The organism is Cupriavidus sp. L7L, assembly GCF_004353535.1.
GTDB classification, from domain to species: domain Bacteria; phylum Pseudomonadota; class Gammaproteobacteria; order Burkholderiales; family Burkholderiaceae; genus Cupriavidus; species Cupriavidus oxalaticus_A.
In genome coordinates this window covers 1-56,857 of record NZ_SMNY01000015.1, presented here as the reverse complement: position 1 = coordinate 56,857, position 56,857 = coordinate 1, and the positions used below count along the sequence as shown (strand labels likewise).

Sequence of the window (56,857 nt, the reverse complement as noted above, 5' to 3'; positions counted from 1 at the left end):
TCGTGTTCAAGTACGAGCGCGATCTCGGCCTCCACCTTCGGCTGGATCAGGTGCGACAGCGAGATCGGCTGGTTCTCGCCAACGGCCATGCCGGCGAACAGCGTGCCGAAATCCGGCTGATCAACGCCGAGCTGCTTCTGTACGGCGACGGAGGTCAGGCCGATCTTGCGGCCGACAATGCGCTCGCCGGCGGCCATGCGGGCGTCGGTGTTGGCTTGCTGGACGGCATAGGCGGTGGCCATGTCATCCAGCGCAATCTCGCCGCGTACCGGCGCGATGGTCTGGCGCGACGCTTCGGCCGCGCGCAGTCGCGCGGCGAGCGTGTTCACGATCTGTGGATCGGGCATCGGATTCTCCTTGGTCGGGTCAGGTTGCCGTGGCTGCCGCCGAGAGCGGCGTGGCGTGCATGGTGGCAAATCCTGCGATCCACTCTGGGATCGCGCGGTAGTAGTCGAGCGACGCACGGTAGAGGCCACAGGCGGCCAGCGTCGCGAACGCTGCCACCCATGTGCGGATCTCATGCGCGGACTTGCCACCGTCGCGCGTGATGGCGTCGTTGCTCATGCTGTCGAATACGGTCAGATCTCCGGCGGCCAGTTGCGTCAGGAAGGCGCGGTCCCACTCCGGATTCAGCGGGCGCAACGGGCTGTCGCCGGCGGTGAACGACCGTGCCGCGGCAACCGTACGCGCCTGGCGCGTCGTGCGCGCTTCAGCCGACGGGTTGCGGCCCGCGATCAGGCGCTCGGCAACTTCTGCGCTGGCACCGGCGAGTTCCGGTACCGGTGGTTCGTGCGAGATGCCGCCGGAACCCACCACCAGCACGCGCTTGCCGGTGCGCGACAGGAAGCGTCCGGTCGCGTCGCCGAGCAGGCGCGCACGCCGCAGGCTGGCCATCGGCGGCGCTACCGAATTGATGAAGACAGGGACCACCGGATAGCGGTCCAGTCCGCAGGTGAGGACATCCAGCGCTTCCGCGAAGCCATGGTCGACCTGCATCCTGTACGACAGCGAAACGTCGATGTCGGCAGCGAGCACGCTTGCGGCCAGTGCCTCGGCAAGTTCTCCGGGCACTGGCAAGGGGCCGGCAGGGCTGTCGAAGTCGCCGATCGCCCGCGCGGCGGCGCCGATGCAGAACGGCGGCATCACGTCGTAGAAAAAGCCGTTGAAGTGGTCAGGCGCGAAGACAACGATGAGTTCGGGGTCGAACGCGCGTACGCGCTGGCGTGCCGCCGCCTGCACGCGATCGATCTCGGCGACAACGTCAGGCGCGGGGTCGAAGTAGCCGCGCAACGGTGTGTGCGACAGGCATTCAAGATGTATTGGCATGGGTTAGCTCCTCCTGCTCTGCAACTGCTGCGGGAATTCCCGTTCGCAGACTATAGGGCCGGCCCAGCCAGAGAGGGTGCACGCTGTGCACCTTAACGCCGGATTGTCTTGAAGGGGGAGGGGGATCTACTTAGCATTCGACTCACCCCCTACAGGAGACAAAGCATGTATTCCAGTCCCGCCCCCGGCCTGTTTTCCGAGATGGTGGACGAGCGGCCACACGAGTTCCGAGTGTCGACCGGCGCATACCGCGGCGCCGAAGTCTTCGAGAAGGAACTGGAGCGCGTCTTCTACCGCACATGGATCTATCTTGGCCACGAGAGCGAAGTCGAGAAGCCCGGCGACTTCAAGTCCACGCAGGTCGGCACCCGTCCCGTGATCCTCGCGAAGAGCCGCGAAGGGAAGGTGCATGCGTTCCTGAACGCCTGTCCGCATCGCGGCGCGACGGTCTGCCGTGAAGAGAAGGGCAATACGCGGGCCTTTGTCTGCCCGTACCACGGCTGGTCATTCCGGACCTCCGGCGAGCTGATCGGCATCCCGGACGAAGCACGCTACCCGGAATGCTTCGACAAGTCCGACAAGCACCTCAAGGCGCTGCCGCACGTGGCGTCCTATGGCGGCCTGATCTTTGGCTCGTTCAATCCAGACGTCGAGCCGCTCGAGGACTTCCTGGGCGGGGCCAAGCGGCACATCGATATCTGGCTGCGGCGCACTGCCGGCGCGCGCTACAAGGTTGCTACCGCGCACAAGTACGGATTTGACGGCAACTGGAAATTCCAGGCGGAGAACGTATACGACGGCTATCACCCCGGCTTCGTGCACCGGTCCGCCTTCAATACGGTGCGCAAGTTCGAGGGCTCATTCGAGAATCGCGCGCTCGACGTTGCCGTGCGCCAGCAAGGCTATACACGCGGCTATCCGGAGGGGCACGGCACGCTCGAAGCGGGTGCGCCGCTCGAATCGGGCGGGATCGATCCCGCGGTCCGCCAGGCCTACACTGACCAGCTCAAGGCGCTCTATGGCGACGAGGGGACCGACGAAGTCTTGACCAATCGCCAGTTCCTGATCTTCCCGAACCTGACGATCTTCGATTTCAACATCCGCGTGATCCAGCCGATTGCTCACGACCGCACCGAAGTCTATTCATATCCGCTGCTGATCGAGGGTGCGCACGACGAGCTCAACAGCAACCGCATGCTGGATGCCCAGACCCGCGTCGGCACGGCCGGCATCCTGTCCGCGGATGACATCGACGTCTTCGCCGGCGGCCAGAATGCACTGAAGGCGGAAGGCATGGGATGGATCACGCTGAGCCGCGGGCTTGGCAAGGAAGACGTCAACCCTGATGGCGAACGGGTTGGCGTCTACAGCGATGAAACGCCGCAGCGCGCGTTCTGGCGCAAGTGGCAAGGGCTGATGGCCGAGAACAACTGACTAGGATGAGGAAAGACATGTCAAACGCCATTCAGTCCCTGGTGCTGCGTGAAGCGCAACTGCTCGACGAAGGCAAGCTCGACGATTGGCTCGCACTCTATGCCGAGGATGCGACCTACTGGCTGCCGATCGACGAGAACGCTGACCCGATGCAGGATTCGTCAATCATCTACGACAACCGCATGCGCCTGGAGATGCGCGTCGAGCAGATCATGCGCCAGGCACGGGTGGCCCAGTCCCCAGCCTCGTCGACGCTGCACATGGTCAGCAATCTCGATATCGATGAGGAAGGCGCCGATCGCGCACGGGCGACGTTCGCCTTGCTGGTAGTGGAGGTCCGTTCGGGCGACTGGCGCCAGACCGGGCTTGGGGAAACACGGCTGTTCCCCGGTCGCTGCACCATGTCGTTCACTCGCGTCGGTGACGACTGGAAGATCACCGACAAGACCTTTGTCCTGCTGAACCGCAAGCAGCCGCTAATCGGTCTGTCGTTCCTGTTGTAGGAGCGGCCAGCTCTAGCCGGCACCGATCCGGCAATTCACCATAACGAGAGTTACGGAGACAGCCCCCAATGAAGTTCATTGCTAACAGCATCCGCCCCTTTTTTCTCGCTGTCGCCGGCGTTATGCTATGCGCCAGTGCGCACGCGGAGAGCGCGTTCCCGGGCCGACCGGTCAAAATCGTCGTGCCGTTTGCGGCCGGCGGATCGTCCGACAGCGCCGCTCGCATCCTGGCCGAGCGCCTTTCGCGCAAGTGGAAGCAGCCGGTCATTGTCGATAACCGCCCCGGCGCCAACGCGCTGATCGGCGCGTCGCTGGTGGCCAAGGCGCCGGCAGACGGCTACACGCTGCTGCTTGCACCGGTGTCGATGGGGACGATCAATATCTTCGTCAAGCAGCCCGGCTTCAGCCCGGAAAGGGACCTGATCCCAATTTCCCAGGTGGCTCAGGGTGATTATGTGTTGACGGTCTCCAAGGACCTGCCGGTCAAGAGCATGGGCGAGTTCGCCGCCTACGCGCGCAGTCATCCGGGCAAGGTCTTCCATGGTGCGTTCGGCGGGGCGTCGATGCTGGCCTTCGAGCAATTCTCCAGCCAGATGCAATTCAAGGCGCAGAACGTCAACTATCGCGGTGAGTCGCTTGCGCTGGGAGACCTGATGGCCGGCAACGTCCAGGCCGTGTTCGCGACGCTCATGGGGGCGAAGCCGCTGATCGACAGCGGACGCATCCGAGCGCTTGGCGTGCCGTCCAAGGTGCGCGCCGCCATTGCCCCGGATATCCCCGCCGCCGACGAAAGCGGGGCCAAAGGATTCTATGTCGATTACTGGTTCGGCTTGATGGCGCCAGCGGGGACGCCGCATGACGTGGTCGGGAGGATCGGCGCCGCAGTCGCCGACGTGTTGGGCCAGGCCGACGTCAAGGCAAAGCTGCATGCGCACGGCCTGACCGCGCGTGCATCCAGCCCGGAAGAGTTCGGCAAGCTGATACGGCTTGAGAATGTACGCTGGACCGCGGTGGCCAAGCAGGCCGGCATCGAGCCGCAATAACAGGAGGTCATCCCATGCTGGCACTGAGCAAAGTCGAACCAGGCCTCGATGGCCTCGCGGTCGGCCAACACGAAGTCCGCGCACCCGCGGCGGACGAAATCCTGCTGAAGGTGCATGTGGCCGGCGTCTGCGGCACCGACATGCAGGTCTACCGCGGAACGGGTACTTTTGCGCGACGGGTCCAGCTTCCGACGATCCTGGGCCATGAGGTGTGCGGTACGGTGGTCGAGGTCGGCGCGGGCGTCCAGTCAGTGCGCAAAGGCGACCTGGTCAGTCTCGAAAGTCATATCCCATGCTGGCAATGCCCAGCTTGCCTGAGCGGCCGCTCCCATGTGTGCCCACGCACCCGCTACCCCGGCATCGATATCGACGGTGCCTTTGCCGAGTATGTCACGGTGCCCGCGTCGATCGCCTGGGTGAATCCTCCTGACGCGTCACCGGAAATGGCGGCCTTGCTTGAGCCGCTCGGCATCGCCGTCCATGCCACGCTGGAAGGCAGCGGCGTATCGGGGCAGGTTGTGGTGGTGAACGGCTGCGGGCCAATTGGCTTGATGAACGTTGCAGTCGCCCGGCACTTCGGTGCACGCCGCGTGATCGCGGTTGATCCGAATCCTGCCCGCCGCCGCGTCGCCGAACTGATGGGCGCCGATCATGCCGTCGACCCTATCGCGCAATCACCGGTGGATGTTGTGCGGGACATGACCGGCGGTGAAGGCGCGGACGTGGTGTTCGAATACACCGGCAGTGCCGAAGGGGCGCGCAATTGCTTCGCGATGGCGGCGCCGCTGGCGGAGGTGCGCTGGTGTGCCACACCGGCCGGCCCCATTGAGTTCGATTTCGGCCTGTGGCGCAAGGGGCGGCCGACCGTCTACAACATCCACGGCCGCAGGCTCTGGCGTACGTGGCAAATGGCGGCACCGCTTGTCTACGACCGCCACATCGATCTCGGCCCGATCGCCAGCCATCGGGTGCCATTAGCGGAGGGCAAGCGGGCGTTCGAACTGATTGTTGCTGGCGAAGCGATCAAACCAATGATTATCTGTTCCTGAAGCCATGGATACCAAGATTTCCCTCCGGGTGACGCGCTGCGAAGATGTGGCGCTGGACGTCAAACTGCTCGAGCTGGAGCATGTGGATGGGGCGCCGCTGCCGGCATTCGAGGCGGGTGCCCATGTCGAGTTGCAGTTGTCGGAGCAACTAGCGCGCAGTTATTCCCTGCTGAACTCGCCGGCGGAGACCAACCGCTACCAGATCGCGGTACATCGCCGGCCGGACAGCCTGGGCGGATCGCACTATATCCACGAGACCCTGCGCGCCGGCCAAGTCGTGCAGGCCAGCCATCCGCGCAACAACTTTCCGTTGCTGGAAGATGCCGGCCATACCTGCCTGATCGCCGGCGGCATCGGCATTACGCCCTTGCTTTCCATGCTCCATCGGCTGAATGCCCTTGGTCGTTCCTGGGAGCTGCACTACTGCGCGCGGACGGCAGGTCATGCGGCATTTGTCGAGGCGTTGATCGAGATCGGTAAGGCGACGGGAAACCGGATCCACTACTATTTCGACCGGGATCCGGGCGGCAAATCACTGGATTTCGACGCACTCGTAGGCTCGCTGCCTGCGCATACCCACGTGTACTGTTGCGGACCGAAGGGCATGCTCAATGACTTCGAGCGGTCCACCGCGCATTGCAGTGAGCGCGCCCATGTCGAGTACTTCAATGCCAAAACCGAAGCGGCGACGGATGGCGGCTTCACCGTCGTACTGTCGCGCAGCGGACTGAACCTGCAAGTCCCGCCAGGGCGGACCATCCTTGACGTGGTCCTGGATGCTGGGGTATCGGTGCAATGTTCCGGAAGTTGCGAAACCCGTATCATCTCCGGCGAGGCGGACCACAGGGACGCGCTGTTGTCGCCTGAAGAGCAGGCAGCCAACCAGTGCATGATGATCTGCTGCTCCGGCGCGAAGTCCCCGGAACTGGTGCTGGACCTGTGAGTTTCGCGGGGAGCTGGTTCGCTACAATACTGCAATCAGCCAGAACACACCCCCACCGATGTCGCAGGCCACCGGCAATACCTATCGCCACTGCCAGTCCCTGGTCCGGGGGCTGGAGATACTGTCGGCACTGAACCGTGTCCCTAGCGCATCGGCGTCGATCATGGATCTTTGCCGCGTGACAGGCCTGCACCGTACCACGGTCAAGAGACTGCTCGAAACGCTGCGCGAAGAGGGGTACGTGGAATGGGAGCCGGCGACAAACTATTACCGGCTGACATTTCGGGTCCAGCAATTGAGCTATGGCTACAGGGAGAGCGTTTCCATCACGGAGACGGCATGGCCGTTGATGCGCTCGCTGTCAAAGACCCTGGTATGGCCTTGCTCGCTGGTTGCGCCCGAGGGCGACGAGATGGTCGTGCGGGTATCGACGCGGTCCTTCAGCCCGCTGTCGTTCCACCCTGGCATGCCCGGACGGCGAATGTCCATGCTGACGACCGCGGCAGGAAGGGCCTTTCTCGCTTTTTCCACCGACGAGGTTCGCGAAAACCTGCTTGAAATTCTCCGGAGTCGCACGGACGAAGAGGGCGAGCGCAGCCGTGACACCCGTACGGTGCAGGAGATGATCCAGCTGACCCGCAAGCGCGGCTACGGGCAGAACCTGGGGGAATGGCAGGAAGAGCCGAAATTCGGCGCGGTTGCGGTGCCACTCTGCCATCAGGGGCGGGTGCTGGTTTGCCTGAACATCGTGTTCCTGCTTAGGGCCGTGAAGGACAAGCAGGCACAGCACAAGATCGTGGCGGAGATGCTCCATACCCGGAAGCTAATCGAAGAGCGCTTCGGCATGCGTGGCTGAGTTGTCCTGCCCTGAGAAGGTCGTTCCGGCTTTGCCCCGGCACACCCCTTGCAGCAGTGCGAAGTTGGGGCCAGTGCCGCAACATTTGGCGGTGCATTGGTCGCCCGATTTTGGTGCGGGCGGCCATGGGAGTTCATTATGGAGTCTGGGCCGGCAGGGCGACGTCGGTCAGCGAAAGCGCGGCTTCGGCAATGTTGACCAGGCGGCGTTGTCCATCGAAGCCTTCTGCAAGGCGCGGAATGCCTCGTCCTCGCTGAGCCCAATGCGGGCCATCAGCGCACTCTTGTCGCGCTCGTCCCACCGCTCTTCCTTTGCCGGCATGGCGAAATCGGTAGACGCTTCTACGACAACGACGCCAACAACTCTCCTGTCCGACCACGGTTTCTGCCCCACGTGAAGGCTGCCCGGATCTCGAGGAGTAATTGCCACGCAGCTGCATCCGTTCCTTGGCGTTGCCATTGCCGCGCGAGGCTCAACACGCATTGCAACTCGATGGACTTGGCATCGACACGCCTGGCGCAGACTGAGATGGAGCTAGAAGCGGCACGGCGCGCCCTCCAAGAGCGCAAGCTGATCGCTTTGACAACGATGGTCTCCCCTTGCGCGTCGCTTATTTGTGCGAAAATGCGTGCCTTCGCGGGTGTAGCTCAATGGTAGAGCAGAAGCCTTCCAAGCTTACGACGAGGGTTCGATTCCCTTCACCCGCTCCAATGGGCCTGTAGCTCAGTTGGACAGTAGCGATCGGCTCCTAGCCGATTGGTTGCCGGTTCAAATCCGTCTAGACTCCTCAGTTTTCTCCAGCACAACGCAGCCATCCTTGTTGACTATGCGCGTGCAAGGCGGCGGGGAGGCGAATCTCTACCGCTCCGGCAGAATCAGTGAGGAATCATCTGATCAACCGCCGCCTGTCCAAACGGGCCTGTCATTTTTTTTGTGTGCAGGGCAGGTAAAGGCTCACCGTCGATTGAGCGGTGAGCCAGCATTATCTCAACGATGCGGGTGGGTGAAGCGTTCCTCGTAGAGGACCGCAAACTGGTTCATGGCAGCCTTCCAGTCATGCGTTGAACTGCCCCACTTCCCGGTGATGTTACGCAGGGCCAGCCATAGCAGCTTGGTCGCCGCCTCGTCGCTGGGGAAGTGCCCGCGCGTCTTGATGATCTTGCGCAGTTGCGCGTTGATGCTCTCAATGGCATTGGTAACCGGCATGATAGGAACCGGTGCCCTCCTCCTCACCGAGTAACTTGGTGTATGGTTCGACCATCCGGGACAGGGGCACCGGGGAGCACTTCGGGTGGGCAGGCCGTTCATATACGTTGAGCTGCGAGCTCGTGTTAGTAGTTGGCCGCCCCTGCGACCCGCCCGGTTGCGCTGCGAGCGCGAATCCGTAGTTGTCGTGCTGTCCCACCGGCTCCCATTTGCGATGTTTCCCATGGGAGACGCCAATGCGAGTGATAGGACTGGATGTATCGCGATCCGTAGCCGAGATCGCCTATCTGGAGAATGGTCTGCTACGCGCTGGAGGGCGCGTCGGACTGCGACGCGACGAGCTCGAACGCTTTGCCGCCAAGCTAAAGCCCGACGACCACGTAGTACTCGAGGCGACCGGCAATACGATCGCCATTGCGAACGTGCTGACGAGTCATGTTGGCAGAGTGATCGTCGCCAACCCGCTGCAAGTCCGTCTGATTGCGGAAGCCCGCGTCAAGACGGACAAGATCGATGCGGCCATCCTTGCGCAACTCTATGCGAGTGGCTTCCTGCCCGAGGTCTGGATTCCAGACGAAGCTACGCAAGCGATGCGGCGGCAGGTGTCGCGCCGCGCGCAGATCGTGCGGCAGCGGACGCGGCTCAAGAATGAGATTCACGCTGTCCTTGCCGCGCATCTCATCGAGCGGTGTCCCGTGACAGACCTGTTTGGCAAGAAAGGGCGGGCCTGGCTGAGCTGGCAGCCGCTACCCACCGACGAACGCATCGGGATCGACCAGCGGCTGCACGAGCTGGACCGGCTGGCAGAGAATCTGCAGGAGATTGATCGCGTCCTGGCCCAATCCGCAATTCAGGACGACAGGCTGCGCAAGCTCCTGACCATCACCGGCATCAACACCACCGTGGCAATCGGGTTGCTCTCGGCCATCGGTGATATCGCCCGCTTTCGCTCGCCGGAGAAATTGGTCAGCTACTTTGGCCTCAATCCGTCGGTCTACCAATCCGGCTTGCAACCAGCAAAACACGGACACATCAGCAAGCGCGGACGTTCCTATGCGCGTGCCATGCTGGTCGAGGCTGCCTGGGCCGCAGCGCAAACGGCCGGCCCCGTCCGAGCCTTCTTCCTACGTATCCGCGATCATCGCGGTCAGCAGATCGCGGCTGTTGCCACGGCACGCAAGCTGGCGATCATCGTCTGGCACGTCCTCACGCGTAACGAATGCTTCGCTTGGGATCGCCCAGCGCTGACTGCGCGAAAGACCCGTGAGCTGGAACTGCAGGCAGGCATGCCTGCTGCGCGCCGCGGTAACCGCAAGGGGTCTGCCGCCGCCTACAATCTGAAGTCCGTCCGGGATCTGGAGCGTGCAGTCGGCGAGCAAGCCGAGCAGGCTTACCAACGCCTGTTCTCGCGCTGGAAGCAAGCACGACCGCAGGCGAGAGCCGTACGAGCTCCTTGGCCACCAACACGGACACCATGAACGACTCAGAGGGCACCGAGGGCTTGTCAACTTCATCCGTCGTGTAGATGATCTTGCGGATCGCCGGGGGGAACGTAAAGAACGGGATCACCTGGTCCCAGGCGCGGCGCCAGGACGCGGCGATCGAGGGATGTTTCTTACCCCATTCTCCCTGCTCGAAGGCCGCCAGTTCGGCCAGCGCCGCCTCAACCGTGGGCGCGGTGTACACGGGCTTGAGCGATGCCGCCACGGCCCGGCGCTCTTTCCAACCGGCGTAATCCAAGCTGTTACGGATCAGGTGCACGATGCAGGTCTGCAGCGTCGTATTCGGGAACACCGCATTCAAAGCCTGTTCCATGCCCTTGAGGCCATCAGTGACCGCGATCAAGATGTCCTGCGTGCCACGGGTCTTCAGGTCGTTGAACACCTTCATCCAGAACTTGGCGCCTTCGGTGCTCTCGATCCACAGGCCCAGGATGTCGCGCGTGCCGTCGGGCAGCACGCCCAAGGCCAGGTAGACGGCCTTGTTGCGTACCACGCCGTCCTCGCGCATCTTGACCCGCAGCGCGTCGAAGAACACCACCGGGTACATCACCTCCAGCGGGCGAGCTTGCCAGGCGGTGACCTCGTCCATGACCGCATCGGTCACCGAACTGACAAACTCGGGCGAGACCTCGGTGCCGTACTGTTCGGCCAGAAACGCCTGGATCTCGCGCACGGTCATGCCGCGGGCGTACATCGCAATGATCTTGTCGTCGAACCCGGTGAAGCGCCGCTCGTGCTTGGGAATCAGGATCGGATCGAAGCTGCCGTCGCGGTCCCGCGGGATGTCCACCCGCAGCGGCCCGTCCTCGGTCAAGACCGTCTTGGCGCTCTTGCCATTGCGCTGATTGGCCGTGCCGGCTGGGCGCTCAGCGCCAGCCGGGTAGCCCAGATGATGGCCGAGCTCAGCGCCCAGCGCCCGCTCGATCAGGGCCTTCTTGAATGCCATTGAGGCGTCCTGCACGGCCTCAGCGGTCATCGGACCCTTGACGAAATGGGCAATCAGGTCCTCGGGGATGGTCGGCAGCTCAAGGTCGGCGGCTAGACTGGTCTTGGTTTTGCGTGGCATACATGCTCCTTGGCGACATGTTATGCCCTAAACACAAAATTTCTGACAGGTCCGTCCAAACGACAGCAGATGCGGTGGTCTATCAGCGGTGCCCACTACCTTCTTCAGGCGCGAGTCGAACTGCTGGATGGCCAGCTGGAGGAGTCGGTCGCCGTAGATCCAACTGAGCACGTAGACGGGACATCCTCCAATTCGTTCCACTCCCACGAACCGCGATCTTCAACACACTCGACAGGAATCGACTTGCAGAAATAAAACGCAACTAACCGCCTGGCTCGAACTTCAACCTTAACATGCCGGCTTGCAAGGGCGGGGCAGTCGTCGTCCGTCACTGCTTTTAAGTCAGCTGACCAACCCATTCCCGCGCCAATCCCGAAGGCAGCAACTTTCCGCCAGCATGGTTTCACTATCCGGGCATAGGACCTTATTGGGCTGGTGTCACGTCCGCCGATGCTTGTCGGATGGTGCGGAAATGCTCTTCTCGTGGCATGCAGGCGGGACTACGACTTACTGCCCCAGCCGATCCGATGCCGCTCCTGGGTGGCTTCATGGCTCGCATCCTCCTCGCTGTGCAGATAGCCCGCTCGTCGTCTACAGCGAACTGTGCCCGAAGTTGTCGCGCACGAAGCGCAGATCCACCTGCCGGTCGGTCATGTGCGAGCCCGCGTTGTGGCGCAGCCAGTGCGCTGAGGCGCTGGCCAGCACCGCGGCTTGCGGCTCCCATTCCGGCCCGCGTGTCCGCAGGCGCGCCGCGGCCATGCCGAACACCTCTTTCAGGATCAGATGCAGCGCGCCGCGTGACAGCGATTTCTTGCTGCCTGCTTTTCCAATGACCGGTAGTACCAGCGGACGCGTCTCCCCGAACTGGGGGGTAGCCGGCAACGCGTGGGCGCGGCGGTAGCGCGCCAGTTCGGCAATCAGTTCGTCAGTCGCCGGCACCAGCCGGGGCTTGTTGCCTTTGCCGGTCACCCCCAGCCACCAGCGCTCGACACCCTGGGCATCGCGCCGGCAGAAGAACGCGCCCATGGTGGTAGCCGTCAGTTCCGACGCCCGCAAGCCGCCCAGATAGAGCACCGTCAGCACCCAGCGGCAGCGGGCCGCGTGCAGCCGTTCCCGCGCCGTCTCGGCCGGCATCGCTGCGACCGCCAGCAAAGGCGCGTGTCGATATCCTGGTACCGGCCGACGCGGGCGAAGCAGCTAGAAAGCGCACCGTGGAAGTCAGCGGCGACGAATCACCGGAAGTCTGGCTAGACCCCGGTAGACCGGGTTGCCGTTCCAGTGCGGTTCGGCGTCTATGAGTGAAAGCGCGGGCCAATGACGCAGAATCGCCCGGAATACGATCTCCGCCTCCATCAGTGTCAGCGCGGCGCCGATGCAGACATGTGGACCATGCCCGAACGAAAGGTGGGAGCCTTCGCGTCGGGCGATGTCCAACTCGTCCGGGTTGCGGAAGCGCGCCGGGTCACGATTGGCGGCGCCGATCAGGGCAACGACCAGATCGCCGCGCCGCAGCTGCCGCCCGTGCAGCATCATGTCTTTGGCAACCCGGCGTCCCGTGTACTGGACCGGGCTCTCATAACGCAGCAACTCGCGCAGGGCATTGAGCAGCAGTTCTGGGGTTTGCTGCAGGCGCTGCCATTGCTCGGGATGGCTCAGTAGTGCGTGCAGTCCGTTGCCAAGCAGATTGCGCGTCGTTTCATGACCAGCAAACAGCAACATCGCGCATTGCGCCAGTAATTCGGCACCGGCCTCGATCTTGCCTTCGGCCTCGGCGTACAGCAGATGCCCGATCAGGTCCCGCTGTTGCGGCGGCGAGAGATCCGTGTCCTGTGCCTTGCGCCGTGCCAGCATCGCTTCAAAGGCTGCCGCCATTTTGAGCAGGCTGACCTGGGCGCGTCGTTTCAGCGCGGCGTCCGGATCCGGTGCGCCGATGAAGGCCGCCAGGTCTTCGGACCAGGTAAGGAAGTCCGGTTGGTTCTCGGCGTCCATGCCGAGCAGCGTCGCAATGACCATCGCCGGCAGCGGCCTGGCGATCGACTCCATGAAATCGAACTCCTCGGTGCCTGCGAGCTGCGCAATCAGCCCGGCGGTCATTTGCTCGATAGTGCCGGCGAAAGCGCGTAGGGCAGCTGGACGGAAGCCGGCATTGAGCACCTGTCGCAGCCTCGTATGATCGGGCGCGTCCAGGAACAGCATGGCCCGGCTGAACAAGCGCTGGAAGGGGCAAAGCTCCTGGCGCTCGCCTTCGCTGCCACGCATCACCCAGCCTCCCGTGCGTCGCGCCGAATACCGGGGGTCGCGCAGCACGGCTTCCACATCTTCGTGCCGGGTCAATAGCCAGGCACCCCCGAAGAACTCTTCACTCCAATGGATAGGGCCAAGCGCGCGCAGCGCATGATAGGTCGGGTAGGGGTTACGCAGAAAGGCGCCGTCGACCAGGCGGTCGCAGGGGGTCAACGCTTCGGCCATCCGATGTAGAGACCTCGAGGTGAGGGTGGTGGCCTGGTTGGTAGCAGTTGTGGTGTCGGCAATGCTGGTCATTGTGGGATCTTGTTCTGGCAGCCAGACACTGCCGGGTTGCGGCCTGGCACGGTTCGGAAGCGACGGCAATGAGGCGAGAGATTTTTCATGCATCTCCCCTTGGAGCCATGATGGCGGACAGGCTGTCCAGCAAGCGTGTCACGTCGGCTGCGGTATGCGACGCCGACAGTGTGATGCGCAGCCGCGACGTACCATTGGGCACGGTGGGCGGGCGGATCGCGGTAACGCGGATGCCGTCGTTCTCAAGCGCTTGGGACAGCGATAGCGCGGCCTCGTTGTTGCCGACGATCAGGGGCTGGATGGGGGTACTGCTGTCGGCGAGCTGCCAGCCGGCACGCGGATGCCGGACCTGCAGGATTTGAAGGCCACTGCGCAACTGCCCGATCAGTTGCATCAGGTGGTCGCGGCGCTCGCGTCCTTCATTGCTTGCGATCAGCGTCAGGCTGCTCAGGAGTGCATGGACGATGGCCGGCGGCGCAGCCGCGCTGTGGAGGTAGGGACGGGACACGTTGGCGAGATGCTCCACAATCGTCCGGTGCGCGGCGACAAAAGCTCCCGCGACACCCGCTGCCTTGCCCAACGTGCCAACATAGATCAGGCGCTCGGAGGTCAGCCCCAGGTGCTCGAGTGCCCCGCGGCCTCGCTCCCCCAGCACGCCAAAGCCGTGGGCATCGTCCACCACGATCCAGGCGTCATGGTGCTCGGCCAATGCCAGCATTTCGGCGAGCGGTGCCATGTCGCCATCCATGCTGAACACGCTGTCGGTCACGATCAGCTTTAGCGGGCTGTGGCAGGCAGCAAGCTGCCGGGCGAGCGTGGTGACGTCGCAGTGTGGGTACCTTTTCATCGAAGCGCGAGCCAGCAGTGCGCCATCGATCAACGAGGCATGGATGAGCTTGTCGCAGAACAGGGTGGCGTCGTCCGTTCCCAGCGCGCTCAGCACCGCCAGGTTCGCCATGTACCCGGTGCAGAAGTAGAGCGCCTGCACTTTGGGAATATTGGGTGCGAACCACCGGGCCAACTCGCTTTCCAGTTGGTGGTGGGCGAGCGAATGCTTATTGACGAGGGAGGAAGCGCTGCTACCCGCGCCGTAGCGCTGGGCCCCTTCCGCGAAAGCCGCGATCACCGCCGGGTGGCTTGCCAGCCCGAGGTAGTCGTTGCTGCAAAAGCCCAGCAGAGGACGTACTTGACCGTCCTTGGCGCTAACCGTCTGGTGAGGTGCGCAACCGGTGTGCGCGGTGCGGCGGTTGCGCGTCAAGGCACCAGCGGTGCGCTCGGCTGCGGCCTGGTTCAGGTGGTCAATCAGCAATTGCCGAACTCCTTCACTACGGGCTGCTCCGCGGGTAGGACAGCCAGCGCAGCGCGGCGGGCCAGCATGCGGGTATGTCGGCCGCTAGCGGATGCATTTTCCACGTCACCTCCTGTTCCGGTCATCCTCGGCCCGGTCGTCTCACGGGAGGGCCGAGCACTGAGGAGGGTGATACTAGTGGGGCCTCCTCGCGACCCGCAAATTGGCGCACTCAAGAGAGTTGATGGCGGGATGCTGCCAAAAGCGCGATAAAGCTGAAAAATGGATGATAAATGCAGTAATTGTGTTTCACGCAGCACCGTAAAATTCCTCGAGCCATGGCGCCGGAGCGCTTTAATTGAGGTGGTGGTTGCGTATGGATGTAACTTAAAAATCTCTTATGGAATGCAATTAATCGCCTTGATATGAACGAAAAACTTGAGTGGGAAGCTTGCATTAATGGGATGGCGCCAAAATTTCACGATAGTGAAATAATCGGCATCCACCTGCTATTTCTCCATTCCCCAGCCGATCCGATGCCGTGCCTGCGTGGCTTCCGCGCATCCTCCTCGCTGTGCAGGTTGCCGCTCGTCGTCGACAGCGAGCTGTGCCCGAAGTTGTCGCGCACAAAGCGCAGGTCGACCTGCTTGTCGGTCATATGCGAGCCAGCGGTGGGGCGCAGCCAGTGCTGCCGAGGCGCTGGCCAGCGCTGCGGCTTGCGGTTCCCATTCCGGCCTGCGCTCCCGCAGGCGTTTCGCGGCCATGCCAAATACCTCTTTCAGGATCAGGTGCGGCGCGCCGGGTGACAGCGGTTTCTCGCTGCCCGCTCTTCCAATCACCGGCAGCACCAGTGGACGCGTCTCTCCGAACTGCGGGGAAGACGGTAGCGCGCCAGGTCGGCAATCAACTCGTCGGTAGCCGGGCCAGCCTTGTCTTTTCGCCTTTGCCGGTCACTTCCAGCCACCGCGCTCGATGCCCTGGGCACCGCGGCGGCAGAAGAGCGCGCCCATCGTGGTCGCGGTTAGCCCGACGGCACCGCTTCTTTTGACGCGATCGTGGCTGTGGTTGCGGCAAGGCGAGGCATTCTCAGTGCCTCGTCACTTGCCATTTCCCAACGCCTCAATCAAGCCGATGGAGATGCGAGCAGGTCGTGCACTAAGCCGGTATGCAGTTCGCCCGCGAGCCAGGGGGCGTAAGTCAACATGCGTTGAAGTAGTGGCACGTTGGTCTTGACTCCAACGATGTCGGTTGCAGACAGCGCCTCTTTTGCCAACGCAATCGCTGCCTGGCGGTCCGAGGCATGGACGATGATCTTTGCGATCATGGGATCGTAGTAGGGGCTTACCGTATTGCCTTCCGCATAGCCGGTTTCTATGCGGATGCCCGAACCCGACGGCAGCCGAAATACCTGCAGTGTGCCTGGCGAAGGGAAGAAGCGCACTGGATCTTCGGCGTAAATGCGCAGTTCGATGGCATGGCCTTCTGCCCGTACCGGATCGGATAGGACATCACGCAGGTACTCCCCGGCAGCCAGGCGGATCTGAGCCTCGACAAGGTCAAGGCCGGTAACCGCCTCAGTCACAGCGTGCTCGACTTGCAAGCGGGTGTTCATCTCGAGGAAACTGTAGCTGCCATCGCTGCCGCGCAGCATCTCCACCGTACCAATGACGTCGTAGCCCAACTTGCCCAGCAAGCGGGCCACCCGGTTGCCGATCTCATCCGCTTCACCGGGGGGCAAGGCCGGCGCACAGGCCTCCTCGATGACTTTCTGGTGACGGCGCTGGACCGAGCAATCGCGCTCAAAGAGATGACGTACGTTGCCATGCCGGTCGGCCAAAATCTGGAATTCGATATGCCGGGGCCGCTCGAACAACTGTTCGAGATACACGTCGCCGTTGCCGAAGCTGCGTTGCGCCAGGGCCCGTGCCCGCGTTACCGCCTCGATCAGCGATGGGGCATCCTGGGCCGCAACCATGCCGATGCCGCCTCCGCCGCCGGCGGGCTTGACCAGTACCGGGTAGCCAACGGCTGTGCCGGCTGCCTCGATGTCTCGGGGATCTTCCCCAACGATTTCGGAGGACTTGCACATTGGCATGCCGTGCTCGGCCATCAATGAACGCGCGCGCGTCTTATGGCCCATGGCGTCGATCCAGCGGGGGCTTGGGCCGATGAAGGTCAGGCCGGCGGCTTCGACGCTGCGCGCGAAGCCTGCATTCTCGGACAAGAAACCATATCCGGGATGCACTGCATCTGCACGCGAGCGGCGCATGACGTCGAAGAGGGCGCTTTCGTTCAGATAGCTTTGCACCGCCGGCCCGGGGCCAATGCAGTAGGCTTCGTCCGCCTGCCGCACATATGGCAAGTCGCGGTCGGCTTCGGAGTAGACCACGACCGAGCGCAGCCCCATGCGTTTCAGGGTGCGCAATACACGGGCAGCGACGGCTCCCCGGTTGGCAATTAGTACGGTTCGCATAGATAACGCTCCTCAGTAGCTGGTCGGCCAGGTTCGCATGAGGTGCTGTCCCACGCCGTTGGTGAGTCGCAGTCGGTGCACGTCGAGCAAACGAGACAGTGTCTGGCGCGTGTCGACCGGATTGATGACCATGTGAGCCGAGTAGGCTGCGCCCATGTCCCAGGCGGAAGTGTCGCGCTCCATGTTCTGGAGAAGCACGGCGTATCGCTCGGGGTCATCTTCTTGCTTCACGCCATGCACGATGGTGACGCCAGAGCGTGGATCCATAAAATTGACTTCCGCGGATACCCAGGCGATCAACTCGTCCGCATTGCCGGCACCGCCCATGTTGAGCACGGCTTGGCCATACGTCTTGCGCATGATGATGGCGATTTTCGGCACGGTGACCAGCGAAAGGGCGTTCATCCAGTTCATCACCCTACCAACGGCGCCGCGGCGTTCGCCCTCAATGCCGATCAGGAATCCAGGCTGGTCGGTCATGAACACTAGTGGGATATTGAACGAATCGCAGAGCACCATGAAGCTGGTTGCCTTGTTGCAGGCATCGACGTCAATGGCACCGCCTTTGGCGATCGGATTGTTGGCGATGATTCCGACGCTGCGGCCATCGATGCGTGCTAGTGCAGTCACGACCGATTTTCCGTAGCGGGCCTTTAGCTCGAATGTGCTGCCTTTGTCGACGATCAGGGGAATGATCTTGCGCACGTCATAAACCTTGGTACGCGACTCCGGCACGATGTCGAGAATACGGTGTGCTTCGCTGCCTGAGCCTGCCGGCACCGGGTGTACCGGCGGAGCCTCGTTGTGGTGACTTGGGAGATAGGATAGGAAGCGCTTGACCGCGTCCAGCGCTTCCTCGTCTGTATCGACAGCCATGTCGACAAGGCCCGATACGCCGGTGAGAATTTCCCATCCACCGAGGGCTTCGGGGTCGACTTCCTCGCCGATGGCCATCGAGGTAAGCTTGACACTGGATACGGCCATGACGGCGCCTTTTCGCATCACCGCGAAGTCGGCCAGTGCCGCATACCAGCTTGATGAGCCATAGCAATGGCCCAGCACCGCCGACGCCCACGGAGTTTCGCGCGTACGCAGGTATTGCGTTGGCCGGTCGCCCGAGCCGATGCCGCGCGCACCCATGGTGTCGGGCATGCGGGCGCCGGTCGACTCACCGAGAAACACCATTGGAAGCCCACGCCGGGTCGCGACAGCTTTCATATGCGCGACCTTGTTGCCATTGACAGTGCTGCTGGACGCGCCTAGCACCGTGAAGTCGTTTGAGACTACGGCAACCTCACGTCCATCCACGCGCGCGTAGCCGGCAATCTTGCCATCGGCAGGGGAGCGGTCGCGGTCCTCCGGCCGGTACGACGTGGCGAGCAAGCCAGACTCCAGGAAGCTCTCCCCGTCTACCAGGTAGTCGATGCGCTCCCGTGCATTCAGGGCCCCTGAAGCCTTGCGATGCGCCAGCTTTTCCAGGCCCCCCATCTGCTTGGCGCGCGCCTCGCGCTTTGACAGCTCGTCGATCAACGATTCGAATCCCATTCCTATGTCTCCCCTCTGTCGCTATCGTTTGAAAAGTGCCTGATTTGCCGCGACGAACCGGCTTGCGGAGGCACCGTCGGTAACCAGCAACGCGCCCAACTCCGCCGGCGTCGACGCCTCAAGCTGGTAACCCTCGCTGGTCAGTTGCTTGTTGATGGCAGGATCCTCAACAAACTGCCGTGACAGGGTTGCCATTCGCGAGATAATTCGCTCCGGCGTTCCGACAGGAGCAAATACGCCATACCAGTTCGAGAACACAGCATCCGACATACCGCTTTCCTTCAGCGTCGGGACATCTGGAAACGCAGCGCTACGCGTTGCCGAACTGACCGCAAGGGGGCGCAACTTGTTGCCACGCACGAATGGGGCGAGCACCGGCACATTGGCGATCACCATATCCACTTGTCCGCCCATGGCATCGCCAGAAGCTTGAGCGCCACCCTTGTAAGGAACATGGTTAAGGCGGATCTTCGAGCCTGAGTTAAGCAGGCCAACCTGTAGCACCAACGAGGCGCTGGAGATCGAGTAGCGCTCGGGATTGCTGCGGGCCAGCGTGATCATTTCGGCGATATTTGACGCCGCAAAATTGTTGTTGGCGGCGATCAAGCAGGGCACGCGCGTCAGCAGGCTCACCGGGGCCAGCTCCTTCTGCGGGTCAAATGCCGGTATGGGTCCGGTGAACCGGTTGGTAGCCAAGCCGTCGATGCCGATCAGGAAGGTATAGCCGTCCGGCTCTGCCTTGGCGACAAGCTCGCTGCCGATGTTGGTCGAGGCGCCCGGGCGATTTTCCACCACCACGGCCTGCGCGAGCCTCTTACGCAGGAACTCTGCATACTCGCGCGCCAGCCTGTCATTGGTCCCGCCCGGTGCGTATGGCACGACAAGGCGAATGGGTTTCGCCGGCCAGTCCTGCGCGGCTACGTGTCCCGTTGCCAGGCTAGCAACGAGCAATGCCGCAATTCCCCAGAATCGCATCCTCATGTTGATGTCTCCCTGATTGTGAAGGCCAGCGTAGAAATTGCCTTCGGTAATGTCAAGTTACTTGACTAATATCGCGCGAGTGTCTGATGGCACGGCGAGCTCCCTAGATCAACCGATGCAAAATGGTCTGATGCTCATGCGCCAGCAGTTGGCCGGCTGTCGTTTTGTAGCGGTTTTCGGTATCAAAGACCAACATTCGTTCGCCGCGACGGCCTGTCTTGCAACGCACGCCGGCCAGCCGACTGCTTGCCTTGACAGTGTCGCCTGGCCTGGCCAAGGCGTAGATGCAGACGTTAGTGCCACCATTAAGCAATCCCTGGGGCGGCAAACCGAAGCGTTTGGCGAACGCACGGCCTACTTCGCATACCGCCTCCCGTCCTAGTGCAGTTGGCTCGGTGTCGAGTTCGTGCGTGCCGCAGGACATCGCGTGCAGCGGGAATAAAGGGGAGCGACCAGGCCACCATGGACACTGCTGCGCGCGGCGTGCATGTCATGGTGATACGCGGGCGGCCCATCACGGCATCGGCGAAGAGGCGGAGTCGGCCGGCCTCGACTGTGTTGAAGGAATCAATGTGCTCGATCTCGGTGCCGATGTGGCGACGGATCGATGCAGGGACATTCTCATCGAGTCCACGCGGGGTCACATCGGTCGTCTGTGACGCGGCTGGCTCGATATACCGTGACGGAAGCTCATGCGGATTGTCTGCGTCGCTGACGGGCAGCAGGACTACGGCAGAGCCTTCGGTGGTCGCGCTGCCGATATCCACATTGAACAGGTGCAGGTCGAGATGCAGCGCTGTCACGTTCGCCTGATAATCCACGGTTCTGATTTTGCCTTCGCCCCGCGGCCGCTGGCCGACCAGATCCGGGCCGCGAAAGCGGCAAGTCAGCCGCCAAAGCCAACTCCCTTCACCAAAGGCTTGTGTGGCCAGCTGGAATAGGAACTGCTGCTTCAGCGCGCCGTTGATGACGGTATCAGGAAGGCCAGCAACGTTCCGGGCATAGGACCTGTCATAGTGGATTTTGTCCCAGTTTTCCTGCGCGGCGCACCAGCGGACGATGTGGCTTGATGTGAGCGTGCCCTTATCGAGCGGGGGGAGGGCAGTACCCGGACGAAATAGTTCTGAGGACATTCTGTCAATCTGCTTTACCATGAGCACGCACCATTCGGTTTCCGGAGATTCGATGATCGGTAATAAGCAACTCGCACAGCTTCAACGCTCACGGCAGCGCGGCTTGAGCCGCTTGCTTCTGCTGGCGCGGCGCAACTTCCTTGCCCGCGTGTCTGCTTCCCTCGAGGCCTGCGACCTACCAGCCGTGCCCGATGCCTGCGTGATGGTGCTGCCCTATATTGACCTGGAAGGCACACGCAGCACCGTGATCGCCCAGCGCGCCGGCACGACGCGCCAGGCCGTCTCGCAGGTCGTGGCCGTATTGGAGCAACTCGGCCTGGTCAGCAAGCAAGCCGATGGGGCAGATGCGCGCGCATTGATCGTTGCCTTCACGCCCGCTGGTCTGGACTACCTTGTGCAGATGCATGCCGTGATCGATCAGGTTGAGCAGGAGATTGCCCAGAGTATCGGGACTGCCGAGATGGAAATCGTGCGTCGTACACTTGAACTGATGGCGTATGGCAGGCAGGGCGGATGACAATCGCCCTGCCTGCGTGCCGCACACCAATCGGCGCGCTAAGGCCGTACCCCCATTTTCAACTTGGGGCCAAGCGTCGTCTTTAGTGTAATCTGCGCCGCGTCAATGAACCGACTCAGGGTATAGCGGGTTTCGCGCGGATCGATGATGTCTTCCACGCCAAACGCTTCTGCCGTGCGGAAAGGCGAGGCCAGTTGGCGCAGCCGATGCTCGATCTCGCGCTCCTTAGCCGCAGGATCCGGGGCGGCGGCGATTTCACGGCGAAATGCCGCAGCCACGCCGCCTTCGATCGGCAGAGATCCCCATTCCGCAGTCGGCCACGCCAGCTTGAGACCAAGACCGTTCTTGTCGGTGGCGGCCATGCCAGCCATGCCGTAGCACTTGCGGATTACCACGGTAGCGATCGGGACGGTGGCCTGCAGACTCACGAAAACGCTGCGCATGCCTTCTCGCAACGTTCCTTGTGCCTCGGCATCACGGCCCACCATGAAGCCTGGCACGTCCACCAGGAACACCAGGGGAATATGGAAGGTGTCGCAGAGTTCAATAAAATGCGTTTGCTTGCGGGCCGCCTTGGCATCGATGGCGCCACCATAGGCCATCGGGTTGCTGGCAACCACGCCCACCACTTTGCCATTCAGACGGGTCAGACACGTAATGACAGCTTTGCCGTAGGTGGGCTGGATCTCAAAGACAGAGCCGCGGTCGAAGACCATGCGAATAACCTTGCGCATGTCATAGGCTTTGCGGCGGTCGGTCGGCACGATCGTCGCGAGTGCCTCCTCCCGCCGGTCGGGTGGGTCGTCGCAGGCGGTCACGGGCGGCAATTCCCACACATTCTGCGGCATGTACGACAGGTAGCGCCGGATCATGTCAAAGCAGTCCGCCTCGCTCTCGACGGCATTGTCGACGGATCCGGCCACATCGACGGCAAGCTTCGCGCCCCCTAGTTCGTCCTTGGAAATGTCCTGGCCAAGCGAGCGCTTCACCACCGGCGGGCCGGCTGCGAAGATCTGGCTAGTGCCATTGACCATCACGGACCAGTGCGAAAGGATGGCTCGCCCCGCCGGGCCGCCGGCGGCGGTGCCTAGCACGGCGCATACCACCGGGACCTGGCCAAGCAGCGCAGCGGAGGTCTCAAAGCCATGAACGCCTGGGAACACCGTATGGCCGCGCCGCTGCGCGGAGGTGACACTGCCACCGACGCCGTCGATGAGATTGATCAGCGGAATCTTGTAGTGGAGGGCGAGTTCCTCCACGAAGCCGCCTTGCCCGCCTTTCTTGCGGTCTCCGCTCCAGCTGGCACCGCCCCGAACGGTGTAGTCCTCGCCGCCGATGGCGACCGAACGGCCGTCCACCGTTGCCAGGCCCATGACATATGGTGCGGGGGTGACCTTGACCAGCTTGCCATTCTCGTCGTAGTGGCCCTGGCCGGTCAGCCGGCCGACCTCATGAAACGAATTGGCATCAGAGAGCGCATCGATCCGCTCGCGGATGGTCAGCTTCCCGGCCGCATGATGCCGCTCGATTGCCTCGGGGCCGCCCAGCTCAAGGCCAAGTTCCCGCCGCCGTTCGAGTTCGAACAGATCTTCCGACGGAATTGTTTGACTCATGTCCATCGCCATCTCCTCAGGCCGGTTCGACCACGGCAAGTATTTGTCCCTCGGCGATGGATTCGCCCTCCTTGACCAGCACCTCGGAAACCTTACCTGCATGTGTGGCTTCGACCGGGATCTCCATCTTCATGGATTCGATGATGAAGAGCACGTCGCCTTCATCCACGGTCTGCCCCGATGCGCATTCGCATTTCCACACAGAACCGACCACTTCGGATTTCACTTTGACGCTCATGAGTCCATCCTTTTCTTTTGGCAGAGAGAAAGTACTGAGGTTTGAGGAATGCCGGGATCAACGGGCGAGGCGCTCGTCGAAGATGACGCCCCGTGAGTGCAGGCCCGCAAGCGCTTCCGCGCTTATGCCGAGCATGCGACCCAGCACCGATGCCGTGTCGGCGCCGGTTTCGCGACCTAGCGTGTCCACTTGACCTGGCGTATCGGACAGGCGCGGCGTCACGTTCGGCACCGCCACCATGCCAAGACTGTCATGTGGCCGCCGCGTGATGGTTTCACGAGCGCAAAAGTGCGGATCGGTAAAGACATCGTCGATGTTGTAGATCTTCGCGTGCGGAATATCGTGCGCGGTGAGCAGGCGGTGAGCTTCCTCATAGCTGCGTGCGCCGACCCACTCCTGCACCAGGGCATCCACGTCATCGCTGTGCTGACTGCGCAGCCGGTTGCTGACGTAGCGCGGGTCGTCTGCCAGCCCGGGATCGCCAAGTGCGGTGCACAGCCGGCGGAAGATGGGATCGGCCAATGCTGCCACGTGGATGAAGCAGCCATCGGCTGATTGGTACAGGTTGTTCGGGCTGGATCCTGGCAGGCGGGAGCCGGCACGCTCCGCGATCACCCCGAGCTGGTCGTAAGCCATCACGTGGGGCTCCATGAAGCTGAATGCGCATTCCGCCAAGGCGGTATCTACGATCTGGCCCTTGCCGGTGCGGTGCCGTGCCTCCAACGCAAGCATGCCGCCGAAAGCACCATACAGTCCGGTGACGTAGTCCGACAGGGACGTGGCGACGCGTGCGGGCGGCCGGTCCGGATCGCCCGTGATGGAGCGGAGGCCGCTGAGGGCTTCGCCGATGACGCCGTAGCCTGGCTGCCGGCTGTACGGGCCATCTTGGCCGTAGCCGCTGATACGGATCAGGATGAGGCCCGGGTTGGACGCGCTCAGCGTCTCGTAGGACAGGCCCCAGCGTTCCAGCGTGCCGGGCCGGAAGTTCTCGATGACGAAGTCTGCCTTGTCCACCAGCTGACGCAGCAGCGATTGCCCCTCCTCGTTGCGCAGGTCAACCGAGATCAGTTCCTTGTTGCGGAACATCGACAGGGCGTAGAGCGAGACGCCGTCCTTGTGGCTGCCCATCGAGCGCAGGGCATCTCCCTCGGGTGTTTCCACCTTGATGACGCTGGCGCCGAAATCGGCCAGCAGCCTGCCGCAGAAGGGACCCGCAACGGTGGATCCCAGTTCGATCACCGTGTAGCCCGAAAGGGGCTTGAGCATTGCATCGCGTTGCATGTCGAGGCTCTCCGGAGCGCATCACTGCGGGGCGGTTACGTTGGCGTTCCTGACGACATCGCGCCACAACGCCACCTCCTTGTGCAGCATGTCGCGGAAGACCGTCGTACTGCCTCCGATCAGGTCGAGCCCACCGGCAGACTGTAGTCGCTGGCGCAGCTCGGGGGAGGACTTGAGCAACTCGTTGAGTTCGCGGTTGAGTCGTGCCACGATCTCTGGTGGCATGTCTTTGGGACCCATCAGGCCGAAGAACAGGCTGCCGTCGTAGCCTTGCAGGCCTGCCTCCGCGAAGGTCGGGACATCTGGCGCGAGCGGAGAACGTGATTGGCTTGAAATGGCGAGTGCGCGTACGCGCTTGGCCTGGATGTTCGGCGCGGCGAGCAGGATGGTATCGGTCACCATGTCGATCTCGCCGCCCAGTAGCGCGGCGATTGCCTGCGCGTTGCCCCGGTACGGCACGTGGGTGTACGACGTGCCGGTGAGTGTCGCCAGATACTCGGTACTCAGGTGGGTAGAGCCCCCTACGCCGGACGAGCCATAGTTAACTTTCTTGGGATGGCTACGTGCATAAGCGAGGAATTCCGGCAGGGACTTTGCGGGAAAGTTGTTGTTGACCAGCAGAACAGTTGGCAGGCGGCCCACCAGCACAATTGGCGTGAGGTCCTTCTCGACGTTGAAGGAAAGCTTGGGGTAGACCGCTGGGTTGACGGCAATGGCACTGGAAACTGTCAGCAGGGTGTAGCCATCCGGCGCGGAGCGCGCGACCGCTTCCGCGGCCAGGCTGCCGCCCACTCCGGTCTTGTTTTCCACCACGATGGACTGGCCGAGGCGCTCCGAGAGATGCTGCGCCACCACGCGGGCCACGATGTCCGTCGCGCTGCCTGCGGAAAAGCCGACATACATCTTGATGGGGCGGCTCGGGTATTTGTCTTGCGCATGTGCCGGCGCGGGGGAAAGTGCCAGCCCGACGAGCGCGAGGGCGGCCGCGCCTACGGCGCGATGGACGAATGACAGCATCGGGCAGGTCTCCTTTTCATTTTTATGTTCTTTTTGTGGTCAAACGATGAACTTGCGGTATTTGCTGAGATACTCCGCGGCTTCGCGCAGGCTTTGCCGGCGAATCGCCTCCGCCTTTTCTGCATCGCGCTCCCGAAGCGCGGCCAGCACTGCCCTGTGGTGCGCCAAGCCCAGCTTGGCCCGGCCAGGCAGCACGATGGCGCGGCGGATCACCGCCTGTGTGCGCTCCATAATGGAATCCAGCATGCCTTGGATAATGGGGTTGCCGGCGTTCTTGACGACGCGCTGCCGGAAGCGGTCGTAGCCCTCCAGATAGAAGTCGAAATCGCCATTGTCCAGCGCCGTTTCCATCGGGGCGCCGAACAGTTCAATCAGGTCGTCCCATTCGCCACGCGGAGCCAGTTGCGCCGCCAGCCGTACGCTCATGCCTTCCAGCGCCTCACGCGCACAGTAGATCTGCAGGATCTGCTCGAAGCTGATGCGCGTGACGATCGCCCCTCGGTTTGGAATCCGCTCAACCAGTCCGTGCTGTTCCAGCGCGGCAAACGCCTCGCGGATGCGCGGGCGCGTCGTGCCGAACTCCTGCGCCAGTTCCTGCTCAACCAGTTTCGTTCCTGGCAATAGATCGTGCCGCGCGATACGCGCGCGCAGTTCCGCCGCGACATCGATCGGGGAGCCTGCCTTGGTCGTGCCCCGTTCGACTTTCTGGCCCGGTAGTTCCTGCTTTCGAATAGTTCTTGCTGCCACGCCCATGTTGCTCACCTCGTTGTGTTGGATCGACTATAGGCCGCTGTGCCGAGATAGTAAACCGTTTTGTAATCCAAATTGTAATCTGCTGTGGTTACAGGCAGGAGAGGTCACTATAAGAACGGGGAGGTTATGCGTTGCCTTCGAGGGTCCTCCGGCCAGTGGAATGGATCTGGCGGGGAAGAGGGACCCGTGTGCGGCTCAGTTTTTAGACATAAGCGCAGTTATGTCTAAAGTCAGGCAATAATCATTAGCTACTAAACGTATTACGTAGTAATATATATCGTTACATCATTCACTTTTTCCCCGATGCCGGTGGCCGACCTGGATCTGACCGACGCTGCGTTGCAGGCCGCCATGGCCCACGACATTGCCGAGCTGCGCGAGCGCTTTCCCGAAACCCGTGCGCTGTACCGCGAGGTCTGCGGCCTGCTGTTCTTCCGCTACGGTGTCACCCCCACCGCCAACAAGCTTTACAGCCTGGTGCGCAAGGGCAGCATGGGCACGCCCGCCGAGGTACTGCAGGCGTTCTGGCAAGAACTGCGTGGGCGCACGCGGGTGACCATTGACCATCCGGACCTGCCGGACGCGCTCAAGTCGATCGCCGCCGAGGCGGTTCTGACCATTTGGCAGTCGGCCAACGAGGCCGCGTCCGCCGAGCTCGCCACGCTGCGCGCGGAGGCGCGGCACGCCGCGAGCGAAGCGGAAGCCGAGCGCGATGCGGCGCGCGCGGAGACGGCGGCCGCGCGCGAGGACGCCGCGGCGATCGCCGCCCAGTTGGGGGAAGCGCGACAGGCGCATGAGGCGGTGCAGACAGACCTGGCCGCGGAGCGGCAGGCGCACGCCGCGACCCAGGCCCGGCTCGAGGCGGGGCGGATGGAACTCGAGGCGGGCCGGCGGCAGCTGGACGCGTTGCGCACCCAATTCTCGACGGAGCTGGAGCGGGCGCGCGAGGCGGTGACCCTCGCGCAGGCACGCGCCGAAGCCAGCGAGCGGCGCAGCTTGCGCGAATTGGACCAGGAGCGCACCGCGCGCCAGAAAAGCGAGCGCACGGCCGACGAGCTGCGCGGCGAACTGGCGGCGGCCCGCAGCGAGGCGCGTGATGCGGCGGTGGCGCAGGCGGAGGGGCGCGCCAAGCTGGAAGCGCAGGCTGCGGCGCTGGCCGATCGGCTCGCGTTGGCCGAGCAGGCGCAGCGCAGGACAGCGGGTGACCTGGAGGCGGTCCAGACGGAACTCGCCGCGGCGCAGCGCCGGGCCGAGCGGGCCGAAGCCGAAGCGGCGCTCGCGCGCCAGTTGCTGGCCACCCTGCGCGTCGCGCCGCGCGAACGGGACGGCGGTGGTGGAAGGCGGCGCAAGGGCGGCAGTTCGGCGGCGACCGCGCCGGAAGCGCCGGGCGACGGTCAGGGGGAAGCTCAGCAGGATGAGCTGGGCGGAGAACAGGGCGACGAGCCGGGGGCGGCGCTACCCAACCATCAGGACGAAGGCAACGACGGCAGCGATGACAGCCAAGACTGAGCGGGGAACGCGGTCCGCTGAAGCGAACAACACGCAAAAGACAAGGTCTCACCGTCCATGGAATCAGGAAGCGTCTGCACCGGCAGTGTCTTCCATGAAGGAGAACGAATTGACCTCGAAGCAAGTGGTGGAACGCGTGGTCGCGAGCCATGCGACGGACGGACCTGGTCAGATGGAGCTTCCCATCGCTGAGGCGAGGCGCGACGCGGATCCCGTCATGGGTGAAGCCAGTGATGCAGGCGTTGCTCGTGGCAGCGCTGACACGCAGGCCCGACGCATGGACTTCTGGTCGACCAGCCGGGAGAGCGGCCCGACGGCGACCGTGTCCTATCGGCGCCGGCGGCCTTACACAGCCCCGGACGCTGCAACGAAAGACGTGGCACCGGAAGCATCGAGGGAAGCCGCCGCCTCGGAAGCGTTGACGGAATCTGACGCGCCGGAAACGCCCATGGCAGCCATGCCCTCGGAAGCGACCACGGAAGCCGTGGCCGAAGCGCCGGTGGAAGTCCTGGCCACGGACGAACCGATGGAACCTGCCGCCCAGGACGAACGGACCGAAACGGCCGCCCCGGTCGCACCGCTTTACGCCCCAGCCCCGGAAGCTGCGCCTGAAGAGACGCAGGCCCCGAAGCGCGGTCGGAAGCCGAAAGCGCTCGCCGAAACGGCCACTCGGGAAGCGGCGACTGAAGAGACGCGGGCCCCGAAGCGCGGTCGGAAGCCGAAGGCGCTCACCGACACTGCCGCTGCGGAAGCTGCGCCGGAAGAGACGCGGGCCCCGAAGCGCGGTCGCAAGCCGAAAGCGCTCACCGACACTGCCGCTCCGGAAGCGGCGCCCAAAGAGACGCGGGCCCCGAAGCGCGGTCGCAAGCCGAAAGCGCTCACCGACACTGCCGCTCCGGAAGCGGCGCCCGAAGAGACGCGGGCCCCGAAGCGCGGACGGAAGCAGAAAGCGCTCACCGAAACCACCGCTGCGGAAGCTGCGCCGGAAGAGACGCGAACCCCGAAGCGCGGTCGGAAGCCGAATGCGCGCACCGAAACCGCCGCTGCGGAAGCGGCGCCGGCAGAGACGCGGGCCCCGAAGCGCGGTCGGAAGCCGAGAATCCTGGCGGAAGTTGCCGCCTCGGAAGTCACGACGCAAGCGCCCCCAACCCGGAAGCGCGGGCCGAAGCAGAGAACACTGCCTGGAGTGGAGGCTGCCCCGGTAGCGCCGACTCAGAAGACGCGAACCCGGAAGCCACGACAGGAGCAAAAAGCGCCTACCGCAACTCAACGCCCGTCCAAATCCTCACTGCTCGCTCAACTGGCATCTGTCAATGCGCAACTTGAGCAGTTGCGAGCCACGGAAGTGCCAAAGGTCGTGGAGGAGATTCGGCAGTGGATGCAGGAGTACGACCTCAGCATGGAGGACATTGTGGGCAAGCCCAGTGTTGAATCCGCTGCCCGCGCTGTTCCGACCAAGACGAAGGCCGCGCTGCGTCCGAGGTACCGCAACCCCAAGACGGGCCAGACCTGGTCGGGACGCGGTCGGGCTCCCGCGTGGATTGGCAAGAAGCCCGAGCATTTCCTAATCGATCTCTTGTCCTGAACGACAGGTTGGCGGGCGCGGCCGGCCCGCCCCCCTTCTGACGAGCAAACTCGGCAGGCCGGAAGTTCGGCGGCCACTGCGTAGGAAGCCCAAGGGAAGAGCCGGGCAATGAGCCGGGGGCGGCGGCGCTGCCTGGCAATCAGGACGAAGGCAACGACGGCAGTGACGGCAGTGACGGCAGCGATGACAGCAAAGACTGAGCGGGCGGACGCGATCCGCTGGATCCAGGCGCAGATGGACAACTACGGGCTCACCTTGGAAGACCTCGACGCAGCGGGGTGCTTCGCGCCGCCGCCGCCTCCACCGCCCGCACCACCGGCGCCGGTGGTCGGCTACCGCAATGCGGAAGGGCTGACCTGGGACGGGCAGGGCGAGATGCCGTCGTGGCTCAAGCGGGCCGTCAATGCGGGGCAAAGCGTCGAGTTTTTCCGGGTTGGATAGGCCCGCCGATGCATTCGGCCCTCAGACCAACGGCGATCTGACGCGGGCTCACCGACACAACCAACGACGACCCATTTAGGGGTAATCGTCCTTTCCGCGCAAATTGATACGGTTGAAGGGAAAATATTCCGCTATAGCAATGACTTGCGAAAAGCCCGCAGTGCTATTTTTCCTATGCCGTAAGTCGTTGGTGGCATTGGAGATTTCGCATCTCAGCGTATCAATCTGCACGGAAAGCACGAACACCCCTATCAGGACGGCCATTGAAACCATTTCCCTTTTGCCCAGAACGCCTTTAAGCGGAGCGCGCGAACACTAATCATCCATCGATCTCTCAGTAACGTGACGCTGCTCGACATAGCGCGCTCGTGCGGATGCTATTCCGAAAACAACTCAGCGACAACGGATCGAAGCCATCGATTGGCAGGATCGTGGTGGTATCGCTCGTGCCAATGCTGCTTGATTGAAAAACTAGGGAATGAAACGGGGGGAGGGAGTGCCTTTACGTTCGCAATTCGCATTAGCATGTTCGCCACCCGCTCGGGGACGGTTGCAAGCAGATCTGTGTTTGCCAGCAGGTTGCCAAGCCCTGGTAGGGTGGGCAGAGTTAGGGCCAGTTGACGCTCCATTTTAAGCTCCGCAAGCTTGCGTTCAACCAAGTCATGTCCTGTGCCCGCAGCGGTAATAGCCACGTGCCTCTCGTTCCTGAAAATGGCAGCCGTCACTCGAACGTTTACTCTGGGATGGTCCTTGCGAACGACGCAAGCGAATCCTTGGGTGAATAGGCGCTGTTGATAGAAGCCAGCTTCGAGTTCGGGCATGAACCCAATAGCAAGGTCGGATTCACCGGCTTCCAATTGCTTGCTCGTTTCCCCCGTAATCCGCATTACCTCAATCTGGACGGTTGGAGCGACCTCGTTCACGCGATTAACCAGTGCGGGAAGGAACTCCAAGTGACTAATGTCCGTCATGCTGATGAAGAACTTTCGATGGGATTTCGCCGGATCGAAGGTGATCTGCTGCTCGGTAGCTTTGCGCAGAAGCTCGAGAACCTGCCTGAATGGAACGATCAACGCCTCACCTTGTGGCGTCGGAAGCATTCCAACCGCAGTCCTGACAAACAACGGGTCGTTAAATTGGCGACGCAGCCTCCCTAGTGCCAAGCTAACTGATGTTTGCGGCATGCCCAGGTTCTCCCCCGCTCGGGAGACGCTGCGGGTTTTGTAGATCTCGTCGAAGACTGTTAGCAGTCGAGTGTCCATTATTTAGATTTCCGCTTGAGACTATTGTCCGCATGCAATCGACGAAATAGTGTCACTGGCTTAGGCTTCGTGCAAGGCTTGACCGTGGCTGGCTTTTCGGCGCCAAGCAGGCCGACGTGTTACTTATGAAATACTTGGAAGAGACAATGCTGACTCGCAGAATTCTGAGGGGCCTCCTGAGCGCTTTGTTAACAATACCAGCGGCAGGATTCGCCCAAGATTGGCCATCTGGGCCTGTACGTGTGATCGTGCCTTTTGCGGCTGGGTCTACGCCAGATCTCGCCGCCCGGATCATTTCCGAACGACTTTCTGTCCGGCTCGGTAAGCCGTTGGTCGTGGAAAACAAATCGGGCGCCTCCGGCAACATCGGCACTGATGCCGTAGCGAAGGCAGCGCCTGATGGTCAGACGATCGGGGTGAGCATTGCCGGGCCACTCGCCGTCAATACCCTCCTGTACAAGAAACTGCCATACGATCCGGCAAAGGACATAGAGCCGATCACGATAGCTGCGACGCAGCCCGCTGTCCTGGTGGTTTCCCACAAACTTGGCGTGGGCAGCACGAAGGACTTCCTCGCGCTGCTCAAGAAGAATCCCTCGAAATTTAGCTTCTCGTCGACGGGAGCCGGAACCATATCCCACCTCGCGATGGAGGCGATCGCCGGCCGGTGCAACGCGGATCCCGTGCATGTGCCATACCCGGGATCGGGTGCCGCGGTAACAGCGGTAATCGCGGGAGACGTTGATTTTGCCTTGCTACCGGCCGCAGCCGTAATGCCGCATATCAAAGCCGGCAAGCTCAAAGGTCTGGCCGTGGCCAGTGCGAAACGCTCCGCTACTCTACCCGAACTGCCGACGTTGGCAGAGGCAGGATTGGACGATATCCAGGCAGACGCATGGATAGGATTTATCGTTCCGGCAAAGACGCCGCCCGCAATTGTCACTCGGTTGCATAAGGAAATTGTCCAGGTCCTTGCCGAGCCCGCGGTGCATGAAAAGCTGAAGCTCCAGTACATGGACGTTGTCGGCGATAGTCCAAGTCAATTCCGAGCGGTAATGGCGTCAGATCTGGCTCGCTGGAAGCCAATTGTTCAAAAACACAACATCAAGCTTGACTAGGCTTAAGGGGTAAATGATGGAAATTTCAAAAACTGCCAAGCAGGTCGTTGAAATTGAACGACACATTCCGGTGTTTGGCGATTTTGATGTTGTGGTGCTCGGTGGAGGTCCGGCTGGCATTGCTGCGGCAGCGGCTGCAGCGCGTAATGGTGCAAAAGTGCTGCTGGCAGAACGGTACGGATTTCTAGGCGGAATGGGTACCGCAGCAGGTGTCACAAACTTCTGCGGACTCCATGCGAATGTCTTTGGGGATATCCGGCAAGTCGTCCACGGGGTGGCGGATGAGCTGCTAGCGAGGATGCGTGCGCTGGACGGACTAAATGAGCCGCACCTGATCTTCAAAAAGATTTTCGCCCAGGCATACGACATGTCAGCCTTCAAGTGTGCAGCGGATGGCCTTCTTACTGCTGCAGGGGTGCACATTCTTTTCCATGCCTTGGCGGCAGGCGTCGTCAAGAAGGCGAACGGAAACATCGACGTTCTGCTCTTGGAGACGAAGTCAGGTCGCGTAGCTGTGCGGGCTAAATGCTTCATCGACTGCTCTGGGGATGCAGACATTACGCAGTGGGCCGATGTGCCGACCGAAAAGGGTGACGAGCATGGTCACATGCTTTATCCCACCCTCATGTTCCGACTTGGCAATGTGGACGCTGAACGCGCGGGTAATGCCTGGGAAGTAATTCCCAGGCTGATGGACGAGGCGGAGGCCACTGGAGAATTCAAGTTTCCGCGTCGTGGTGCAATTGTGCGTCCGCAGAAACACGCGTATGAATGGCGGGTCAACGTCACGCAACTCAAGAACGCCGATGGTTCGGCGACCGACGGAACCGATGCTCAGTCTCTGAGTGACGGTGAACTCGAGGGGCGAAGACAAATCGTTAATTATCTCACGTTCCTCCGAGCAAAAGTACCTGGGTTCGAGCAAGTCTATGCCCTTGATGTAGCACCTCAACTCGGTATTCGTGAGACGCGCCGGCTGGTCGGCGAGTATATGCTGACCGAAGATGACGTCTTGCAGTGTGCCGATTTCCCAGACGCTATTGGCGTCAATGGCTGGCCATTGGAGAAGCACGTGGCTGGCGACGTTCAATGGGTGTGGCCACCTATTCCGTCGTCCCGAGGGTATAACCAGCTACCGTACAGAATGCTCTTGCCGCGTCGATCCACTTCAGGTGGTGTTGAGAACCTTTTGGTGGCTGGCCGATGTGCCTCTATGACGCACGACGGCCAATCCGCGGCGCGCGTCACCGGGGCATGTTTTGTGATGGGCCAGGCTGCCGGAACGGCGGCTGCGATGGCGGTTCACTCGTCTATCTCTCCCCACGATATCAACGTTACGGAACTCCAACGGAAGCTCGTTGAGCAAGGAGCGTTCCTAGATAACGAGGGGCAAAGCGACGCTGTAGTAGCCTAGTGGGGCCCGTCCAGGCACCAAAGGCGGGTGCCAGAACGGCGCCCGCCTGTCGTCGAGGGTTAGCGAAACGTAGGTTCTCCGGCAAAGCTCAGTCGGGGCCATCCGCAAAGATTTCGACTGCCAGATCTCGTAGCCACTTAGCCTTGGGATCATGCGAAAACCGGCGATGCCAGTACACCTTGAGGTCGTAGCGGGGAATCTCCATCGGAGGCTGAACTATGCGGACCTGTGTCGAGTCTGCGAAGACATTTGCTACAGTTCTCGGTAGCACCACCACTAGGTCGGACTCCGCGATCACAATTGGGATGCTTAAGTAGTGCGACGTCTGAAGTACGATGTTGCGCTTGATCCCCTTTTCCGCCAGCACAGCTTCAAACATCTCTTGCGTCCGGTTTCCGTCCTTGACGAAAGCCTGCTCCGTTGACGTGAACTGGTTGAGCGTCATCCGGGGACCCTTAATTTTGTGTCCCGCTCGCACCATGCAAACAAGGTCGTGGGAAAAGAGGCGGCGCTGGAAGAACTCGGCCTTTTGAAGATCGGGGAAATAGCCAAGTGCAAGATCCACTTCCCCACAGCGCAGCCCTTCCTCAAGCTGCGCCGGTGCAAGACTGACGCTTCTAACGCGGGCGCCAGGCGCGCGCTCGTGAATGTACCGCACTAGCTTCGGCAAGAACACGATTTCACCGATCGCACTCAGGCAGAAAACAAACTCCTCATCACTTGTGCTTGGGTCAAACTCTGGCGCTCTGAGGATGCCATGGTCGATTGCGTCAAGCACTTCCTTTGCCTTACTTGCAAGCGCATCCGCACGCGGCGTCGGAGCCATGCCTTCCGCTTGCCGAATGAACAACGGGTCGGCCAAGGAGTCGCGAAGTCTCGCCAGTGCTGCGCTGACAGCGGGCTGACTCATCTTCAGACGTTTTGCCGCCCCGGTGACACTGCCCGAGTCATGAATTGCAACCAGTACGCGCAGAAGATTCAGATCGAGCTTCATGACTATATGAAAAGCAAATAAGCAGAATTATAAACATTTGCTTTGCGTATGCGGAACCACTAGCTACATTGGACGACCCATATCAAGAAGTCGTGGCAGTTGATCGTCCACCACGGCTTCGAGATGCTTGCGGCGGGCAACCCGCTGTGCTGCCTAACCTTAACGTCCGCAGTTGCTGTTCACTCTACACGGCGAAGCAGTCGTCACCTATGAACTACGCTCCCATCAAATCCCTGCTGATTGCCAACCGTTCCGAGATCTCGATCCGCGTGATGCGCGCCGCGGCCGAGATGAATATCCGGACGGTGGCGATCTATTCCAAGGAAGACCGCCTTGCCCTCCATCGCTTCAAGGCCGACGAAAGCTATCTGGTCGGCGAGGGCAAGAAACCACTGGCGGCTTATCTCGATATCGATGACATCCTGCGCATCGCGCGCCAGGCAAAGGTCGATGCGATCCATCCGGGCTATGGCTTCCTGTCGGAGAATCCGGACTTCGCGCAGGCCGTGATCGACGCGGGCATCCGCTGGGTCGGCCCGTCGCCCGACGTCATGCGCAAGCTCGGCAACAAGGTGGCCGCGCGCAACGCGGCGATCGAGGCCGGCGTGCCGGTGATGCCGGCCACCGACCCGCTGCCGCACGACCTGGAAGCCTGCAAGCGGCTGGCCGCCGGCGTCGGCTATCCGCTGATGCTCAAGGCGAGCTGGGGCGGGGGCGGGCGTGGCATGCGCATCCTGGAAAGCGAGCAGGACCTGGAAGGCTCGCTGGCGGCGGCGCGGCGCGAGGCGCTGGCGGCGTTCGGCAATGACGAGGTCTATGTCGAGAAACTGGTGCGCAATGCGCGCCACGTCGAAGTGCAGGCGCTCGGCGACACGCACGGCAATCTTGTGCACCTGTACGAGCGCGACTGTACCGTGCAGCGGCGCAACCAGAAGGTGGTGGAACGCGCGCCCGCGCCTTACCTCGACGATGCCGGTCGGGCAGAGCTGTGCGAAGCGGCGATGCGGCTGATGCGTGCGGTCGGCTATACCCATGCCGGCACGGTCGAGTTCCTGCTGGATGCCGATTCCGGCCAGTTCTACTTCATCGAAGTCAACCCGCGCATCCAGGTCGAGCACACGGTCACCGAGATGGTCACCGGGGTCGATATCGTCAAGGCGCAGATCCGGATCACGGAAGGCGGCCATATCGGCATGACCGAGAACACGCGCAACGAGGACGGCGAGATCGTCGTGCGCGCCGCGGGCGTGCCGGTCCAGCAGGATATCCATCTGAACGGCCACGCGCTGCAGTGCCGGATCACGACCGAGGACCCGGAGAACGGCTTCCTGCCGGACTACGGCCGTCTCACCGCGTATCGCAGCGCCGCGGGCTTCGGCGTGCGGCTGGATGCGGGCACGGCCTATGGCGGCGCGGTCATCACGCCGTACTACGATTCGCTGCTGGTCAAGGTCACCACCTGGGCGCCGACCGCGCCCGAGTCGATCCGGCGCATGGACCGCGCGCTGCGCGAGTTCCGTATCCGTGGCGTGGCGTCCAACCTGCAGTTCCTGGAAAACGTCATCAACCATCCCGCGTTCCGCGCCGGCAACGTCACCACGCGCTTTATCGACAAGACGCCGGAACTGCTGGAATTCACCAAGCGCCTGGACCGCGCCACCAAGCTGCTGCGCTACCTGGGCGAGATCAGCGTCAACGGGCACCCGGAAATGGCCGGCCGCACGCTGCCGCCGTTGCCGCTGCCGACACCGGTGCTGCCCGTGGTCGCCAACAGCACGCCGCTGCCGTACGGCACGCGCGACCGCCTGCGCGAACTCGGCGCCGAGAAATTCTCGCGCTGGATGCTCGAGCAGAAGCAGGTGTTGCTGACCGACACCACCATGCGCGACGCGCACCAGTCGCTGTTCGCGACGCGCATGCGCACCGCCGACATGCTGCCGATCGCGCCGTTCTATGCGCGCGAGTTGTCGCAGCTGTTCTCGCTGGAGTGCTGGGGCGGCGCGACCTTCGACGTGGCGCTGCGCTTCCTCAAGGAAGACCCGTGGCAGCGCCTTGAGCAATTGCGCGAGCGCGTGCCCAACGTGCTGTTCCAGATGCTGCTGCGCGGCTCCAACGCGGTCGGCTACACCAACTACGCGGACAACGTGGTGCGCTTCTTCGTGCGCCAGGCGGCCAGCGCCGGCGTGGATGTGTTCCGCGTGTTCGATTCGCTCAACTGGGTGCGCAATATGCGCGTGGCGATCGATGCGGTGGGCGAAAGCGGCGCGCTGTGTGAAGGCGCGATCTGCTATACCGGCGACCTGCTCGACAAGTCGCGTGCCAAGTACGACCTGAAGTACTACGTCGGCATCGCGCGCGAGCTGCAGCAGGCTGGCGTGCATGTGCTGGGCATCAAGGACATGGCGGGCATCTGCCGTCCGCAGGCGGCGGCCGCACTGGTCAAGGCGCTCAAGGAAGAAACCGGGCTACCTGTGCATTTCCATACGCACGACACCAGCGGCATCTCGGCCGCGTCGGCACTGGCCGCGATCGAGGCCGGCTGCGATGCGGTCGACGGCGCGCTTGACGCCATGAGCGGGCTGACCTCGCAACCCAACCTGTCGAGCATCGCCGCGGCGCTGGCCGGCAGCGAGCGCGATCCCGGCCTGAGCCTGGAACGCCTGCACGAAGCCTCGATGTACTGGGAAGGGGTGCGCCGCTACTATGCGCCGTTCGAATCCGAAATCCGCGCCGGCACCGCCGACGTGTACCGCCACGAGATGCCCGGCGGCCAGTACACCAACTTGCGCGAGCAGGCGCGCTCGCTCGGCATCGAGCATCGCTGGACCGAGGTGTCGCAGGCGTACGCCGAGGTCAACCAGATGTTCGGCGATATCGTCAAGGTGACGCCGACCTCCAAGGTGGTCGGCGACCTGGCCCTGATGATGGTGGCCAATGACATGAGCGCCGCGGACGTGTGCGACCCGGGCAAGGAAATCGCGTTCCCGGAATCGGTGGTGTCGCTGTTCAAGGGCGAACTGGGCTTCCCGCCCGACGGCTTCCCGGCGGAGCTGTCGCGCAAGGTGCTGCGCGGCGAACCGCCCGCGCCGTACCGGCCCGGCGACCAGATCCCACCGGTGGATCTCGATGCTGCGCGCGCCGCGGCGGAAGCCGCCTGCGAGGAGCCGCTCGACGACCGCCAGCTGGCGTCGTACCTGATGTACCCGAAGCAGGCCGTGGACTACCACGCGCACGTGCGCAACTACAGCGATACCTCGGTGGTGCCGACGCCGGCATTCCTGTACGGCTTGCAACCGCAGGAAGAGGTGGCCATCGACATTGCCGCGGGCAAGACGCTGCTGGTTTCGCTGCAAGGCACGCACCCCGATGCCGAGGAAGGCCGCATCAAGGTCCAGTTCGAGCTGAATGGGCAATCGCGCACGACGCTGGTCGAGCAACGCATCACCACGCAAGCGGGATCCGCACGCCAGAGCCGTCCGGTGGCCGAGCCCGACAATCCGCTGCATATCGCCGCGCCCATGCCGGGCTCGATCGTGACCGTGGCGGTGCAGCCGGGGCAACGCGTGGCCGCGGGCACGACGCTGCTGGCGCTGGAGGCAATGAAGATGGAAACCCATATCGCCGCCGAGCGCGACTGCGAGATCGCCGTGGTGCATGTGAAGCAGGGAGACCGGGTGGCGGCGAAGGACCTGCTGATCGAACTCGTGGCGCGCGTCTAAGCCTTTCATTGCTGCAGTTGGGGCGGCTCTGAAAAGAGCTGCTCCAAAAATGCTCCGCCGAAGCATTTGGGCGATATCCACCGTCGGCTTCCGACATTAGACAGACCACGACGAGAGCAGGATCTCTGCTTCGTGATCATCGCACTGACGATGCCGCTGGTGCTCCACTTTTTGCGACACCTGAAACGGCAGCGAATTCGACGTCCCCCTCATTTGCATATCCGGCCCAGAGCCCCCTGGCCAAGTCGCGCTCGTACGTGCTCTATCAGACCCTTCATCCAATATATCCCTGACGAATGAACTTGGAAGCGGGGCACGACCCCACCCCCGCAAACCGTCGGCCATGCGCAGTCACAGCCGCAAATCCACAACCGCCGGCACATTATCCGAAAAGCAAATAATCCGAATCTAAAACATTTGCTATGCGTATGAGCGCGCGCTGGCTACATTGTTGTTCAGACACGCCGCCGATGCGACTCAGCGATCAGGCAGCGGTACAGGAGACAAGTAGACCTGGCGACTGGCCACAGTTCGATATTGGGTACTGCCTCTTCTGACTCGCAGGGTACGCGGCAAAAGGGAGACCCGATGATCCATCTTTCAGATATTCGCTATGTTCGGCTGGGAACTCGAGACCTCGAGGGCAGCACGTCATATGCAACCAAAGTTCTTGGCCTTGAAGTTGCGCATCGAACAAGTTGCGCTGTGTATCTTCGGTCCGATAGCCGCGACCATACGCTTTGCTACTTCGAAGGTGATCCCTCGGACCATACCAGTGCGTTCGAAGTGGCCGACCTTGATTCGTTGCGCGCCGCGGCCGAAGTGCTGGAATCAAACGGCATGCAGCCCGTCGCGGGCACTAGCGATCAGTGCGAGTTGCGCCACGTTCGCGATCTAGTCCACTTCAAAGATCCATCCGGCAACAAGATCGAGCTCGTTGTAGCGCCGCACCACAGTGGCCGTCGCTATTTTCCTTCCCGCGACGCCGGTATCAGCGGGTTTAGCCACATCGGCTTGCGGTCGATGAACCCTGCCCGGGACGAGAAATTCTGGACTGAATTGTGCAATGCCCGCGTGAGCGACTGGATCGGTGAAGCCCCGTTGCTACGCATCGATGAAGTTCACCACAAGATCGCGCTCTTCCCGTCGACTTTCGCCGGCGTACAACACATCAATCACCAGGTTGAAAGCATTGATGACCTCATGAGGTCCTACTACCTGCTGCGCGAGCACGGTATTCGAATCCTGTTTGGCCCGGGCCGGCATCCCACATCGGGTGCGATGTTCCTGTACTTCGAAGGCCCGGACGGAATGATCTACGAGTACTCAACGGGAGTCCGAAACATTACCGCCGAGGAGGAGGCGTCATACCGTCCGCGGCAGTTCCCAAGCACGTTCTCCTCCTTTTGTATGTGGGGCGCCAAACCGGATATTAAGGAGTTCAAGGCATGAGCGCGATTCGCATTGAGTCTCATGAAACGGAAGCAGACCTCCAGCGCTTGGTACGCATCGCCGCTCGCGCGGTTGGCAGAGCGAAGCTGGCTCACGCATACGGGCACTGCAGCGTTCGTGTAGGTAGTGACAGATTTCTGGTGTGCGCAGCTAAACCGATGGGATTGATCACGCTGCACGACCTGGGAACGGAGGTCAGCGTCCACGGGGACTTGCCGCCTGGTGTCCTTGGAGAGGTACGCATCCATCAGGAGATCTATCGACGTCATCCCGATATCGGCGGAATCGTACGGAGCATGCCACCGACAGTAATGTCGCTCTCCGCTGCTCGGCGAACCCCCCGGTGCCTCCACGGAATAGGGACCTACTTCGGCGCAGGCGCGCCTCTTTGGGACGATCCACAACTCATTCGTACCTCGGCGCAAGCGGAAGCAGTGGTTGACGTGCTTGGCTCCGCGAATGCCGTTGTCATGCGCGGTAATGGGGCGGTTGTAACCGGTGGATCGCTGGAGGAGGCGGTCGTCTTGACCTGGTACCTGGAGGACGCCGCGCGGGTCGATCAGGAGGTACGCGCTGCAAATCTCGATCGGGATGCGGCGATGATTTCGATAAACGACGCAGCCCTCCGTGCGACATATAGCGGGCGAATTATCGAACGAATGTGGGAATACCTGACCTTTGGGGACCCTGAGGCAGGGTAGCCGCAGCTCCCACTACGCACACCAAGACATCACCAAACATGAGGTGACACCCGTGGGGGGCGTTAGTGCCTACCTCCGGTCTTCCAAATTTGCTTGACGGAGTAACCTCCATGAAAGACTTCAAGAACTTCATCAATGGCGAGTGGGTATCTACTGCTCGTCACTTCGACAACAGAAATCCCGTCGATAACAGTTTGATCGGCCGCGTCCATGAAGCTGGGCTGGCGGAGGTAGATACCGCAGTTGCGGCTGCCCGCGCCGCGCTTTCTGGGCCTTGGGGTCAAATGACTGTTGCACAGCGCGTTGAGATGCTCCACGCTGTAGCTGACGGTATCAACCGACGCTTTGACGAATTCTTGCAGGCGGAGATCGCTGACACCGGAAAACCGGCATCGGTAGCTAGCCATGTCGACATCCCGCGCGGTGCAGCAAACTTCAAGGTGTTTGCTGACCTGATCAAGAACGTACCTACCGAAAGCTTCGCCATGGCGACGCCGGACGGTGGCGAAGCGCTGAATTACGCTGTACGCGTGCCACGGGGCGTCATTGGCGTCGTCTGCCCGTGGAATTTGCCCCTGCTGCTAATGACCTGGAAGGTCGGGCCGGCGCTGGCGTGTGGCAATACCGTTGTCGTTAAGCCATCTGAGGAGACCCCGGCAACTGCGACGCTCCTCGGCGAAGTCATGAACGAAGTCGGGGTACCACCCGGCGTCTACAACGTCGTGCACGGCTTCGGCCCCGACTCCGCTGGCGCCTTTCTGACCCAGCATCCTTACGTCAACGGCATCACCTTCACTGGTGAAACCGGAACCGGCGAAGCGATCATGAAGGCCGCCGCCAACGGCGTACGTCCGGTGTCGCTCGAACTGGGAGGGAAGAATCCTGGCATCGTGTTCGCGGATGCTGACTTCGACAAGGCGGTCGCTGGTATTGCACGCTCTGCCTTTGAGAATAGCGGCCAAGTCTGTCTGGGTACAGAACGGGTGTATGTGGAACGACCCATCTTTGACCGGTTCGTGACGGCCCTCAAGGCGAAAGCCGAAGGACTAAAGCTGGGCCCGCCCAATGACGATGGCGTGACGATGGGACCACTGGTATCGCTCGCCCACCAGAAGAAAGTCCTTTCCTACTATCAGAAAGCGGCCAAGGAGGGCGCTACGGTCATCACCGGTGGGGGCATCCCGGAAATGCCGACAGCACTGTCCGAAGGTGCTTGGGTCCAGCCGACGATTTGGACTGGCTTGCCCGAATCTGCGGCAGTCGTTCGTGAGGAGATCTTTGGGCCGTGCTGCCACATCGCTCCATTCGACACAGAACAGGAGGTAATCGCGCTAGCAAATGACACGCCATACGGCCTGGCTGCAACGGTGTGGACGTCAGATCTTGGCAAGGCACATCGATTGGGAGGTGCCCTCGATGTTGGTATTTGTTGGATCAACTCCTGGTTCCTGCGAGATCTTCGCACTGCGTTTGGTGGCGCAAAACAGTCGGGTATTGGGCGCGAAGGTGGTGTCCACTCCCTTGAGTTCTACACCGAACTGCGCAACATCTGCGTGAAACTCTGAGGCCGGCGAATGCAACACGATCAAATACTCAAAATCGGCGCCGACCTGCACGAGGCATTGACCGGTCGGAGTCCCATCGAGCCGCTCACCGAACGTTGGCCGGATATGACGATCGACGACGCATACAACATCCAGCTTGCGATGGTGCAGCACAGACTGGACTCCGGAGAGCGTGTCGTGGGGAAAAAGGTCGGTGTCACCAGCAAGGTCGTGATGGACATGCTCGGGGTCCGGCAGCCGGACTTTGGCCACCTTCTGTCGGGAATGGTGTTTCCCGATGGAGCGGCGATCTCTGCCGCATCTCTCGTTGCACCAAAGGCAGAAGGCGAGATTGCGTTTGTGCTCAAGGAGGAGCTCGCGGGTCCTGGAGTGACGCTGGCCGATGTACTTAGGGCGACTTCGCACGTAATCCCGTGTTTTGAGATTGTGGATTCGCGCATCCGCGACTGGAAGATCCGAATCCAAGACACGGTGGCAGACAACGCATCCTCTGGCGTCTTCGTACTGGGTGATAGTGGTGTGGACCCGCGCGGTTTGGATCTGGCAACTGTCGGGATGACGCTGGAGAAGAATGGCGAGATCGTAGCGACAGGCGCGGGTGCTGCAGCCCTAGGACACCCGGCCAATGCGGTTGCTTGGCTTGCAAATACGCTAGGAAAACTAGGAATGACGCTTAAGGCCGGGGAAGTGATCCTCTCAGGATCCCTTGCTGCGATGGTGCCGGTTGCTGCCGGTGACCAGCTTCGCATCAGCCTTGGCGGAATCGGATCGGCTGGCGTGCGTTTCATTTGAACTCTCTCTGCCAAAGGCTAAGACCATGAATCTGACTCAAGAAATCATCGAACAGCTCGCCGAGCATCTCGAAAACGCTGAACTCAAGCGCGAAGCAGTTGCAAAGATCACCGATGCATATCCGGATATGGATTGGGATGATGCATACGCAATCCAAGATGCCATTCGCGCCCGCAAGGAGGCACGCGGTGTGCGCGTTGCGGGACTGAAGATGGGGCTCACATCGTTCGCCAAGATGCGACAGATGGGCGTGAGCGACCCGGTGTATGGGTTTCTGACTGATTACGGTGCAAGTCTGGATGGGGCTGCCATTGACACCGCAAGTCTCATTCATCCAAAAGTCGAAGCGGAGATCGCTTTCGTACTCAAGCGCCCACTCAAAGGCCCCGGATGCCATATCGGTGACGTGCTGGCGGCAACCGATTTTGTTGTGCCCGCGGTTGAGGTTATCGATTCTCGATATGAGAATTTCAAGTTCGATCTGAAGAGTGTGATCGCTGACAACACCTCTTCGGCACGGTTCGTGGTGGGCGGCGTAAGCCGTAGTGCTGAAGGACTTGATCTCAAGAGTCTAGGCGTCGTACTGGAGAAGAACGGCGAGGTCGTGGCAACCGCCGCGGGCGCGGCAGTTCTCGGCCATCCAGCGAATAGCGTTGCGATGTTGGCCAACATGCTCGGCGCCCGAGGTCGGGAACTGCCTGCTGGTGTCTTCATCATGACAGGCGGAGTAACCGAAGCAATCGCCGTTGCGTCAGGCGACAACGTAACTGTCCGCTACCAGCACCTGGGCACGGTTTCGATGCGCTTTTCGTAATAGTTGACAGGGGTCAAACGATGCCAATCATGCAGGTTTTCCTTATGGAAGGTCGGACAGACGAGCAGAAGGCGCGACTCATCGCCGCGCTTACCGATGCTGCTGTGGAGGCGATTGGTGCGCCAGTCGAAAGCGTGCGCGTAATTGTTACGGAGATGCCAAAGACGCAGTTTGGCATCGGTGGGAAGACTGCGAAGGAACTAGGGCGCTAAAGCGGAGCAACAGGAAGGAGATAGGGATGGAAATGAAGTCAGGCGGCAAGCACAAGGTCGCAATTATTGGTTCTGGCAACATCGGTACAGACCTCATGATCAAAGTGATGCGTCATGGGGTGAATCTGGAGATGGGGGCGCTGGTAGGGATCGACGCGGCTTCCGACGGCCTGGCGCGGGCGTCCCGGCTGGGCGTACCAACGACAGCCGAAGGTATCGAAGGCCTCGTCAAGATGCCCGAGTTCAAGGATGTGAGGATCGCCTTTGACGCTACGTCTGCGGGGGCGCACAAACACCATAACGAGGTCCTGCAGGCGCATGGCATTCAAGTCATCGATTTGACGCCGGCTGCGATTGGTCCTTACGTTGTGCCGGTCGTTAATCTGGATCAGAACTTGACCGCTACCAACCTCAACATGGTCACGTGTGGGGGTCAAGCAACCATTCCGATGGTTGCAGCGGTCTCACGTGTCGCTAAGGTCCACTACGCCGAGATCATTGCTTCCATTTCCAGCAAGTCTGCGGGACCGGGAACGCGGGCAAACATCGACGAGTTCACTGAGACGACCAGCAATGCGATCCGTTCCGTTGGCGGGGCAAGTCGCGGCAAAGCCATCATTATCCTGAACCCAGCTGAACCGCCGCTGCTGATGCGCGACACGGTCTTCACGCTGTCAGAGGATGCCGATACCGAAGCGATCGAAGCAAGTGTGGAGGAAATGGCGAAAGCTGTTCAGGCGTATGTTCCGGGATACCGTTTGAAGCAACGTGTCCAGTTTGAACGAATTCCGGCATCTGCGCCACTCAACGTTCCTGGCATCGGTGCGATGAGCGGACTGAAGACGTCGATCTTCTTGGAGGTGGAGGGCGCGGCACACTACCTCCCTGCTTACGCGGGAAATCTTGACATCATGACCAGTGCGGCGCTGGCATGTGCAGAGCGCTTGGCCGAGACGCGGCTGTCTGCCTGAACGCTTCGAGGACGGAGAAGGATATGAATTCGCAAAGGAAGTTGTACATTTCGGACGTGACGCTGCGCGATGGCAGCCACGCGGTTCGCCACCAGTACGGATTGGGCCACGTTCGCACAATCGCTGCGGCACTCGATATCGCGGGTGTCGACTCAATCGAAGTGGCGCACGGAGATGGTTTATCTGGCTCGAGTTTCAACTACGGCTTTGGTGCGCATACGGATGTTGAATGGATCGCAGCCGTCGCTGAGACCGTGAGCCATGCCAAGGTTGCCACCCTCCTACTGCCAGGTGTCGGCACCGTTCACGACCTGCGGGCGGCCTATGACGCCGGTGCGCGAGTCGTCCGCGTCGCGACACATTGCACGGAAGCGGACGTCTCGCGACAGCACATTGAATACGCTCGTGAGCTAGGGATGGATACCGTTGGCTTTCTGATGATGAGCCACATGACGACACCACAGGCTCTGGCAAGCCAGGCAAAACTCATGGAAGGATACGGCGCGCAATGCGTCTACGTCGTCGATTCCGGAGGAGCCCTGACCATGAATGATGTGCGTGAACGCTTTCGTGCGTTCAAGGATGTGCTGAACGCTGAAACCGAAACAGGCATTCATGCGCACCACAATCTCTCGCTCGGGGTGGCGAATTCGATTGCGGCAGTTGAGGAAGGTTGCGATCGGATTGACGCGAGCCTGGCAGGCATGGGAGCCGGCGCGGGGAATGCACCATTGGAGGTGTTCATCGCTGCAGCGTCGCGCTTAGGATGGGAGCATGGTTGCGATCTGTACACCCTGATGGATGCAGCGGATGACATCGTTCGCCCACTACAGGATCGCCCTGTGAGGGTGGACCGGGAAACGCTGGCATTGGGGTACGCAGGCGTCTACTCGAGCTTTCTAAGGCACGCGGAAGCCGCTGCAAAACGCTACGAGCTTAAAACTGTCGACATCTTGGTGGAACTCGGGAAGCGCCGAATGGTCGGTGGCCAAGAAGACATGATTGTGGACGTCGCGCTGGATCTGCTGGCGCAGCGTGCAGCTGCTTAGCAGCGTCGCGTCGATCATATCCCTTATTACCGGGTGGCAGTGAGTTGCGCAGATACGCGCGGTCATCCACCAATAATGAAAGGGCACTCCATTCTTCGCACCCCTACCGTCAAATGACTTCGGCCGCCCGCGTGCAAGCAGGCAAGGCGATACACGGCGTTGTTCGCTAGCGCCGTTCAGGGGGAGGTGGAGTACCGCCCAATTAGCAAGGTATCCAAAAAAGAGTTTCAGCGGAGGAAGACAATGGAGATCAAGGGAAATTCCCGCTTCGCGGCGGGCGTGGTGGGGCTCATCCTTGCCGGGGGAGTCCACGCTCAGGGGGCGTCAGTAACGCTTTACGGTCTTGTAGACACGGGTGTTGAGTACCTCAGTCACGCCGGGCCGGGTGGGTCAGGATCGCAGTATCGTCTGTCTTCAGGAAACGTTGCCGGTTCCCGTTGGGGCCTTCGAGGCAAAGAGGATCTTGGCAACGGGCTGAGCGGCTTGTTTGTCCTCGAAGGTGGCATTCTTAGCGACACCGGAATGACCGGGCAAGGTGGCCGTCTGTTCGGTCGGCAGGCCTATGTTGGATTGGAAGGAAAGTGGGGTAGGGTGAGCCTTGGCAGGCACATCAATACGCTCTTCGACGTATTTGTACCTTTCGATCCTCTTCGATATGCCACCTATGGCGTCACGGCCCAGGATGCTCAGTTTGCAAACCGCGTGGACAACTCCGTCAAGTACACCGGAAATTTTGGGAACCTCACGGTCATCGGCCTTTATAGTGCCGGCTATGACTCCACCATCGCGAATGGCGGCGAGGTTCCAGGTAGCGTGCGGATCGGCCAAGAGCTAGGCGGCGCAGCAAGCTACACGATGGGAAATCTCGGAGTGGCCGTAAGTTACGACCAGCGGCGCGGCATTACGGTAGCGACGCAGGGTAATATCGAAAGGCGCTATGCGGCTGGCCTTTTGTGGTCTACGGGGCCGTTTTCGGCGATGGCAGGCTACCGTTTCCTTCAGGGAACGATTGCGGCGCCGACCCTTAGATCGAGTCTCTATTGGATCGGCGGCTCGTACAAGATTCAACCAGCACTCACCTTGGCCGCGGGCGTCTATAGGAACGATCAGCGGCAGTCATCCAACGGTGCGATGAGTTATGCACTGTCTGCGATCTACGCCGTAAGTAAGCGGACGGAGGTGTACCTGAACGCTGCATTCATGGACAACCGCGGGACTTCGACGTCTGGCGTCGCCTTGGGCGGTTCCGTTGCTCCAGGGGTCAATCAGACGGGCGTAGTTGGCGGGGTCAAGCACATTTTTTGACCTCGGGGGCTGTGCGATCGCTCGTAGATGCACCGCCCCGCAAAAAATTTTGTCCAAATAGTTGGGTACCCAACAAGTTTGTACACAAAAGATACGCTCGATCTGGAGCGGCGGTTTACATGAAGCCGGGTGGCACCGCGGGCACTGTCGTGAGACTTTGCCTATTGGGACCTGCCTTTAAATAATTTTTCAGAAAAGCTATGGAATTCTTCGGAGAATACGACGTCATTGTCGTCGGTGCCGGCATCAGCGGGGTTGTTGCTTCTGTGGCGGCGCAACAGGCAGGCGCGCGATGCCTTCTGGTGGAAGGTAGTGGGATACTTGGTGGCCTCCTCTCAGGTGGGAGGTTGAACCGTCCTAATGGCATCGTGCAGCCTGGTGTACACAAAGAACTGCTCGTACGCGCTCGCAACTACGGTGGCGCGGACGACGCCATTCAGCGATGGCCTTGGGGGACGTATTCCGGGCTTTTCGATCCCGAGGTTATGCAACGGGTCATTATTGAAACCCTCGAGGAGTCAGGGGTCGACATCCTGCTGTACAGCCAGGTTACGGACGCAGTGATGGAGGGACGAACCTTGAAAGGCATCGTCTTCCAGACGAAGAGTGGACCCGGCGTGGCTTATGCACGTTGCCTCATTGATGCTTCTGGAGATGGAGATCTGGCAGCTCGTGCTGGTGCCTCGTTTATGCTTGGCGCTGCCGAGGAAACGATGCAACCGATGACGAACTACTTCAGGATTCTCAATGTCGACCTGGTCGCCCTGATGGGCGATTGTCAGGCAAACAAGCATGACCTGACAAACGTCTATCCTGACGACGGGCTGCCGCGCGAGAATGGAGAGTACGCGCTTAAGTTCTTCGCCAATGGTTTCTCCGAACGAATTAGCAAGGCCCGCAGCGATGGCTTTCAATGGATCGTTCCGCGTGACAGCATTGTGCTGAAGGCAGGCATGCTGCCGGGCGAGATCAACCTGAACGCAACACGTTTTCACGGAAACGCGCTTGACCCGAGGGATCGCACACGCGCTGCTATTGAGTTGCGTAAGCAGGCGTACTGCATCCACGACTTCCTGAGACGATATGTTGACGGCTTCCAGAATTCCGTGCTTTATGACATTGCTCCGACGCTTGGCGTCCGCGAGACGCGACGCGTTATTGGGGACTACGTGCTGACGAAGGAGGACGTGCGAACCGAAGCAAGGTTTGATGACGCGATTGGTCTAAGCAATTGCCCGATTGATATCCACCAGCCGGACGGGAGGAAGCTGATCATGGAAAGCGTTGGTAACGGTTACGGAATCCCATTCCGCTGCCTGCTTCCCAAGGGCGTCGAGAACTTGCTCGTCGCTGGCAGGTGTATCTCTTCTGATCCTGTCGCCTTTTCGTCAACACGGAATACGCCGGCCTGCGCCTTGACCGCAGAAGCAGCGGGAGTCGCGGCTGCCCAAGCGGCGAAAGCAAATATTCGTCCCCGTGATCTTGAGGTAAGAGATATTCAAGAGTCGCTTCATAAAAGAGGCGTGGTACTCGGAACCGACCCGCAGCAACGCATTCCGGGGAGCTGACGCCGAATTGGTTTCTCGCCAGAAGAACATTCCAAAGAGCGATCGGTTCAAACTATGACAACTTTCCCGTCATTTTTGACACACCGGTGCGTGCCAGAGCCTGGCGAGGAATGACCACTAAGCACTAAAGGTGGGTTACCGGGACACTTCCGGATTTGGAGACACATAATGCATAAAAGACTTTTCGGCTGTTTTTTACTGATCACTTTTGGACTGCTCGGACACGGGATTGCAACCGCACAAGCTTGGCCGACAAAACCAGTGCGGTTGATTGTTCCATTCCCTCCTGGGGGTTCGCTGGATCCTATTGCACGCATCGTGGCGGCCAAACTGCACGAGTCACTTAAGCAGCCATTCGTCGTTGAGAACAAGCCCGGTGCGGCTGGTGCTATCGGTACCGCGGCGGCGGTGAGTGCTCCCCCAGATGGGTATACATTCGTATTCGTCTTTGATACTCACGCGGTGAATCCGGCGTTGATGCCCAGTTTGCCCTATGACACGCGGAAGGATCTCACGCCCGTAATGTTGATCGGCAAAGCTCCTATGGCAATCGTTACGCAAACCGGGAAGCCATTCCGATCTTTCGCTGATGTCGTTCAGACGGCTTCGTCAAAGCCACGAAGCGTCAGCTACGGAACGATGAACGGGACGCTTGGTCACCTGACCATGACTCTGCTTCAGAAAGAGGCAAAGATTCAGCTTGTGACAGTGCCGTACAAGGGCGGTGCTCCTATGGTCCAGGACGCATTGGGTGGCCAGATCGACTTGGCAATTGGGTCGCCGGCGACGGTTGGGCCGTATGTAAAGAGTGGGAAAATGCGGGCGCTGGCCGTCACAAGTGCACGACAGTCTCCGGCATTCCCTAATGTACCGACTCTCACCGAGTTAGGTTATAAGGGACTGTCCGCTTATGCGTGGTGGGCGATTTTCGCTCCTGCAGGAACCCCTAAACCGATCCTCGCAAAGTTTCACTCCGAACTCGCGAAGGTATTCTCAGATCCTGAGGTCCGCAAGACTCTCGTTGAGACACAGGGTATGGAGGTGGTCGCTGGACCACCAGAAGAACTGGACCGCTGGCTTGGCAGTGAAATGGATCGTTGGGCTCGCGTGGTCAAGGAGAACGACATCCAAGTTCAATAGCGGAGGGTTACGATGAGTCTGTGTACTGTCCTGGACGTTCGTCCCACATCCAGCTCCGGTGCGTATACTATCTAGCTTCGGATTCAGTATGGGCGGAAGGGAAAGTACATGGGGAAGGCGAAGGCAAGGGCGGTTGGCGCCCCAATCGACGAGATGGATGCAAGTGGATTCGATCCCATCGACACCGTTGGGAGCATCGTACGAGACGTTTACTTAGGCTATCGCGTCGCTCTTCACAAGGAACTGCGACTTCGAAGTATCACCCTGCCACAGTGGACGTTTCTGAGGATTCTTTGGAAAGAAGAAGGTCTGACTCAAAAGGTCCTCAGCGAACGGGTTAGCATCCATCCGTCGACGACGGTCGATACGCTGCGCTCATTGGAGCAAATAGGGCTCATCGAGCGGCGACCCGATCCAAGCGACGGGCGCGCCGTCCGAGTCTTTCTGACTGCGGGAGGCAAGCGGATGAAAGCAAAGCTTCTACCGTGCGCACTGCACGTCAATAAGCTAGCGACAGACGGCCTGAGTGAACGAGAGGTATCGGATCTTAGAAGGCTGCTCGCGAAAGTTCGCAGTAACTTGGAGAGTGCCATGGAGATCTAGTGGGACTCCATAACGATTGCATGTATTCGTTGAACTTGAAGGATGTGCTTCTGAGTTTTATCAAGAAGGGCGGCGCTCTCTCAAATGTTGAGGTTTCAATCTTCAATAGGACCGTGGAATTCGCGACGCCTACCGTAGCGCTGTTGCGCCCGCGCATGACGCGCAAGTCTCTCGTAATCTCGTAGAAGACCAAGACCCAGTACATCCGCGGCGTACCCCCAGGCCGCGGCCTTTCTCGCATCACCGTCAGACACGGCAAGACCGATGGGCATGCGAGCGCAAACAACTCTTTCGCGTTCCCTCGTGAATGGCGGGATCAGCACTCTCGTTGGTTTCTAGTGTGATTGTGCACGTTAATGCACCCGCCTGACGTTCAGTCCTGATTGACAATAAAAGAATCACGGACATATAGTTGGGTACCAAATAATTGGAAACCAAACTATATGTCCGGCGTTTGGCGATACGCGCCAAAGCTCAACAACGGAGACAGAAGTGAAACCAGACACCCCACCCCACAGTGCAATCGTGCGTGCTAACCGTACCAGGCTCTTCGTGAACAAAGTGTTCAAACTTTGTGAGCGATCGGCAAGTGTCGCGACATGCTTGGCGCTAAGCTGTGCCAATAATGCCTTGGCGGCGTATCCGGACAAGGTTGTTCGAATTGTCGTGCCGTACACCGCCGGGGGAGGAGTTGACTTGATTGCCCGCGCGCTGGCGCATCGACTCGCACAGCGTTGGGATAAGCCGGTCATTGTGGACAATCGTCCTGGGGCGAGTACTAACATTGGAGCGGGGGTGGTAGCCAAATCCAAGGGTGATGGGTATACCCTGTTGCTTACCACGGACGCCACCGTCACCACGAACCCGCATCTTTTTAAAAAAATTCCTTATGACCCTGCCAAGGACCTAATTCCGCTTGTACACGTGGTGAACCTGAATTTGATATTGGCAGTGAACCCAAAGTTGTCAGTGCACACGATTGACGGACTGGTCGCGCTGGCGAAATCCGGCCCGCCGCTGAACTACAGCTCCTCCGGTAACGGTAGCCAAGCTCACCTGATGTTTGAAGCGTTGAACCGTGCAGCTGGTATTCGGCTTACGCACATTCCGTATTCGGGGATCGCTCCAGCCCTGCAGGCGGTTGTCTCCGGAGAGGTACAGATGACACTCGTTGGCGGTACGTCTGTCGGGTTCGTGCAAAGCGGAACACTACGAGCCATAGCCGTCTCCGGCGATAAGCGGGTCGCCGCGTTGCCCAATGTGCCGACGTTTAAGGAGGCCGGATTCGCCGCAGTGGATCCCAGAGGATGGGTGGGGCTATTCGCGCCAGCTGGGCTTCCATCTGAGGTCGCGGCAAAGATTGAGACCGACGTCAGGGCCGTACTCGCTGATCCGTCCTTCCAGAAAACGCACCTGGAGAACCCGGCCTTCTCGATGCCACCGGACACAAGTCGCAAGGCGTTCGTCGAGTATCTTCGGCAGGACACTCGCTTCAAGCAGAAGCTGATCGAAACCGCAAAGGTTCAGCTCGATTGACAATGCCAACCTCTGTTGACAAGGAGGCCAAAAAGGCGGCCTTGGCGTTGTACTTTGGCCAGGGCATTATCAACTCCGGGTCATGCACATTAGGACTCAACTAGTCACGGAATATCTTGGCTCTGATTAATCGGGCGTGACTCATGATCGCGTGGCCGCACATTCACGAATTCAGCGCCGTAGACGGTTATCAACCTAGTGGTTCCCTCTGTTACAGAGGTGTCTTATCAACTTGAGCGACGAGCGAACAGCTGCGCCATGTAATTTGAACTAAATCATGTTAAGAGGTCATTCTTATGAATACAAGGAATTGCAGTGCTGATGTAGTCGTCGCCGGCGGAGGCGCGACAGGAGCTCTGGCTGCTATCTGCGCCGCCAAGGCAGGCGCAAAGGTCTTCCTCATCGAAAAGGAAAGCTACCTAGGCGGCATGGCGGTCGGATCGATGATGGGTCAACTTACTGGCTGTGGTTTGGACGGAGTTCCCATGCTCGGGGGAACGGTGCGCGAGATCGTTGATAAGTTGATCGACGACAACGAGGCCGTGTATTATCCGATGCGCACACGTACAAGGCCGGGCAATGTGCTGCTGCTACGCTACAACATCGAAGCGTTTAAGCATTTGCTTGAGTCGTACGCAATCCATGCAGGAGTAACAATCCTCTACAACAGCGTCGTGCAGCGAGCGGTAGAGAGCAACAATACCTGCAAAGTCGAAGTAAGAGGCCTCTTTGATATGAGCGAGATCGACTGTAAGTTGATCATCGACTCCACTGGCAATGCTTCCGTCGCCAACCTGCTCGGTCATGAAACCACCATACCTCCAGTGGGTGAACGGTTCCCTGCAGCGCTCATTTTCAAGTTGGGCAACGTCGACTTCGAAAAATTGGAGGGCTTTGACTGGGTTTCAGTCCGCGACCGCTGGTACAGGGAAGGGATCTTGCCTTCCCCCATGTTGGCATTGGCACCGTGCCCGAACACGAATGAAGCGATCGTCAACGTGACGTACATCACGGGGGTCGACCAGGAGTCCACCGCGGCGATGTCTCAAGCCTATATCACGCTTCGGCAGCAGGTTGCTAGCCTTGTGCCGGCACTGAAGAACAATGTGCCTGGCCTGGAGAATTCGTTCCTCTCTGCGACCGCGCCCGTGTTGGGCATTCGCGATGCAAGAAAGATTGTCGGCAAGTATCAGCTCACCGGCGATGACGTGAAGACCATGCGTGATTTCGAGGATGCTGTCACCCCGAGCAGCTGGCCGGTGGACGTCCACTTGCCTGACGGCGGGAACGTCTGGTACGAGACCGAAAGGCCATACAAGATTCCGTACCGAGTTATGGTGCCGAAGAACGGCGGGCGATTACTCGTGACTGGAAGAAGTATCGACGCCGACGAGACAGCCTTTTCGTCAGCCCGTGTAATCCCGACTTGCATGGGGCTCGGTGAAGCTGCTGGGGAAGCGGCAGCAATTGCCGTGGCGAGAGACATCCCCTTTGATAAAGTGGACGGAGCCATGCTCAGTAAATTGCTTAGGGAGAAGGGCGTGCAAGTCTAGTCGCCAGCAAAGCTGGCTTAACGAGATCGCACTGCTTCTTTGGTGATTAGCAAACATGCAAAAAGCCGCGATGGCGCGATTTCGCGGCTTTTCTTGCTGCGTGGACTGGAGCGGTTAGATCGCGGCGTCCTTCAGCTTCTTGATTGCGCGCGGACCTTTACTTTCACGCGGGCTGGCTTAAGGCCAAACCATTGTTCCTGGCCGGCGAACGGGTTCTTGCCGAAGCGTTTCGTCGTGGCCAGGAACTGAATAGCCGACACCTTGAAGAGGACTGGGGAACGTGAACTCTCCGGCATCCTCTTGTGGATCGCGCTCACCATCGTGTTCTGAAGGTGGCCCCGAAAGGTTTTGACGGTCTTCTTGTGCTTGAGAATTTGCCAAAATCAAGGGCAGTCCGCAAAAATTTGATAATTTGCAGCTTCAGTCGGCGTGGATCGTTGCGGCAATTCGGTCACAGGTTCGATTGCTGGCCAGCCCCAACATTTGGCTGACCTCATCGCGAGAGTGGCCGGCAAGAAGCTGGCGCTGGCAAAAGGTATTGCGCAACGTGCGGGGGCTTGGCTCCGCACCGGAGAACCCGATTTCTGTGAGTGCGGTGGCCACGATGCGGCCGAGGCTCATGTCGGTATCCCTTTGATTTCGGTGCAATGTGTGCCAAGAACGCGGGCATCAGTTGACCGATGTTCGCGATGCTTTACTGAAGATGAGGGAGGGCCCCTCGAAGTCGGCTTGCAGGAGCAGGCTTCAAACCGCCACAAGCTGCGTGGGTAAAGAGCCCTCGTGGTGAGCGTTGTTGGGGTAATCGTCCTTTTCGTGCAGATTGATACGGTTAGCCAGCCCCGAGTCCTATGTTGGGTGGGTTGCATCCCATTCGGTTAACCTTATTGCGGCCATCCAAGCACTTGTCGGAGACCGCGCCAAAACGGGGGCAAACCACCGGACCAATGCCGAGAGGCCAATGAGGCACCTACAATGCGCGCATGGCTTCCGATCCTGGGCCGGCGATCTCCGTCCTTCAACTTCGCATTGCGCTGCGCGGCCTGAGCCCGCCGGTTTGGCGACGCGTTCTCGTTCCTGAGCATTTGACGCTCGGACAATTGCACCATGTCATCCAGGTCGTCATGGGCTGGGCCGAGGAACATCTGCACACGTTCAGCATTCGTGGCAGGCGTTACGGCGCAGCTCAGGAGGGCATTTTGCAGTTCTGCACCGTGGCAAACGAACTGCCGCTGACCGCGTTTCATCTCCGAGAACACGAAGGCTTCGTCTACGTGTATGACTTCAACGCGTGGTGGCGCCACGAGATACGCATGGAGCGGCGTATGTTGCGGTACCAGCCTGGCCAGTTGCCCCGCTGTGTGGCGGGTTGCGGGCCTTGCCCGCCCGAGGACATGGGCGGGATCGAGAAGTATCTGGAGGCCAGGGACGAACACAGTGAATATGAGTTCGTCGATTGGCTTGAGTCGCTGCGCGAAGGGCCAATCGTGCTGGAAGACCTGCGCGACGAGGTCGATAAGTGGCTGATTTGGCTGGATTGTCGCTTTGACCGTCGGATCGTCAATGATCGGTTGCGAGAGCTCGAGGGGTAGACTGGTCGCCGCAGCTTCAGGGGAGGAGGGCGGCCATGCGTATCAGCTTGCAACTCGTAGTGCAGGACGATGGAGGCGCGCCAGCCACCGTCACCGAGATAGCCCGGTTCGAGAGAGATGGCCTTGATGTGGGCTCGCTGGGGCTGCATCTGCAGGAGGCGAAATCACTGCTGGGCCGGCTGCAGCGCACGATGGTCACGGCACAGGTTACCGAGGCAGTTGCCCGGACCAGCGTTTGTCCCACGTGCGGGGCGCAACTGGCGTGCAAGGGCCACCATCACTTGGTTTTCCGTAGCGCGTTCGGACGGCTGTCGATTGACAGTCCGAGGCTGTACCCCTGCCGGCAGTGCCAGGGCGACGCACCTAGCTTCAGTCCGGTCGTCAACTGCTTGCCTGAGCGGGTCAGTCCAGAACTGCAGTATCTCGAGGTCAAGTTTGCAGCGTTGATGTCGTATGGTCTGACCGTCAACGTCCTGCAGGAAGTATTGCCACTCGATCATGTACTGGCAGCCAGCTCGATCCGGCGCCAGGTCACCACGCTCGGTCGCCGGCTGGAAGCGGAGCAGGCCACCGAAGCGCGGCAGCAGGCGGAGGTGGAGGCGAGCGTCCGCTCGCCCGAGATCCCCGAGCCCAGTCCGGTCCGCGCGGTTGGCATTGACGGCGGCTTCCTTCGACGGGCCGGACACCGGCGCCGCCAGGACGGCTGGTTTGAAGTGATTGTCGGGAAGTCCCTGCGGGATCAGGACGGCGGGCATAGTTTTGCCTACGTGCACAAACTGGAGCGCCGACCGGCCGATCGTATGTGGAACTTCCTGCTACGAGAGGGTGTGCAACCCAGTCAGCCGGTCACCTTCCTGTCGGACGGCGGGGATACCGTACGGTTTGCCCAACTCGGCTTTGGTGACCGCGGTGAGTACGTTCTCGATTGGTTCCACATCGCCATGCGGGTACAGAACCTCGAACAGATGATCAAGGGCCGGCCGGCGCACTGCGACGGCCCCAGCAACGCGGAATTGATCAAGGCGCTGCATAGCTCAAAGTGGCACCTGTGGCACGGCTGCCCCTATCCGGCGTTGCGCCGACTGGAAAGCCTGGGCTGGGATCTGGACGCTGAGGCCAGCCCCGAGGAGGCCAAACTCCTTGGCAAGCTTGAGGAGTTCATTGTCTACCTGGACAACAACCGGCACTTCATCGTGAACTACGGTGACCGCTATCGGCATGGCGAGCCCATTGCCTCAGATTTTGTCGAGTCAGCCGTCAACCAGGTGGTCAGCAAGCGGTTCGTCAAACGGCAGCAGATGGCTTGGCGACCTCGGCACGCACACAACCTACTGCAAATCCGGACGGCCGTGCTCAATAACCAGCTACGTTCTTACGTTGAACGCTGGTATCCCTCCATCACCGGAGAAGAAGACCACCGCCTTGCCGCTTAGTCCGAGCTTTGGCTTCTCGAATGGCCGGAACCCGCGTCGGCGCTGGGTTTCGGCCATTTTTTGTGACTATTATGTAGCCATGTAAATTAGTGTTTATCTATTGCGTTTCAGCAGAGTTGTGCTTGAATAAGTGTTCATGTATATCGAACACGTCCCCAACCGCAACTCGCCCCCCGCCGTCCTGCTGCGCGAGTCCTATCGCGATGGCAACACGGTCAAGAAGC

The 56,857-nt window shown here is 60.9% G+C and carries 47 protein-coding genes, 1 tRNA gene and 7 pseudogenes (1 of these 55 cut by a window edge); 32 read left to right on the top strand and 23 right to left on the bottom strand.

The features are described from left to right. On the bottom strand, positions 1-347 hold the 5' portion of the coding sequence (mhpD, locus tag E1J61_RS16165) for a 2-keto-4-pentenoate hydratase (RefSeq protein ID WP_133095062.1). 442 nt of this gene lie to the left of the window's left edge; the window shows 347 of its 789 coding nt (coding positions 1-347); the start codon lies at positions 345-347; its stop codon lies off the left edge, out of view. A gap of 19 nt (positions 348-366) precedes the next feature. Further along, positions 367-1,326: a 3-carboxyethylcatechol 2,3-dioxygenase gene (locus E1J61_RS16160; protein WP_133095061.1), complete on the bottom strand. Its 960-nt coding sequence runs from the start codon at positions 1,324-1,326 to the stop codon at positions 367-369. 165 nt (positions 1,327-1,491) lie between these two features. Here E1J61_RS16160 and E1J61_RS16155 point away from each other — a divergent pair, with 165 nt between their 5' ends. From E1J61_RS16155 to E1J61_RS16130, 6 genes are all read left to right on the top strand, one after another. Beyond that, positions 1,492-2,760, top strand: a complete 1,269-nt coding sequence (locus E1J61_RS16155) for a Rieske 2Fe-2S domain-containing protein (protein ID WP_133095060.1) — start codon at positions 1,492-1,494, stop codon at positions 2,758-2,760. Positions 2,761-2,777: 17 nt separating this feature from the next. Next, a complete protein-coding gene (locus E1J61_RS16150) occupies positions 2,778-3,263 on the top strand; it encodes an aromatic-ring-hydroxylating dioxygenase subunit beta (protein WP_165971487.1) in 486 nt (161 codons plus the stop codon). Between the two features lie 68 nt (positions 3,264-3,331). Beyond that, positions 3,332-4,306 (top strand): tripartite tricarboxylate transporter substrate binding protein, encoded by a 975-nt coding sequence (locus E1J61_RS16145; RefSeq protein ID WP_133095058.1) that lies wholly within the window; start codon positions 3,332-3,334, stop codon positions 4,304-4,306. Positions 4,307-4,320: 14 nt separating this feature from the next. Next, the gene (locus E1J61_RS16140) at positions 4,321-5,355 is read left to right on the top strand and encodes an alcohol dehydrogenase catalytic domain-containing protein (protein WP_133095057.1); all 1,035 of its coding nucleotides are present in this window, start codon (positions 4,321-4,323) and stop codon (positions 5,353-5,355) included. Between the two features lie 4 nt (positions 5,356-5,359). After that, entirely contained in the window at positions 5,360-6,298 is a 939-nt protein-coding gene (locus tag E1J61_RS16135; protein ID WP_133095056.1) for a PDR/VanB family oxidoreductase, read from the top strand. 58 nt (positions 6,299-6,356) lie between these two features. Continuing rightward, on the top strand, positions 6,357-7,154 hold the full coding sequence (locus E1J61_RS16130) for a helix-turn-helix domain-containing protein (protein WP_133095055.1): 798 nt from the start codon (positions 6,357-6,359) through the stop codon (positions 7,152-7,154). 168 nt (positions 7,155-7,322) lie between these two features. Here E1J61_RS16130 and E1J61_RS38265 read toward each other — a convergent pair whose 3' ends face one another. Next, the gene (locus E1J61_RS38265) at positions 7,323-7,475 is read right to left on the bottom strand and encodes an ANTAR domain-containing protein (protein WP_243736889.1); all 153 of its coding nucleotides are present in this window, start codon (positions 7,473-7,475) and stop codon (positions 7,323-7,325) included. Positions 7,476-7,790: 315 nt separating this feature from the next. Between E1J61_RS38265 and E1J61_RS16120 the strand changes: the two genes are divergently transcribed. Then, positions 7,791-7,864 (top strand) — tRNA-Gly (locus E1J61_RS16120). 277 nt (positions 7,865-8,141) lie between these two features. On the opposite strand, the pseudogene E1J61_RS16110 reads toward E1J61_RS16120, so the two are convergent. Further along, positions 8,142-8,363: pseudogene (locus E1J61_RS16110) on the bottom strand (transposase); the annotation flags it as partial. 248 nt (positions 8,364-8,611) lie between these two features. Between E1J61_RS16110 and E1J61_RS16105 the strand changes: the two are divergent. Then, positions 8,612-9,838, top strand: a complete 1,227-nt coding sequence (locus tag E1J61_RS16105; protein ID WP_371704247.1) for an IS110 family transposase — start codon at positions 8,612-8,614, stop codon at positions 9,836-9,838. Between the two features lie 25 nt (positions 9,839-9,863). On the opposite strand, the pseudogene E1J61_RS16100 reads toward E1J61_RS16105, so the two are convergent. Next, positions 9,864-10,928, bottom strand: a pseudogene (locus E1J61_RS16100) (IS256 family transposase); the annotation flags it as partial. A 54-nt stretch (positions 10,929-10,982) separates the two neighbouring features. Here E1J61_RS16100 and E1J61_RS38260 point away from each other — a divergent pair. Continuing rightward, positions 10,983-11,183 (top strand): annotated as a pseudogene (locus tag E1J61_RS38260) (hypothetical protein); the annotation flags it as partial. 245 nt (positions 11,184-11,428) lie between these two features. Here the strand turns inward: E1J61_RS38260 and E1J61_RS16090 are convergent. The 9 genes and pseudogenes from E1J61_RS16090 to E1J61_RS37425 form a co-directional block, all read right to left on the bottom strand. Further along, positions 11,429-12,071: pseudogene (locus E1J61_RS16090) on the bottom strand (tyrosine-type recombinase/integrase); the annotation flags it as partial. A gap of 75 nt (positions 12,072-12,146) precedes the next feature. Further along, on the bottom strand, positions 12,147-13,469 hold the full coding sequence (locus E1J61_RS16085; protein WP_371704238.1) for a cytochrome P450: 1,323 nt from the start codon (positions 13,467-13,469) through the stop codon (positions 12,147-12,149). Positions 13,470-13,554: 85 nt separating this feature from the next. Continuing rightward, a complete protein-coding gene (locus tag E1J61_RS16080; RefSeq protein WP_133095051.1) occupies positions 13,555-14,778 on the bottom strand; it encodes an 8-amino-7-oxononanoate synthase in 1,224 nt (407 codons plus the stop codon). Between the two features lie 488 nt (positions 14,779-15,266). Further along, positions 15,267-15,782 (bottom strand): annotated as a pseudogene (locus E1J61_RS16075) (tyrosine-type recombinase/integrase); the annotation flags it as partial. Between the two features lie 98 nt (positions 15,783-15,880). Then, positions 15,881-17,230: an acetyl/propionyl/methylcrotonyl-CoA carboxylase subunit alpha gene (locus E1J61_RS16070; RefSeq protein ID WP_133095050.1), complete on the bottom strand. Its 1,350-nt coding sequence runs from the start codon at positions 17,228-17,230 to the stop codon at positions 15,881-15,883. Between the two features lie 12 nt (positions 17,231-17,242). After that, a complete protein-coding gene (locus E1J61_RS16065) occupies positions 17,243-18,775 on the bottom strand; it encodes an acyl-CoA carboxylase subunit beta (RefSeq protein ID WP_133095049.1) in 1,533 nt (510 codons plus the stop codon). A gap of 21 nt (positions 18,776-18,796) precedes the next feature. Further along, the gene (locus E1J61_RS16060; protein WP_133095048.1) at positions 18,797-19,756 is read right to left on the bottom strand and encodes a tripartite tricarboxylate transporter substrate binding protein; all 960 of its coding nucleotides are present in this window, start codon (positions 19,754-19,756) and stop codon (positions 18,797-18,799) included. A 103-nt stretch (positions 19,757-19,859) separates the two neighbouring features. Continuing rightward, a complete protein-coding gene (locus E1J61_RS38835) occupies positions 19,860-20,180 on the bottom strand; it encodes a MaoC family dehydratase N-terminal domain-containing protein (RefSeq protein WP_133095047.1) in 321 nt (106 codons plus the stop codon). Further along, positions 20,062-20,889, bottom strand: coding sequence for a hypothetical protein (locus tag E1J61_RS37425; protein WP_165971485.1), 828 nt, complete (start codon positions 20,887-20,889; stop codon positions 20,062-20,064). The genes E1J61_RS38835 and E1J61_RS37425 overlap by 119 nt, the downstream gene beginning before the upstream one ends. A gap of 52 nt (positions 20,890-20,941) precedes the next feature. Between E1J61_RS37425 and E1J61_RS16045 the strand changes: the two genes are divergently transcribed. Next, entirely contained in the window at positions 20,942-21,406 is a 465-nt protein-coding gene (locus tag E1J61_RS16045) for a MarR family winged helix-turn-helix transcriptional regulator (protein WP_243736888.1), read from the top strand. Between the two features lie 38 nt (positions 21,407-21,444). On the opposite strand, the gene E1J61_RS16040 is transcribed toward E1J61_RS16045, so the two are convergent. From E1J61_RS16040 to E1J61_RS16020, 5 genes are read right to left on the bottom strand one after another with little or no spacing between them, the layout of a single operon-like run. Then, on the bottom strand, positions 21,445-23,025 hold the full coding sequence (locus E1J61_RS16040; RefSeq protein WP_133095044.1) for an acyl-CoA carboxylase subunit beta: 1,581 nt from the start codon (positions 23,023-23,025) through the stop codon (positions 21,445-21,447). Between the two features lie 10 nt (positions 23,026-23,035). Further along, on the bottom strand, positions 23,036-23,257 hold the full coding sequence (locus tag E1J61_RS16035) for a biotin/lipoyl-binding carrier protein (RefSeq protein ID WP_133095043.1): 222 nt from the start codon (positions 23,255-23,257) through the stop codon (positions 23,036-23,038). A 57-nt stretch (positions 23,258-23,314) separates the two neighbouring features. Beyond that, positions 23,315-24,538, bottom strand: a complete 1,224-nt coding sequence (locus tag E1J61_RS16030; protein WP_133095042.1) for a CaiB/BaiF CoA-transferase family protein — start codon at positions 24,536-24,538, stop codon at positions 23,315-23,317. Positions 24,539-24,559: 21 nt separating this feature from the next. Then, a complete protein-coding gene (locus E1J61_RS16025; protein ID WP_133095041.1) occupies positions 24,560-25,555 on the bottom strand; it encodes a tripartite tricarboxylate transporter substrate binding protein in 996 nt (331 codons plus the stop codon). A gap of 39 nt (positions 25,556-25,594) precedes the next feature. Beyond that, entirely contained in the window at positions 25,595-26,308 is a 714-nt protein-coding gene (locus tag E1J61_RS16020) for a GntR family transcriptional regulator (RefSeq protein WP_133095040.1), read from the bottom strand. Positions 26,309-26,611: 303 nt separating this feature from the next. Here E1J61_RS16020 and E1J61_RS16015 point away from each other — a divergent pair, with 303 nt between their 5' ends. From E1J61_RS16015 to E1J61_RS16005, 3 genes are all read left to right on the top strand, one after another. Next, positions 26,612-27,817, top strand: a complete 1,206-nt coding sequence (locus E1J61_RS16015) for a DNA-binding protein (RefSeq protein WP_133095039.1) — start codon at positions 26,612-26,614, stop codon at positions 27,815-27,817. Positions 27,818-27,911: 94 nt separating this feature from the next. Next, positions 27,912-29,402 carry an H-NS family nucleoid-associated regulatory protein gene (locus tag E1J61_RS37820; protein WP_243736887.1) on the top strand — a complete coding sequence of 497 codons (1,491 nt, stop codon included), beginning with the start codon at positions 27,912-27,914 and terminating at the stop codon, positions 29,400-29,402. A 183-nt stretch (positions 29,403-29,585) separates the two neighbouring features. Further along, the gene (locus E1J61_RS16005) at positions 29,586-29,843 is read left to right on the top strand and encodes an H-NS family nucleoid-associated regulatory protein (protein WP_133095037.1); all 258 of its coding nucleotides are present in this window, start codon (positions 29,586-29,588) and stop codon (positions 29,841-29,843) included. Between the two features lie 377 nt (positions 29,844-30,220). Here the strand turns inward: E1J61_RS16005 and E1J61_RS16000 are convergent, their stop codons facing one another. Beyond that, on the bottom strand, positions 30,221-31,105 hold the full coding sequence (locus E1J61_RS16000; protein WP_133095036.1) for a LysR family transcriptional regulator: 885 nt from the start codon (positions 31,103-31,105) through the stop codon (positions 30,221-30,223). Positions 31,106-31,230: 125 nt separating this feature from the next. Here E1J61_RS16000 and E1J61_RS15995 point away from each other — a divergent pair, with 125 nt between their 5' ends. Further along, positions 31,231-32,223, top strand: a complete 993-nt coding sequence (locus E1J61_RS15995) for a Bug family tripartite tricarboxylate transporter substrate binding protein (protein ID WP_371704232.1) — start codon at positions 31,231-31,233, stop codon at positions 32,221-32,223. A gap of 16 nt (positions 32,224-32,239) precedes the next feature. Next, positions 32,240-33,637 carry an FAD-dependent oxidoreductase gene (locus E1J61_RS15990; RefSeq protein ID WP_133095075.1) on the top strand — a complete coding sequence of 466 codons (1,398 nt, stop codon included), beginning with the start codon at positions 32,240-32,242 and terminating at the stop codon, positions 33,635-33,637. Between the two features lie 88 nt (positions 33,638-33,725). Here the strand turns inward: E1J61_RS15990 and E1J61_RS15985 are convergent, their stop codons facing one another. After that, positions 33,726-34,631 (bottom strand): LysR family transcriptional regulator, encoded by a 906-nt coding sequence (locus tag E1J61_RS15985; protein WP_133095035.1) that lies wholly within the window; start codon positions 34,629-34,631, stop codon positions 33,726-33,728. Between the two features lie 209 nt (positions 34,632-34,840). Between E1J61_RS15985 and E1J61_RS15980 the strand changes: the two genes are divergently transcribed. The 15 genes from E1J61_RS15980 (at position 34,841) to E1J61_RS15910 (ending at position 53,611) form a co-directional block, all read left to right on the top strand. Further along, the gene (locus E1J61_RS15980; RefSeq protein ID WP_133095034.1) at positions 34,841-38,350 is read left to right on the top strand and encodes a pyruvate carboxylase; all 3,510 of its coding nucleotides are present in this window, start codon (positions 34,841-34,843) and stop codon (positions 38,348-38,350) included. 588 nt (positions 38,351-38,938) lie between these two features. Beyond that, positions 38,939-39,802: a VOC family protein gene (locus tag E1J61_RS15975; RefSeq protein ID WP_133095033.1), complete on the top strand. Its 864-nt coding sequence runs from the start codon at positions 38,939-38,941 to the stop codon at positions 39,800-39,802. Beyond that, positions 39,799-40,503: a class II aldolase/adducin family protein gene (locus E1J61_RS15970; RefSeq protein ID WP_133095032.1), complete on the top strand. Its 705-nt coding sequence runs from the start codon at positions 39,799-39,801 to the stop codon at positions 40,501-40,503. The genes E1J61_RS15975 and E1J61_RS15970 overlap by 4 nt, the downstream gene beginning before the upstream one ends. A 110-nt stretch (positions 40,504-40,613) precedes the next feature. Continuing rightward, complete coding sequence (locus E1J61_RS15965) at positions 40,614-42,068, top strand: 2-hydroxymuconic semialdehyde dehydrogenase (protein WP_133095031.1); 1,455 nt, start codon at positions 40,614-40,616, stop codon at positions 42,066-42,068. A 9-nt stretch (positions 42,069-42,077) separates the two neighbouring features. Then, positions 42,078-42,860 carry a 2-oxopent-4-enoate hydratase gene (dmpE, locus tag E1J61_RS15960; RefSeq protein ID WP_133095030.1) on the top strand — a complete coding sequence of 261 codons (783 nt, stop codon included), beginning with the start codon at positions 42,078-42,080 and terminating at the stop codon, positions 42,858-42,860. A gap of 25 nt (positions 42,861-42,885) precedes the next feature. Next, entirely contained in the window at positions 42,886-43,674 is a 789-nt protein-coding gene (gene dmpH, locus E1J61_RS15955; RefSeq protein ID WP_133095029.1) for a 2-oxo-3-hexenedioate decarboxylase, read from the top strand. Between the two features lie 20 nt (positions 43,675-43,694). Continuing rightward, positions 43,695-43,886, top strand: a complete 192-nt coding sequence (locus E1J61_RS15950) for a 2-hydroxymuconate tautomerase (RefSeq protein WP_133095028.1) — start codon at positions 43,695-43,697, stop codon at positions 43,884-43,886. Positions 43,887-43,912: 26 nt separating this feature from the next. Further along, positions 43,913-44,857, top strand: coding sequence for an acetaldehyde dehydrogenase (acetylating) (locus E1J61_RS15945; protein WP_133095027.1), 945 nt, complete (start codon positions 43,913-43,915; stop codon positions 44,855-44,857). A gap of 23 nt (positions 44,858-44,880) precedes the next feature. Beyond that, positions 44,881-45,906, top strand: a complete 1,026-nt coding sequence (dmpG, locus tag E1J61_RS15940) for a 4-hydroxy-2-oxovalerate aldolase (RefSeq protein ID WP_133095026.1) — start codon at positions 44,881-44,883, stop codon at positions 45,904-45,906. Between the two features lie 243 nt (positions 45,907-46,149). After that, the gene (locus E1J61_RS15935) at positions 46,150-47,211 is read left to right on the top strand and encodes a porin (RefSeq protein ID WP_133095025.1); all 1,062 of its coding nucleotides are present in this window, start codon (positions 46,150-46,152) and stop codon (positions 47,209-47,211) included. Positions 47,212-47,411: 200 nt separating this feature from the next. Further along, entirely contained in the window at positions 47,412-48,779 is a 1,368-nt protein-coding gene (locus E1J61_RS15930; RefSeq protein WP_133095024.1) for an FAD-dependent oxidoreductase, read from the top strand. A gap of 168 nt (positions 48,780-48,947) precedes the next feature. Next, positions 48,948-49,919 (top strand): tripartite tricarboxylate transporter substrate binding protein, encoded by a 972-nt coding sequence (locus E1J61_RS15925; protein ID WP_133095023.1) that lies wholly within the window; start codon positions 48,948-48,950, stop codon positions 49,917-49,919. Between the two features lie 108 nt (positions 49,920-50,027). Then, positions 50,028-50,522, top strand: coding sequence for a MarR family winged helix-turn-helix transcriptional regulator (locus E1J61_RS15920; protein WP_133095022.1), 495 nt, complete (start codon positions 50,028-50,030; stop codon positions 50,520-50,522). A 552-nt stretch (positions 50,523-51,074) separates the two neighbouring features. After that, positions 51,075-52,058, top strand: a complete 984-nt coding sequence (locus E1J61_RS15915) for a tripartite tricarboxylate transporter substrate binding protein (protein ID WP_165971484.1) — start codon at positions 51,075-51,077, stop codon at positions 52,056-52,058. A gap of 296 nt (positions 52,059-52,354) precedes the next feature. Next, the gene (locus E1J61_RS15910; protein WP_133095020.1) at positions 52,355-53,611 is read left to right on the top strand and encodes an FAD-dependent oxidoreductase; all 1,257 of its coding nucleotides are present in this window, start codon (positions 52,355-52,357) and stop codon (positions 53,609-53,611) included. 114 nt (positions 53,612-53,725) lie between these two features. Here E1J61_RS15910 and E1J61_RS15905 read toward each other — a convergent pair. Continuing rightward, positions 53,726-53,973: pseudogene (locus E1J61_RS15905) on the bottom strand (DNA-binding protein); the annotation flags it as partial. Positions 53,974-54,031: 58 nt separating this feature from the next. Beyond that, positions 54,032-54,238 (bottom strand): annotated as a pseudogene (locus E1J61_RS15900) (site-specific integrase); the annotation flags it as partial. A 353-nt stretch (positions 54,239-54,591) separates the two neighbouring features. On the opposite strand from E1J61_RS15900, the gene E1J61_RS15895 reads away from it, so the two are divergent. Both E1J61_RS15895 and E1J61_RS15890 read left to right on the top strand, forming a co-directional pair. Further along, a complete protein-coding gene (locus E1J61_RS15895) occupies positions 54,592-55,200 on the top strand; it encodes a plasmid pRiA4b ORF-3 family protein (protein WP_133095018.1) in 609 nt (202 codons plus the stop codon). 35 nt (positions 55,201-55,235) lie between these two features. After that, a complete protein-coding gene (locus E1J61_RS15890; RefSeq protein WP_133095017.1) occupies positions 55,236-56,633 on the top strand; it encodes an ISKra4 family transposase in 1,398 nt (465 codons plus the stop codon). Positions 56,634-56,857: the final 224 nt, after the last annotated feature.

Bases quoted from the DNA above. Each gene is read 5' to 3' on its own strand.
- E1J61_RS16160 (WP_133095061.1), bottom strand. From the start codon at position 1,326: ATGCCAATACATCTTGAATGCCTGTCGCACACACCGTTGCGCGGCTAC.
- E1J61_RS16155 (WP_133095060.1), top strand. From the start codon at position 1,492: ATGTATTCCAGTCCCGCCCCCGGCCTGTTTTCCGAGATGGTGGACGAG.
- E1J61_RS16150 (WP_165971487.1), top strand. From the start codon at position 2,778: ATGTCAAACGCCATTCAGTCCCTGGTGCTGCGTGAAGCGCAACTGCTC.
- E1J61_RS16145 (WP_133095058.1), top strand. From the start codon at position 3,332: ATGAAGTTCATTGCTAACAGCATCCGCCCCTTTTTTCTCGCTGTCGCC.
- E1J61_RS16140 (WP_133095057.1), top strand. From the start codon at position 4,321: ATGCTGGCACTGAGCAAAGTCGAACCAGGCCTCGATGGCCTCGCGGTC.
- E1J61_RS16135 (WP_133095056.1), top strand. From the start codon at position 5,360: ATGGATACCAAGATTTCCCTCCGGGTGACGCGCTGCGAAGATGTGGCG.
- E1J61_RS16130 (WP_133095055.1), top strand. From the start codon at position 6,357: ATGTCGCAGGCCACCGGCAATACCTATCGCCACTGCCAGTCCCTGGTC.
- E1J61_RS38265 (WP_243736889.1), bottom strand. From the start codon at position 7,475: ATGCCGGCAAAGGAAGAGCGGTGGGACGAGCGCGACAAGAGTGCGCTG.
- E1J61_RS16085 (WP_371704238.1), bottom strand. From the start codon at position 13,469: ATGACCAGCATTGCCGACACCACAACTGCTACCAACCAGGCCACCACC.
- E1J61_RS16070 (WP_133095050.1), bottom strand. From the start codon at position 17,230: ATGCGAACCGTACTAATTGCCAACCGGGGAGCCGTCGCTGCCCGTGTA.
- E1J61_RS16065 (WP_133095049.1), bottom strand. From the start codon at position 18,775: ATGGGATTCGAATCGTTGATCGACGAGCTGTCAAAGCGCGAGGCGCGC.
- E1J61_RS16060 (WP_133095048.1), bottom strand. From the start codon at position 19,756: ATGAGGATGCGATTCTGGGGAATTGCGGCATTGCTCGTTGCTAGCCTG.
- E1J61_RS38835 (WP_133095047.1), bottom strand. From the start codon at position 20,180: ATGTCCTGCGGCACGCACGAACTCGACACCGAGCCAACTGCACTAGGA.
- E1J61_RS37425 (WP_165971485.1), bottom strand. From the start codon at position 20,889: ATGTCCTCAGAACTATTTCGTCCGGGTACTGCCCTCCCCCCGCTCGAT.
- E1J61_RS16045 (WP_243736888.1), top strand. From the start codon at position 20,942: ATGATCGGTAATAAGCAACTCGCACAGCTTCAACGCTCACGGCAGCGC.
- E1J61_RS16040 (WP_133095044.1), bottom strand. From the start codon at position 23,025: ATGGACATGAGTCAAACAATTCCGTCGGAAGATCTGTTCGAACTCGAA.
- E1J61_RS16035 (WP_133095043.1), bottom strand. From the start codon at position 23,257: ATGAGCGTCAAAGTGAAATCCGAAGTGGTCGGTTCTGTGTGGAAATGC.
- E1J61_RS16030 (WP_133095042.1), bottom strand. From the start codon at position 24,538: ATGCAACGCGATGCAATGCTCAAGCCCCTTTCGGGCTACACGGTGATC.
- E1J61_RS16025 (WP_133095041.1), bottom strand. From the start codon at position 25,555: ATGCTGTCATTCGTCCATCGCGCCGTAGGCGCGGCCGCCCTCGCGCTC.
- E1J61_RS16020 (WP_133095040.1), bottom strand. From the start codon at position 26,308: ATGGGCGTGGCAGCAAGAACTATTCGAAAGCAGGAACTACCGGGCCAG.
- E1J61_RS16015 (WP_133095039.1), top strand. From the start codon at position 26,612: ATGCCGGTGGCCGACCTGGATCTGACCGACGCTGCGTTGCAGGCCGCC.
- E1J61_RS37820 (WP_243736887.1), top strand. From the start codon at position 27,912: ATGAAGGAGAACGAATTGACCTCGAAGCAAGTGGTGGAACGCGTGGTC.
- E1J61_RS16005 (WP_133095037.1), top strand. From the start codon at position 29,586: ATGACAGCAAAGACTGAGCGGGCGGACGCGATCCGCTGGATCCAGGCG.
- E1J61_RS16000 (WP_133095036.1), bottom strand. From the start codon at position 31,105: ATGGACACTCGACTGCTAACAGTCTTCGACGAGATCTACAAAACCCGC.
- E1J61_RS15995 (WP_371704232.1), top strand. From the start codon at position 31,231: ATGAAATACTTGGAAGAGACAATGCTGACTCGCAGAATTCTGAGGGGC.
- E1J61_RS15990 (WP_133095075.1), top strand. From the start codon at position 32,240: ATGGAAATTTCAAAAACTGCCAAGCAGGTCGTTGAAATTGAACGACAC.
- E1J61_RS15985 (WP_133095035.1), bottom strand. From the start codon at position 34,631: ATGAAGCTCGATCTGAATCTTCTGCGCGTACTGGTTGCAATTCATGAC.
- E1J61_RS15980 (WP_133095034.1), top strand. From the start codon at position 34,841: ATGAACTACGCTCCCATCAAATCCCTGCTGATTGCCAACCGTTCCGAG.
- E1J61_RS15975 (WP_133095033.1), top strand. From the start codon at position 38,939: ATGATCCATCTTTCAGATATTCGCTATGTTCGGCTGGGAACTCGAGAC.
- E1J61_RS15970 (WP_133095032.1), top strand. From the start codon at position 39,799: ATGAGCGCGATTCGCATTGAGTCTCATGAAACGGAAGCAGACCTCCAG.
- E1J61_RS15965 (WP_133095031.1), top strand. From the start codon at position 40,614: ATGAAAGACTTCAAGAACTTCATCAATGGCGAGTGGGTATCTACTGCT.
- dmpE (WP_133095030.1), top strand. From the start codon at position 42,078: ATGCAACACGATCAAATACTCAAAATCGGCGCCGACCTGCACGAGGCA.
- dmpH (WP_133095029.1), top strand. From the start codon at position 42,886: ATGAATCTGACTCAAGAAATCATCGAACAGCTCGCCGAGCATCTCGAA.
- E1J61_RS15950 (WP_133095028.1), top strand. From the start codon at position 43,695: ATGCCAATCATGCAGGTTTTCCTTATGGAAGGTCGGACAGACGAGCAG.
- E1J61_RS15945 (WP_133095027.1), top strand. From the start codon at position 43,913: ATGGAAATGAAGTCAGGCGGCAAGCACAAGGTCGCAATTATTGGTTCT.
- dmpG (WP_133095026.1), top strand. From the start codon at position 44,881: ATGAATTCGCAAAGGAAGTTGTACATTTCGGACGTGACGCTGCGCGAT.
- E1J61_RS15935 (WP_133095025.1), top strand. From the start codon at position 46,150: ATGGAGATCAAGGGAAATTCCCGCTTCGCGGCGGGCGTGGTGGGGCTC.
- E1J61_RS15930 (WP_133095024.1), top strand. From the start codon at position 47,412: ATGGAATTCTTCGGAGAATACGACGTCATTGTCGTCGGTGCCGGCATC.
- E1J61_RS15925 (WP_133095023.1), top strand. From the start codon at position 48,948: ATGCATAAAAGACTTTTCGGCTGTTTTTTACTGATCACTTTTGGACTG.
- E1J61_RS15920 (WP_133095022.1), top strand. From the start codon at position 50,028: ATGGGGAAGGCGAAGGCAAGGGCGGTTGGCGCCCCAATCGACGAGATG.
- E1J61_RS15910 (WP_133095020.1), top strand. From the start codon at position 52,355: ATGAATACAAGGAATTGCAGTGCTGATGTAGTCGTCGCCGGCGGAGGC.
- E1J61_RS15895 (WP_133095018.1), top strand. From the start codon at position 54,592: ATGGCTTCCGATCCTGGGCCGGCGATCTCCGTCCTTCAACTTCGCATT.
- E1J61_RS15890 (WP_133095017.1), top strand. From the start codon at position 55,236: ATGCGTATCAGCTTGCAACTCGTAGTGCAGGACGATGGAGGCGCGCCA.